Source organism: Dyella acidiphila, assembly GCF_014863405.1.
GTDB classification, from domain to species: Bacteria; Pseudomonadota; Gammaproteobacteria; order Xanthomonadales; family Rhodanobacteraceae; genus Dyella_B; species Dyella_B acidiphila.
The window spans coordinates 56,185-111,380 of the sequence record NZ_JACZZA010000009.1 but is presented as its reverse complement, the minus strand read 5'-3'; the positions used below and the strand labels follow the sequence as shown (position 1 = coordinate 111,380).

60 protein-coding genes and 1 riboswitch (2 of these 61 only partly in view) are annotated in these 55,196 nt (G+C 64.7%); of the genes, 38 read left to right on the top strand and 22 right to left on the bottom strand.

The genetic code is table 11. The features are described 5' to 3' along the window. A protein-coding gene (gene rlmKL / locus IGX34_RS15010) for a bifunctional 23S rRNA (guanine(2069)-N(7))-methyltransferase RlmK/23S rRNA (guanine(2445)-N(2))-methyltransferase RlmL (RefSeq protein ID WP_192556536.1) crosses the window boundary here: on the bottom strand, positions 1-956 show its 5' portion. The gene continues 1,243 nt to the left of window position 1, outside the view; the window shows 956 of its 2,199 coding nt (coding positions 1-956); the start codon lies at positions 954-956; the stop codon falls past the left edge of the window. After that, on the bottom strand, positions 953-1,480 hold the full coding sequence (locus tag IGX34_RS15005) for an alpha/beta hydrolase (protein ID WP_192556535.1): 528 nt from the start codon (positions 1,478-1,480) through the stop codon (positions 953-955). The genes rlmKL and IGX34_RS15005 overlap by 4 nt, the downstream gene beginning before the upstream one ends. A 148-nt stretch (positions 1,481-1,628) precedes the next feature. On the opposite strand from IGX34_RS15005, the gene IGX34_RS15000 reads away from it, so the two are divergent. The 4 genes from IGX34_RS15000 (at position 1,629) to IGX34_RS14985 (ending at position 4,330) form a co-directional block, all read left to right on the top strand. Further along, on the top strand, positions 1,629-2,201 hold the full coding sequence (locus IGX34_RS15000; RefSeq protein ID WP_192556534.1) for an N-acetylmuramoyl-L-alanine amidase: 573 nt from the start codon (positions 1,629-1,631) through the stop codon (positions 2,199-2,201). 32 nt (positions 2,202-2,233) lie between these two features. Then, positions 2,234-3,103, top strand: coding sequence for an acyl-CoA thioesterase (locus tag IGX34_RS14995; protein ID WP_192556533.1), 870 nt, complete (start codon positions 2,234-2,236; stop codon positions 3,101-3,103). A 74-nt stretch (positions 3,104-3,177) separates the two neighbouring features. Beyond that, the gene (locus IGX34_RS14990; RefSeq protein WP_192556532.1) at positions 3,178-3,576 is read left to right on the top strand and encodes a hypothetical protein; all 399 of its coding nucleotides are present in this window, start codon (positions 3,178-3,180) and stop codon (positions 3,574-3,576) included. Between the two features lie 43 nt (positions 3,577-3,619). Next, complete coding sequence (locus tag IGX34_RS14985) at positions 3,620-4,330, top strand: arginyltransferase (RefSeq protein ID WP_192556531.1); 711 nt, start codon at positions 3,620-3,622, stop codon at positions 4,328-4,330. A gap of 25 nt (positions 4,331-4,355) precedes the next feature. Here IGX34_RS14985 and IGX34_RS14980 read toward each other — a convergent pair whose 3' ends face one another. Continuing rightward, positions 4,356-5,873, bottom strand: coding sequence for an FMN-binding glutamate synthase family protein (locus IGX34_RS14980; protein WP_192556530.1), 1,518 nt, complete (start codon positions 5,871-5,873; stop codon positions 4,356-4,358). A 75-nt stretch (positions 5,874-5,948) separates the two neighbouring features. Next, positions 5,949-7,130, bottom strand: a complete 1,182-nt coding sequence (gene purT, locus IGX34_RS14975) for a formate-dependent phosphoribosylglycinamide formyltransferase (RefSeq protein ID WP_192556529.1) — start codon at positions 7,128-7,130, stop codon at positions 5,949-5,951. 116 nt (positions 7,131-7,246) lie between these two features. Here purT and IGX34_RS14970 point away from each other — a divergent pair, with 116 nt between their 5' ends. From IGX34_RS14970 to IGX34_RS14960, 3 genes are all read left to right on the top strand, one after another. Next, entirely contained in the window at positions 7,247-8,752 is a 1,506-nt protein-coding gene (locus IGX34_RS14970) for a transglutaminase-like domain-containing protein (protein WP_192556528.1), read from the top strand. A gap of 138 nt (positions 8,753-8,890) precedes the next feature. Further along, complete coding sequence (locus IGX34_RS14965; protein ID WP_192556527.1) at positions 8,891-9,757, top strand: SPFH domain-containing protein; 867 nt, start codon at positions 8,891-8,893, stop codon at positions 9,755-9,757. Positions 9,758-9,764: 7 nt separating this feature from the next. After that, positions 9,765-9,956: a type II toxin-antitoxin system antitoxin gene (locus tag IGX34_RS14960; protein WP_192556526.1), complete on the top strand. Its 192-nt coding sequence runs from the start codon at positions 9,765-9,767 to the stop codon at positions 9,954-9,956. Here IGX34_RS14960 and IGX34_RS14955 read toward each other — a convergent pair. Continuing rightward, positions 9,944-10,333 carry a DUF423 domain-containing protein gene (locus IGX34_RS14955; RefSeq protein ID WP_192556525.1) on the bottom strand — a complete coding sequence of 130 codons (390 nt, stop codon included), beginning with the start codon at positions 10,331-10,333 and terminating at the stop codon, positions 9,944-9,946. The two genes, IGX34_RS14960 and IGX34_RS14955, sit on opposite strands and share 13 nt — an antisense overlap. A 79-nt stretch (positions 10,334-10,412) precedes the next feature. Here IGX34_RS14955 and IGX34_RS14950 point away from each other — a divergent pair, with 79 nt between their 5' ends. From IGX34_RS14950 to IGX34_RS14940, 3 genes are read left to right on the top strand one after another with little or no spacing between them, the layout of a single operon-like run. Beyond that, entirely contained in the window at positions 10,413-11,030 is a 618-nt protein-coding gene (locus tag IGX34_RS14950) for an SCO family protein (RefSeq protein WP_192556524.1), read from the top strand. Continuing rightward, on the top strand, positions 11,027-11,482 hold the full coding sequence (locus IGX34_RS14945; RefSeq protein WP_192556523.1) for a copper chaperone PCu(A)C: 456 nt from the start codon (positions 11,027-11,029) through the stop codon (positions 11,480-11,482). The genes IGX34_RS14950 and IGX34_RS14945 overlap by 4 nt, the downstream gene beginning before the upstream one ends. Before the next feature lie 7 nt (positions 11,483-11,489). After that, entirely contained in the window at positions 11,490-12,260 is a 771-nt protein-coding gene (locus tag IGX34_RS14940; protein WP_192556522.1) for a metallophosphoesterase, read from the top strand. On the opposite strand, the gene IGX34_RS14935 is transcribed toward IGX34_RS14940, so the two are convergent. From IGX34_RS14935 to IGX34_RS14905, 7 genes are all read right to left on the bottom strand, one after another. Next, positions 12,261-13,157: a cytochrome c oxidase assembly protein gene (locus IGX34_RS14935; RefSeq protein ID WP_192556521.1), complete on the bottom strand. Its 897-nt coding sequence runs from the start codon at positions 13,155-13,157 to the stop codon at positions 12,261-12,263. A 91-nt stretch (positions 13,158-13,248) separates the two neighbouring features. Then, complete coding sequence (locus IGX34_RS14930; protein ID WP_192556520.1) at positions 13,249-15,168, bottom strand: GldG family protein; 1,920 nt, start codon at positions 15,166-15,168, stop codon at positions 13,249-13,251. A gap of 3 nt (positions 15,169-15,171) precedes the next feature. Continuing rightward, positions 15,172-15,906 carry an ABC transporter permease subunit gene (locus tag IGX34_RS14925; protein ID WP_192556519.1) on the bottom strand — a complete coding sequence of 245 codons (735 nt, stop codon included), beginning with the start codon at positions 15,904-15,906 and terminating at the stop codon, positions 15,172-15,174. After that, positions 15,903-16,841: an ABC transporter ATP-binding protein gene (locus IGX34_RS14920; protein ID WP_192556518.1), complete on the bottom strand. Its 939-nt coding sequence runs from the start codon at positions 16,839-16,841 to the stop codon at positions 15,903-15,905. The genes IGX34_RS14925 and IGX34_RS14920 overlap by 4 nt, the downstream gene beginning before the upstream one ends. Positions 16,842-16,978: 137 nt before the next feature. Continuing rightward, the gene (locus tag IGX34_RS14915; RefSeq protein WP_192556517.1) at positions 16,979-18,382 is read right to left on the bottom strand and encodes an SRPBCC family protein; all 1,404 of its coding nucleotides are present in this window, start codon (positions 18,380-18,382) and stop codon (positions 16,979-16,981) included. A 223-nt stretch (positions 18,383-18,605) separates the two neighbouring features. Further along, positions 18,606-19,247 carry a response regulator gene (locus IGX34_RS14910; protein ID WP_192556516.1) on the bottom strand — a complete coding sequence of 214 codons (642 nt, stop codon included), beginning with the start codon at positions 19,245-19,247 and terminating at the stop codon, positions 18,606-18,608. Positions 19,248-19,341: 94 nt separating this feature from the next. Continuing rightward, the gene (locus IGX34_RS14905; RefSeq protein ID WP_192556515.1) at positions 19,342-20,577 is read right to left on the bottom strand and encodes a sensor histidine kinase; all 1,236 of its coding nucleotides are present in this window, start codon (positions 20,575-20,577) and stop codon (positions 19,342-19,344) included. Positions 20,578-20,828: 251 nt separating this feature from the next. Here IGX34_RS14905 and IGX34_RS14900 point away from each other — a divergent pair, with 251 nt between their 5' ends. From IGX34_RS14900 to IGX34_RS14855, 10 genes are all read left to right on the top strand, one after another. Then, positions 20,829-21,449 (top strand): GNAT family N-acetyltransferase, encoded by a 621-nt coding sequence (locus tag IGX34_RS14900; RefSeq protein WP_192556514.1) that lies wholly within the window; start codon positions 20,829-20,831, stop codon positions 21,447-21,449. Next, on the top strand, positions 21,446-22,228 hold the full coding sequence (gene minC, locus IGX34_RS14895) for a septum site-determining protein MinC (RefSeq protein WP_192556513.1): 783 nt from the start codon (positions 21,446-21,448) through the stop codon (positions 22,226-22,228). Before IGX34_RS14900 ends, minC begins: the two co-directional genes overlap by 4 nt. A gap of 59 nt (positions 22,229-22,287) precedes the next feature. Then, positions 22,288-23,103, top strand: coding sequence for a septum site-determining protein MinD (gene minD, locus IGX34_RS14890; protein WP_192556512.1), 816 nt, complete (start codon positions 22,288-22,290; stop codon positions 23,101-23,103). Positions 23,104-23,108: 5 nt separating this feature from the next. After that, positions 23,109-23,384 (top strand): cell division topological specificity factor MinE, encoded by a 276-nt coding sequence (minE, locus tag IGX34_RS14885; RefSeq protein ID WP_192556511.1) that lies wholly within the window; start codon positions 23,109-23,111, stop codon positions 23,382-23,384. A gap of 115 nt (positions 23,385-23,499) precedes the next feature. Next, positions 23,500-23,979, top strand: a complete 480-nt coding sequence (locus tag IGX34_RS14880) for a hypothetical protein (protein WP_192556510.1) — start codon at positions 23,500-23,502, stop codon at positions 23,977-23,979. 30 nt (positions 23,980-24,009) lie between these two features. Then, entirely contained in the window at positions 24,010-25,107 is a 1,098-nt protein-coding gene (locus IGX34_RS14875; protein WP_192556509.1) for a glycosyltransferase family 9 protein, read from the top strand. A gap of 73 nt (positions 25,108-25,180) precedes the next feature. Then, positions 25,181-25,283, top strand: a riboswitch (Fluoride riboswitch). Between the two features lie 89 nt (positions 25,284-25,372). Then, on the top strand, positions 25,373-25,753 hold the full coding sequence (crcB, locus tag IGX34_RS14870) for a fluoride efflux transporter CrcB (protein WP_225737499.1): 381 nt from the start codon (positions 25,373-25,375) through the stop codon (positions 25,751-25,753). Positions 25,754-25,763: 10 nt separating this feature from the next. Further along, on the top strand, positions 25,764-26,126 hold the full coding sequence (locus IGX34_RS14865) for a DUF190 domain-containing protein (protein WP_192556507.1): 363 nt from the start codon (positions 25,764-25,766) through the stop codon (positions 26,124-26,126). An 8-nt stretch (positions 26,127-26,134) separates the two neighbouring features. Then, a complete protein-coding gene (gene cfa, locus IGX34_RS14860) occupies positions 26,135-27,253 on the top strand; it encodes a cyclopropane fatty acyl phospholipid synthase (RefSeq protein ID WP_192556506.1) in 1,119 nt (372 codons plus the stop codon). A 23-nt stretch (positions 27,254-27,276) separates the two neighbouring features. Next, the gene (locus tag IGX34_RS14855) at positions 27,277-28,137 is read left to right on the top strand and encodes a TraB/GumN family protein (RefSeq protein WP_192556505.1); all 861 of its coding nucleotides are present in this window, start codon (positions 27,277-27,279) and stop codon (positions 28,135-28,137) included. A gap of 40 nt (positions 28,138-28,177) precedes the next feature. Here the strand turns inward: IGX34_RS14855 and IGX34_RS14850 are convergent, their stop codons facing one another. After that, positions 28,178-28,642, bottom strand: coding sequence for a hypothetical protein (locus IGX34_RS14850; RefSeq protein ID WP_192556504.1), 465 nt, complete (start codon positions 28,640-28,642; stop codon positions 28,178-28,180). A 102-nt stretch (positions 28,643-28,744) separates the two neighbouring features. Between IGX34_RS14850 and parC the strand changes: the two genes are divergently transcribed. From parC to IGX34_RS14815, 7 genes are all read left to right on the top strand, one after another. Next, positions 28,745-30,985: a DNA topoisomerase IV subunit A gene (parC, locus tag IGX34_RS14845; protein ID WP_192556503.1), complete on the top strand. Its 2,241-nt coding sequence runs from the start codon at positions 28,745-28,747 to the stop codon at positions 30,983-30,985. Between the two features lie 234 nt (positions 30,986-31,219). Further along, positions 31,220-31,699: a hypothetical protein gene (locus IGX34_RS14840; protein WP_192556502.1), complete on the top strand. Its 480-nt coding sequence runs from the start codon at positions 31,220-31,222 to the stop codon at positions 31,697-31,699. 189 nt (positions 31,700-31,888) lie between these two features. Beyond that, positions 31,889-32,728 (top strand): alpha/beta fold hydrolase, encoded by an 840-nt coding sequence (locus IGX34_RS14835; RefSeq protein WP_192556501.1) that lies wholly within the window; start codon positions 31,889-31,891, stop codon positions 32,726-32,728. A 10-nt stretch (positions 32,729-32,738) separates the two neighbouring features. Next, positions 32,739-33,098 carry an EamA family transporter gene (locus IGX34_RS14830; RefSeq protein WP_192556500.1) on the top strand — a complete coding sequence of 120 codons (360 nt, stop codon included), beginning with the start codon at positions 32,739-32,741 and terminating at the stop codon, positions 33,096-33,098. Continuing rightward, positions 33,095-33,529, top strand: a complete 435-nt coding sequence (locus tag IGX34_RS14825; protein WP_192556499.1) for a DMT family transporter — start codon at positions 33,095-33,097, stop codon at positions 33,527-33,529. Before IGX34_RS14830 ends, IGX34_RS14825 begins: the two co-directional genes overlap by 4 nt. A 217-nt stretch (positions 33,530-33,746) precedes the next feature. After that, positions 33,747-33,995, top strand: a complete 249-nt coding sequence (locus IGX34_RS14820) for an acyl carrier protein (protein WP_192556498.1) — start codon at positions 33,747-33,749, stop codon at positions 33,993-33,995. Between the two features lie 9 nt (positions 33,996-34,004). Next, positions 34,005-35,222 carry a beta-ketoacyl-[acyl-carrier-protein] synthase family protein gene (locus IGX34_RS14815; RefSeq protein ID WP_192556497.1) on the top strand — a complete coding sequence of 406 codons (1,218 nt, stop codon included), beginning with the start codon at positions 34,005-34,007 and terminating at the stop codon, positions 35,220-35,222. A 51-nt stretch (positions 35,223-35,273) separates the two neighbouring features. On the opposite strand, the gene IGX34_RS14810 is transcribed toward IGX34_RS14815, so the two are convergent. Together IGX34_RS14810 and IGX34_RS14805 are read right to left on the bottom strand one after the other, a co-directional pair. After that, positions 35,274-35,708: an NUDIX hydrolase gene (locus IGX34_RS14810; RefSeq protein WP_338015481.1), complete on the bottom strand. Its 435-nt coding sequence runs from the start codon at positions 35,706-35,708 to the stop codon at positions 35,274-35,276. 8 nt (positions 35,709-35,716) lie between these two features. Then, positions 35,717-36,205, bottom strand: coding sequence for an NUDIX hydrolase (locus IGX34_RS14805; protein ID WP_192556496.1), 489 nt, complete (start codon positions 36,203-36,205; stop codon positions 35,717-35,719). 71 nt (positions 36,206-36,276) lie between these two features. On the opposite strand from IGX34_RS14805, the gene IGX34_RS14800 reads away from it, so the two are divergent. Both IGX34_RS14800 and IGX34_RS14795 read left to right on the top strand, forming a co-directional pair. Next, on the top strand, positions 36,277-37,083 hold the full coding sequence (locus tag IGX34_RS14800) for a phosphodiester glycosidase family protein (protein ID WP_192556495.1): 807 nt from the start codon (positions 36,277-36,279) through the stop codon (positions 37,081-37,083). After that, positions 37,080-39,488 carry a penicillin acylase family protein gene (locus IGX34_RS14795; RefSeq protein WP_192556494.1) on the top strand — a complete coding sequence of 803 codons (2,409 nt, stop codon included), beginning with the start codon at positions 37,080-37,082 and terminating at the stop codon, positions 39,486-39,488. Before IGX34_RS14800 ends, IGX34_RS14795 begins: the two co-directional genes overlap by 4 nt. Here IGX34_RS14795 and dapE read toward each other — a convergent pair. The 7 genes from dapE to map form a co-directional block, all read right to left on the bottom strand. Further along, positions 39,480-40,637 carry a succinyl-diaminopimelate desuccinylase gene (gene dapE / locus IGX34_RS14790; protein WP_192556493.1) on the bottom strand — a complete coding sequence of 386 codons (1,158 nt, stop codon included), beginning with the start codon at positions 40,635-40,637 and terminating at the stop codon, positions 39,480-39,482. The genes IGX34_RS14795 and dapE overlap by 9 nt on opposite strands. A gap of 4 nt (positions 40,638-40,641) precedes the next feature. After that, positions 40,642-41,001: a Spx/MgsR family RNA polymerase-binding regulatory protein gene (locus IGX34_RS14785; protein WP_192556492.1), complete on the bottom strand. Its 360-nt coding sequence runs from the start codon at positions 40,999-41,001 to the stop codon at positions 40,642-40,644. Further along, positions 40,998-41,771 (bottom strand): alkaline phytoceramidase, encoded by a 774-nt coding sequence (locus tag IGX34_RS14780; RefSeq protein WP_192556491.1) that lies wholly within the window; start codon positions 41,769-41,771, stop codon positions 40,998-41,000. Before IGX34_RS14780 ends, IGX34_RS14785 begins: the two co-directional genes overlap by 4 nt. A 5-nt stretch (positions 41,772-41,776) precedes the next feature. Further along, a complete protein-coding gene (gene dapD, locus IGX34_RS14775; RefSeq protein WP_192556490.1) occupies positions 41,777-42,604 on the bottom strand; it encodes a 2,3,4,5-tetrahydropyridine-2,6-dicarboxylate N-succinyltransferase in 828 nt (275 codons plus the stop codon). Between the two features lie 80 nt (positions 42,605-42,684). Beyond that, positions 42,685-43,182, bottom strand: a complete 498-nt coding sequence (locus IGX34_RS14770; protein ID WP_192556489.1) for a PepSY domain-containing protein — start codon at positions 43,180-43,182, stop codon at positions 42,685-42,687. 117 nt (positions 43,183-43,299) lie between these two features. Further along, positions 43,300-45,948, bottom strand: coding sequence for a [protein-PII] uridylyltransferase (glnD, locus tag IGX34_RS14765; protein ID WP_192556488.1), 2,649 nt, complete (start codon positions 45,946-45,948; stop codon positions 43,300-43,302). 136 nt (positions 45,949-46,084) lie between these two features. Further along, positions 46,085-46,849, bottom strand: a complete 765-nt coding sequence (gene map / locus IGX34_RS14760) for a type I methionyl aminopeptidase (RefSeq protein WP_192556487.1) — start codon at positions 46,847-46,849, stop codon at positions 46,085-46,087. 308 nt (positions 46,850-47,157) lie between these two features. Between map and rpsB the strand changes: the two genes are divergently transcribed. The 9 genes from rpsB to IGX34_RS14715 form a co-directional block, all read left to right on the top strand. Further along, positions 47,158-48,051 (top strand): 30S ribosomal protein S2, encoded by an 894-nt coding sequence (gene rpsB, locus IGX34_RS14755; protein WP_192556486.1) that lies wholly within the window; start codon positions 47,158-47,160, stop codon positions 48,049-48,051. Positions 48,052-48,114: 63 nt separating this feature from the next. Further along, positions 48,115-48,996 carry a translation elongation factor Ts gene (gene tsf / locus IGX34_RS14750; RefSeq protein WP_192556485.1) on the top strand — a complete coding sequence of 294 codons (882 nt, stop codon included), beginning with the start codon at positions 48,115-48,117 and terminating at the stop codon, positions 48,994-48,996. 191 nt (positions 48,997-49,187) lie between these two features. Then, positions 49,188-50,093 (top strand): acetamidase/formamidase family protein, encoded by a 906-nt coding sequence (locus IGX34_RS14745; RefSeq protein ID WP_338015480.1) that lies wholly within the window; start codon positions 49,188-49,190, stop codon positions 50,091-50,093. Next, a complete protein-coding gene (locus IGX34_RS14740) occupies positions 50,090-51,433 on the top strand; it encodes an APC family permease (protein ID WP_225737486.1) in 1,344 nt (447 codons plus the stop codon). The genes IGX34_RS14745 and IGX34_RS14740 overlap by 4 nt, the downstream gene beginning before the upstream one ends. A gap of 96 nt (positions 51,434-51,529) precedes the next feature. Beyond that, a complete protein-coding gene (gene pyrH / locus IGX34_RS14735; RefSeq protein WP_192556484.1) occupies positions 51,530-52,252 on the top strand; it encodes a UMP kinase in 723 nt (240 codons plus the stop codon). Positions 52,253-52,373: 121 nt separating this feature from the next. Further along, the gene (gene frr, locus IGX34_RS14730) at positions 52,374-52,931 is read left to right on the top strand and encodes a ribosome recycling factor (protein ID WP_192556483.1); all 558 of its coding nucleotides are present in this window, start codon (positions 52,374-52,376) and stop codon (positions 52,929-52,931) included. Between the two features lie 308 nt (positions 52,932-53,239). After that, positions 53,240-53,977, top strand: coding sequence for a polyprenyl diphosphate synthase (gene uppS, locus IGX34_RS14725; RefSeq protein WP_192556482.1), 738 nt, complete (start codon positions 53,240-53,242; stop codon positions 53,975-53,977). 16 nt (positions 53,978-53,993) lie between these two features. Next, positions 53,994-54,815, top strand: coding sequence for a phosphatidate cytidylyltransferase (locus tag IGX34_RS14720; protein ID WP_192556481.1), 822 nt, complete (start codon positions 53,994-53,996; stop codon positions 54,813-54,815). Between the two features lie 12 nt (positions 54,816-54,827). Further along, positions 54,828-55,196, top strand: the 5' end (the start) of a protein-coding gene (locus IGX34_RS14715; protein WP_192556480.1) for a 1-deoxy-D-xylulose-5-phosphate reductoisomerase. 786 nt of this gene lie beyond the right edge of the window; the window shows 369 of its 1,155 coding nt (coding positions 1-369); its start codon is at positions 54,828-54,830; the stop codon falls past the right edge of the window.

The window sequence follows — 55,196 nt, the reverse complement described above, 5'->3', positions numbered from 1 at the left end:
AGGCGTTCACCATAGGGTGGATTGGTAATCACCAGGCCGTTGGCGAAGCCCGGTGGCGGCGTCACGTGCAAGGCATCGTGCCGATCGAGGGTAAAGAAGCCGGCCACGCCGGCTTCCTGCGCGTTGCGCTTGGCGGTCTGCACCATGCGTGGATCGGCATCGGAGCCGAAGAAGCAGCTGCGCAGCGCCGGCAGACCGGCATCGGCGCGCTGGCGCGCCTCGTCCAGCAGCTGGCGCCAGAGCGCAATATCGTGCTGCTGCCAGCCCAGAAATCCGTAATAGGTGCGACGCAAGCCAGGTGCCACGTCGGCCACCATCAGCGCGCCTTCGATCAGCAGCGTGCCGGAACCGCACATCGGATCGAGCAGGCCGCCGCCTTCGGCATACACCGCCGGCCAGCCTGCGCGCAGCAGCATGGCGGCGGCGAGATTTTCCTTCAGTGGTGCGTCGCCTTGTTGTTCGCGCCAGCCACGACGGTGCAGCGGCGCGCCCGCCAAGTCGATCGAGACGGTAGCGCGATCGCGCCGCAGGCGCAGATTGATGCGTACATCCGGCTCCTCCGTATCCACGCCGGGGCGTTCCTGCCCGCGCTGGCGGAACTGGTCGACCACCGCGTCTTTTACGCGCTGGGCCAGGAACTGGCTGTGCGCCATTTTGCTCTGTGCGGTATTGGCATCCACCGCAAGGGTGGCGTGCTGCGCCAGATGCTGCGACCAGTCGATCGCCTGCACACCTGCGTACAAGGCATCGTCGGAAGCGGCTTCGAACTCGGCGATCGGCAACAGAATGCGGCTGGCCAGGCGCGACCACAGGCAGGCGCGATAGGCGGTTTCGAGCGTGCCCGAAAAACGCACACCGGCGAGCGCCTCGTGCACATCGCTGCCGCCCAGCGCGATCAGTTCATCGCGCAGCAAATATTCGAGGCCCTTGGGGCAGGTTGCAAAAAAGTTGTTCAAGCGCGCTTGGCCAGTTGTTCCAGGAAAAAGCCGAACTGCCGGCCGAGTTCGTCGACATGCCCGCTCAGGCGGTGATCGTCGTCCAGCACCAGCAGCGGCAGGTAACGGCGGCGGGCGAATTCATAGATCTCATCCAGCGGGCAGACCTCGTCCTGCCACCCGTGGATCAGCAAGGTGGGCACGTCCTCGCGCAGATCGAAGGCGAAATCGCTATCCGGGATCAGCGATGGCGTGGCCAGCAGGAACAGGCCGGCCACCGGCTGCTCGAGCGACGCCAGGCCCGAGACGAATGCACCCATGCTCGAGCCGACCAATACCGGCGGCGTGGAACTTGCGGCAATCCGCTCATGCAGCCGGGCGATCCGCGGCGCCACCGAGCCGGCATGGCCCAGGGCATCGTCCTGGCGATAGTCCGGGCGCTCGGTGCTCCAACCCATCGCCTCGGCGACCTGAGCCAACATGCTGACCTTGGTCGCATCCGGACCGGTATCCGAACCGTGGGAGAGTATGACGTGTCCGGGCATGAGGGCCTCCTTGAGCGCACAACAGGACGCGCATGATAGCCCTGTTGCCGTGTGAGAAGTCTCCAGAATGAGGGGGATGCGAGCGCAAGATCTGTCTGTCGCTCCCCGCGCTATCCATCCCTCTTCCCGCTTATGCAAGACTGCCCGCATGCCTGCGCTGACCATCCACGACCAACCGCTGCCTTACGTCGCCAAGCTGCCGGAGCGCCCGGCCAGTGCGGTCACCCTGGTGGTCATCCATTGCACCGAATTGCCGGATCTGGCCACCGCCCGCGAATACGGCGAGAAGGTGCTGTATGAAAGCGGCGCCGGTAATAGCGGCCACTACTACATCGACCGGGACGGCGCGGTATACCGGTATGTGCCCGGCACCCGGGTCGCCAACCACGTGCGCGGCTACAACCCGCCGTCGATCGGTATCGAGCTGGTCAATCGGGGGCGCTACCCCGACTGGTTCGACTCGCGCCGGCAGACCATGACCGAACCCTACACAGCCGCGCAGATCGCCGCCTTGCGCGCACTGCTGGCGCAGTTGCGCGTGGAATTCCCCAACCTGCACGAGATTGCCGGCCACGAGGACCTGGATACCGCCCGCGTGCCGGCCAGCGACGATCCGGGCAAGCAAGTGCCGCGCAAGCTCGATCCCGGACCGCAGTTTCCCTGGGCCGAAGTGCTCCGGGACAGCGGCCTGCAACGGACAGGCGCCGCCGCCCCGCTATAATCGACGGTCTTATGCCCGGAGAATTGGCCGCAATGCGGGATACGCACGTCAAAGAATTGGTCGAGCTGCTGCAGCTTGAACGGCTGGAAGACAATCTCTTCCGCGGCCAGAGCCGCGATATCGGCACGCGCTTCGTATTCGGCGGACAGGTACTCGGGCAGGCACTGGCCGCGGCCCAGCAGACGGTGGATCCCTCGCGCGAAGCCCATTCGCTGCACGCCTATTTCCTGCGCGCTGGCGATATCGACGCACCGATTGTCTACAGCGTCGAGCGCGCCCGCGACGGTGGCTCGTTTTCTTCCCGCCGGGTAGTGGCGATCCAGCACGGCCAGCCGATCCTGAATGGGGCGATTTCGTTCCAGGTTCCGGAAAAAGGCGTGGAGCACCAATCCTCCATGCCAGAAGTGCCGGCACCGGAAGACGTGGAGCCGATGCATCACGTACCTGCGGAAGAACTGGCGCGCCTGCCGGTGAAACTGCAGCGCTGGCTAGGCAATGACGGGCCGTTCGAGTTCCGCCAGGTCTGGCCGCGCGACGAAATGCATCCGGCCAAGCGGCCGCCGATCCAGCACATCTGGTTCCGCCTTACCGCCCCGGTCAGCGACTCGGCGGTATTGCACCGCGCCCTGCTGGCGTATGCCTCGGATTTCCACCTGATCGGCACCGCCACCCTGCCGCACGGCATTTCCTATCTCACCCACAATATCCAGATGGCCAGCCTGGACCACGCGCTGTGGTTCCATCGCCCCTTCCGGGTGGACGAGTGGCTGCTGTACTCCTTCGACAGCCCCACCGCCCAGGGCGCCCGCGGCCTGGCGCGTGGACAGATCTTCAGCCGCGAGGGCCAGTTGGTGGCCTCTACCGCGCAGGAAGGCCTGATCCGGCTGCGCAGCGAAGGCTGAGCCCCACGGCATGCGACCGCCGGTGCTTCCGGTTTGCGCGAAGTGCCTGCGGTGCAGCCTGCTAAACTGGCCGCATGCGCCAGATCTACAGCTCGCCCCGCCAGGAAAACATCGACCGTGTTGCGGCCTACATGGCCGAAAACGGTGTCGAGACCACGATCACCAATCGTTCCAACTGGAACCGTCCGACCTATCAGCGCTTCAGCTACTCGCAGCGCCGCGATAATCGCGACAGCTGGCCGCAGGTGTGGGTGAACCGCGCCGACGATTACACCAAGGCGCGCGAATTGCTGCGCCAGCTCGGCATCGAGCCGGTCGTCCGCTACAGCGAGGAACTGGCTGCCGAGCGCAATCCCGTGCAGGCCATGTACACGCGGCGCGAGCACACGGTGGCGCGAGTCCGGCGAATCGCCCTGCTGGCGATCCTGGGCGTGTTCATGGTGCTGGCACTGCACTACCTGCACGTGCTCTGAAATCGCTTGCCACGGCAGCCGGCGGCGGTCATAGAATCGCCCCATGCGCTCCGATCACGTCCGCCTGTTCCAGACCTTGCCGCACGCCTGCGGGTATTTCGCCGGGCGCACGGCACAGAATCTGGTGATCGACCCAGCCGCTCCGCAACTGGATCGGCTGTATGGCGCCGCCCTCGATCATGGCTTTCGCCGCGCCGGCGGCCATCTGTATTTCCCGCATTGCCCCAACTGTCATGCCTGCACGCCGTGCCGCATCGACGTGGCGAATTTCAAACCGGACCGCGCACAGCGCCGGTGCCTGAAGCGCAATGCCGACCTGAAAGTCAGCGAGCGCATGGCCGGCTACAACAGCGAACGCCATGCGCTGTACTCGCGCTATCTGCGCACGCGCCACCCCGGCGGCGGCATGGACGAAGCCGAGGCCAGCGATTTCCGCCGTTTCCTGACCGCGCCGTGGAGTCCCACGGTGTTCCTGGAATTGCACTTGGGCGAACGCCTGCTTGCGGTGGCCGTGACCGATATCTGCGCCAGCGGCATTTCAGCCGTCTACACGTTTTACGACCCGGACGAGCAGGAACGCAGCCTGGGTACTTTTGCGATCCTGCAGCAGGTGGCGCTGGCCCGCCGCCGGGGCATACCGTGGGTGTATCTGGGCTTCTGGATCGAAAACCATTCCAAGATGGACTACAAGCGCCGCTTCCGCCCGCTGCAGATACGCACCGCGGACGGCTGGGTCGACATGCCGCAGACATAGCGGCAGCCGACCGCGCAGGCCGGCATCAGGCCTCCTGCGCCAGCGTTCCCTTCGGATACGGGAACAGCTTGATCAGCGGCACCGAGATGCCGTCGTCGCCCACCACGCGGCAATGCGTGCGATCCAGTTCACGCGGATCGTCCACGCCACAGCTGTGCGCAATGATGCCCACTTCATGCATCACGTTCTGCGCGTAGTGCGCAACGCGCTCGCTCTTGTCGGTCACCACCAGGCCACGCTGCAGGCGCGCATTCTGGGTAGTGATGCCGGTGGGACAGGTGTTGCGATTGCACTGCAGCGATTGGATGCAGCCCAGCGCCAGCATGAAGCCGCGCGCCGAATTGACGAAATCCGCGCCCATCGACAAGGCCCAGGCCACGTCATAGGCGGTAATGCATTTGCCTGAGCAGATCACCTTGATGCGATCGCGCACGCCCTGCTCGATCAAGGTGTTGACCAGCGCCGGCAAGGCTTCGTGCAAGGGCAGGCCCACACCTTCCATCAAGGTCTGCGGTGCGGCGCCGGTGCCGCCTTCGGAACCGTCCACGATGATGAAATCCGGCGCGCTCTCGATGCCGCGCTGCCTGATCTCGGCGCAGAGTTCCTCGATCCATTCCATGCCGCCGAACACTGCCTTGAAGCCGGTCGGCTTGCCGGTGAGGCGGCGGATGTGCACAACCGAATCCAGCAACTGCTGCACATTGCCGATGTCGAGATGGCGGTTCGGGCTTTGCGAATCCTGGCCCACCGGAATGCCGCGGATGGCCGCGATTTCCGGCGTGACCTTGGCCGCCGGCAGCAGGCCGCCCATGCCGGGCTTGGCCCCCTGCCCGAGCTTGATGCTGATCATCTTCACCTGCTTGTGCGCACTGATCGCCAGCAGTTTCTCGTCGTCCAGCTTGCCGTCCGGCGTACGCACGCCGTACTTGGCGGTGCCGATCTCGAACACGATGTCGCAGCCGCCTTCCAGGTGATACGGCGCCAGGCCGCCCTCGCCGGTATCCATCCAGATGCCGGCCTTGGCCGCGCCGAACGAAAGCGCGCGCACTGCCGGCGCCGACAAGGCACCGAAGCTCATCGCCGAAATATTGAAGAACGATGCGTGGTCATACGGCTCGCGCGCGAACGGCCCGATGCGCACCGGCTTCGGTTCCACGTGGTGATCGCCCAACGCAGGGAATGCCGCATTGACGAAGAACGGCACGCCTTCGCCGCGCAGGTCGCGGGTGGAGCCGAAAGAGTTGGTGTTCTCCGAATTCTTCGCCGCGCGATAGACCCACATGCGCTGCGCGCGATTGAACGGCAATTCTTCGCGGTCGCTGGAATACAGGTACTGGCGGAAGAATTCGCCCAGATGCAGGAACCAGTAGCGGAAGTGACCGATGACCGGGTAATTGCGCAAAACAGAATTGTGCGTCTGATTGCGATCCAGCACCCACACCACCAGCACCACCAGGATGACGATCGCCAGCAGCAGCACAAACAACAGTGCGAAGGTTTCCACCAGCACCACCAGCCAATGCGAAAAACCTGCCGATTCCATCCTTATTCTCCACTGTAGGTTTGCACTTGCCCGAAAGCCTCGACCCCCGGACTGCGATAGCAACACCGCTCGATTTTACAGTTCCGTGCGAATCAGTCTGGCCGCGCGAATCGCCTTGGCCTTGGCCGCTTCGACATCTATATCGCGCGCCAGGGTTACGGCCATGCGACGGCGCCCTTTCACTTCCGGCTTGCCGAAAATGCGCAATTGCGTATCCGGCTCGGCCAGCGCCTGCTCAATGCCGAAGTAGCGCGGCACACTGCCCTCGCCTTCCACCAGCACGGCGCAGGATGCAGAAGGACCCAGTTGGCGGATCAGCGGAATCGGCAGCCCGAGGATCGCCCGCGCATGCAGGGCGAATTCGGAAAGCTCCTGCGAAATGAGCGTTACCAGTCCGGTGTCGTGCGGACGCGGGCTGACCTCGGAAAAGATCACCGTATCGCCCTGCACGAAAAACTCCACCCCGAATACGCCCCAGCCACCCAGGCCGGCAGTGATCGCCTCAGCCTGCCGCTGCGCTTCGGTCAGCGCCGCGGCGCTCATCGGCTGCGGCTGCCACGACTCGCGATAATCGCCGTCTTCCTGCCGATGCCCGATCGGCTCGCAAAAGCTGGTGCCATCCTTGTGCCGCACGGTCAGCAAGGTGATTTCATAGTCGAACGGCACAAAGCCCTCGACGATCACCCGGCCTTTGCCGGCCCGTCCGCCGGACTGGGCATAGTCCCAGGCCGCCTGCAGCTCGGAGGCCTCGCGCACCACGCTTTGGCCCTTGCCCGACGAACTCATCACCGGCTTGATCACGAACGGGTAGCCGATGGCGGCAACCGCCTCGCGGTATTGCGCCTCGTCATCGCAAAAGCGATAGGGCGAGGTCGGCAGGCCCAGTTCTTCGGCGGCCAGCCGGCGGATACCCTCGCGATTCATGGTGAGCCAGGCGGCCCGCGCGGTCGGCACCACCTTGAGCCCTTCTTTCTCCAGCTCCACCAGGGTGGGGGTATGGATGGCCTCGATTTCCGGCACGACCAGGTCGGGCTGTTCCTGTTCGATCAGGTGGCGCAATGCGGCCCCGTCGAGCATGTCGATCACGTGGCTGCGGTGCGCCACCTGCATGGCCGGGGCCTGCGCATAGCGGTCCACGGCCACGACCTCCACCGCGTACCGCTGCAGCTCGATGGCTACCTCCTTGCCCAGTTCGCCCGAACCCAATAACAGGATCTTCATGGCATGCTTGGAACAGGGGGTGCCAAATGGCTTCATTACGTTCTCCAGTAAAGCGAACATTCTACCGCTTGGGCGTTGTCGCACCGCAGATTGACGGCCGTCTAAAGCAGGTATCCACTTACTTCCGTCTCCGTCCCCCATCGGTGAGACTTATGCGCAGCTGGATCGCCCCGCTTTTGCTGGTGCCGACGTTGTGCCTTGCCTCCGGCCAGGCGTCGCCGGATACAACCGTGCCTTCATCCACCACTACCTGGATGACGGTCATGCTCAACGGCCGCAAGATCGGCCAGGAGGAAATCCAGCGCCAGCGCGCAGGGGACGTGGTGATCACCACGCAGACCCTGCTGATGGACGTCAAACGCAACGGCAGGACGGTGCCTTACACCAACACCAGCCGCAGCGTGGAAACGGTCGACGGCAAGCCGCTCAGTTTCGGCATGACCACCACCATGTCGGCCAACGAGACGGATATCGCCGGCACCATGCAGCCGGATGGACAGCTGCAGCTGGTCACTTCGGTGGGCGGCGACACGCGCCAGATCGTCACCGGCTGGCCGGCTGGCGCCCTGCTGGTGGAAGGACAGCGCATGGCCATGCTGGCCGCCAGCCAGCATCCGGGGCAACGCTACAACTTGCTCGCCTACAACCAGGCCAGCCAGCAAGCGATGAAATTGGACGTGGACGTGATCGGTACCGAGCAGGTGAACCTGCTCGGCCATGTGGAGACCTTGAACCATCAGCGCGAAACACTGCGCGGCCCGCGCGGCACGCAAGTAGTCGACCTCTGGCTGGACGCCCAGGGCAATCTGCGCAAAGGTTCGCTGTCGATGCTGGGACGGCCGCTGGATCTGGTCGCCTGCAATCAGGCCTGTGCAGCTGCGCCGAGCGAAAGCCTGGACATGATGGACTCGGCCCTGATCGACTCGCCGCGTCTGCTGACGCCCGACATGCTCAGCGATTTTCTCAGCTATCGCGTACATGTCAGCAATAAAAGCGTTATCCATCCCTTTATCAATACCGACGAGCAGACCGTCGCCGACCTGGGCGATGGCAATTGGCAGGTCAACGTATTTCGCAGCACCCTCGACGACCGCGACCCGCCGACCCCCGCCGATACCGCCCCCAACGCCTGGCTGCAGTCGGACCTGCCGGCCATACGCGAACTGGCCACTACCGCGGCCGGCAATGCGAACAGCCCGCAGCACGTGATGGGCAACTTGAACTCCTTCGTCAACCGCTACCTTTCGCAGCAAGGCGTGGATATCGGCTACGCCTCGGCACTGGAAGTGGCGCGCGACCGCAAAGGCGATTGTGTGGAATCGGCCGTCTTGCTCGCCGCCATGGCGCGTGCCAAAGGCATCCCGGCACGCGTGGTGATCGGGATGATCTACACCAATCGCTACGGCAGCAAATCCAGGGTATTCGTACCGCATGCCTGGGTCATCGCCTGGCTCAAGGATCGTTGGCACAGCTTCGATCCTGCCGCCACTCGCTTCGACACCGGCCATATCGCGCTGGACAGCAGTGACGGCAATCCCTGGCATCTGTTCAATGCCACCAACGAGCTGGGCACCATCCAGATCGATTCGGTACACACGTTCGAAGAGCTGTACAACCGCTCCTATAGCGGCGGCATGGTCGACGGCAGCCGCCGGTAAGCCGTCCCCGTACTGCTCAAGACCTGTAGAACAGGCCGCCGCGGAGCACTCTGTGCCGCGGCTGCCTACCCTTTGGACCGGGCACTTGAATTAGATATCACTTTGATATCTAATTTCGCCAACCTGGAGGGTAACGCCATGAACGAACGTGCTGGGTTTTCGGTAGCCGGGATTCCTTTCATTTTTGTCTGCCTGTTGCTGGCCCTGCTGGGCCTGGCCTGCGAGGGGGGTGCAGCGCTCAGCGGGTATTCCGCGCTGGGCGTACTGGGCGTGATCATCCACCTGCTTACGCTCTGGTCGCTCAAGGGCTTTTTCCAGGTCGCGCCCAATGAGGCGCAAGTGCAGCAGCTGTTCGGCAAATATGCCGGCACGGTGCGTCAGGAGGGCCTGCGCTGGACCAATCCGTTCTACAGCCGCCGCCCCGTTTCGCTGCGCGTGCGCAACTTCGAAAGCGGCAAGCTGAAGGTCAACGACAGCGACGGCAATCCGATCGAGATCGCCGCCGTAGTGGTATGGCAGGTGATGGATACCGCCGAAGCCGTGTTCTGCGTCGACAACTACGAGAATTTCGTGCACATCCAGAGCGAGTCTGCGCTGCGCCAGATGGCGCAAAGCTATCCCTACGACGGGCATGAAGACGGCAAGCCTTCCCTGCGCAGCCATGGCGAGGAGATCAACAATCATCTGCGCGATGAAATCCAGGCACGCCTGGGCAAGGCCGGCGTTCAAGTGACCGAAGCGCGCATCAGCCACCTGGCTTATGCGCAGGAAATCGCCCAGGCCATGTTGCAGCGTCAACAGGCCAGTGCCATCGTTGCCGCGCGCGAACGCATCGTGCAGGGTGCAGTCGGCATGGTGGCGATGGCGCTGGAAAAGCTGCGCGCCGAAGGCGTGGTGGAACTGGATGAGGAGCGCAAGGCGGCGATGGTAAGCAACTTGCTGGTCGTATTGTGCGGTGAACGCGGCACGCAACCGGTGCTCAACACGGGCACGTTGTACAACTAAACGCAGCATGGCCGCAGAAAAAAAAGCCTACCCACTGCGCATCAGCGCCGTCGTACTGGAAGCGATGCAACGCTGGTCCGACGACGAGCTGCGCAGTGTCAATGCGCAAATCGAATACGTGCTGCGCGAGGCGCTGCATAAAAACGGGCGCCTGAAATCAGGCAAGGCGAAGCCGCTGACGGACGATCAGGACGATTGACGTTCGTCTGCGCGCTTCAGCGAATAGCCCAGCGCCAGCCAGCCAAGCATGAAAGACACGCCGCCGAACGGCGTGACGATACCCAGCCAGCGCGGTGCGCCCAACGCCAGCCCGTACAAGCTGCCACTGAACAACACGATGCCGATGGCCAGCGCCCACACCGCCACACGCGCTGCCTTGCCACGACTCCATGCCACCGCAACTGCAAGCGCCAGCGCATGCCAGAAGTGGTATTCCACCGCGGTATGCCACAGCTCGCGGTGCGCCCCGTCGAGCACATCGCGCAAGCCATGCGCGCCGAAAGCACCCAGCAGTACGGCGCTGGCGCCGGCCACGCCGGCCAGCAGACCACTGCGAACGGAGACATCTTGTCGCATAGAGAACGTTTCCCAAGGCAAAAGAACGACAGCCGGCACACGTGGCGTATGCTGCGCAGACCCACCACAGGATTTTTGCATGAAGCGTCCGCGTTTGGCCCGCCTGGCCGTCCTGTCGATCATGCTTGCGGCAGGCCTGTCGCTGGCGGCATGCCAGCACGAGTCCCCACAGCCCTGGCAGCTGACGGACATCGCCGGACATATGCCGGATCTCGCACTGAGCCTTACCGACGATCAGGGCAAGGCCGTTACCGCCGCCGATTACCGGGGCAAGATCGCCCTGCTCTATTTCGGTTATACGCACTGTCCTGACGTATGCCCGCTGACCCTCGCGCAGTTGCACGTCGTGATGCAGAAACTCGGCACAGCAGCCGACCACGTGCGCATTCTGTTCGTCAGCGTCGATCCCACCCGCGACACGCCGGCCATCCTGCATGCCTATGTGGCGGCCTTCGATCCGCGTGCAGTCGGACTTACCGGCGCGGCCGCCGAGATTGAAGCGCTGACGAAACGCTACCGCGCCGCGTTCTCCCGCGAGCCCGGCAAGGCGGACGGCAGCTACGAGGTGAGCCATAGCTCCGGCATCTATATTTTCGATGCGAACGGCAAGGCCAGATTGCTGGCCACGCCCACCGATCCGCAGGACAAGATGGTGCACGATCTGCAATTACTGTTGAACACGGGAAGCGGGACATGAGCATGCGTTGCCTGCTGATCCTGTTGATCGTCGGCATGCTGCCGATCGCGAATCTGCATGCAACCCAGTCCAGTCAGGTGACCGCCAGCCACGCCTGGATCCGGCTGCTGCCGGCCAATCTTCCCGCCAGCGGTTACGTGAATCTGCACAATGCCGGCGCCTCGGCAGCCACGCTCGTATCTGCACACAGCGCCGTCTACGCATCGGTGATGCTGCATCAAAGCAGCATGGACGCACATGGCATGAACAACATGACGGCGGTCGCGCAGATGAGCATTCCCGCCCATGGCTCCGCTTCGCTCGCACCTGCCGGCTATCACCTCATGCTCGGGCAGCCCAGCCATCCGCTCAAGCCCGGCGACACGGTCGACATCACGCTCGACTTTGCGGATGGAAGCCAGCTGCCGGTGTCGTTCCTGCTGCGCCCAGCCAACGCCGCCGATCCCGAATAATCTGCTGATGCGCGTCTTCGCCGTCTCCGATCTGCATCTGGACTACGCGCCTAACCGCGCCTGGGTCGAACAGTTGTCGCGGCAGGACTACCGCAGCGACATCCTGATTCTCGGCGGCGATATCTCCGATCGCATTGCGCTGCTCGGCGAGGGGCTCGAAGCGCTGGCACGCCGTTTCTCCCACGTGCTGTTCGTGCCGGGCAATCACGACCTGTGGGTGCACCGGGAAGGCATGCGGGATTCATTCGAGAAGTTCGACGCGGTGTGCCGCATTGCCACGGAACGCGGTGTAAGCATGACGCCGTATCGGCATGGCGGCACGGCCATCGTGCCCATGCTGAGCTGGTACGACTATTCCTTCGGTGCGCCTGATGACTATCTCAAAGGCGCCTGGGCGGATTACCGCGCCTGCCGCTGGCCGGATGGCTACGACGAGGACGCCGTCACGCGCTGGTTTATCGCACGCAATCCGTCCTCTGCTGCAGCCAACCTGGAAGGCGCGAGCGAGGTCATCACGTTCTCGCACTTTCTGCCGCGCATCGACCTGATGCCCGAAGGGATTCCCGAGAAGCATCGCCGGCTTTATCCGATTCTGGGCACCTACAAGCTGGATGCGCAGATCAGGCAGCTGGGCAGCGGCCTGCATATCTACGGGCATAGCCATGTCAATCGGCGAATTGCGATCGACGGCATCACCTACATCAACAATGCTTTTGGCTATCCCTCGGAAGCGCATTTCGCGGCACGCGAGCTGCTGCTCGTGCACAGTTCCGACTAATCAGGCCGCATTGGCGCCGTGAGGAGGCGACGCTTCCCCGGCCGCTCCCTGGACGGAAACCGCCCTGGCGCGCGATTGCCGCCGAATGCGCCCGCTGCGCGACAGCCGCAGCCACTGGCGCATCGCCAGCAAGCCGCCGATGGTCTCGATGGTCGCCGCCGGCACCCAGATGATGATGCCGCCGATCAGCTGGCCGGTGAATACATTGAAATTGAAGGCGCGGCCGCAGATCTCGAAGATCGGATACAGATCGGCCTTGGAAAACGTGATGATCGCGCCCGCCAGAATCTGCGGCGTCATGGTGATGCCTGGCGAAAGCACGCGCAGGCCGGGAATCATCCTGCCCGGTGGACGCGGGCGATGGTCCAGCACCAGCCACCAGTAGACGAAGCCACTGAGGATCATCGACCAGTTCATGAAGCGGTACACGCGCCAGTCGAGCATCGCCATCGTCTGCATCGACGGAATCAGCCAGATCAGGATGAAGGCGACGAACAAGACCGTGGCCACCGCCGGATTGAGCAGCACCGCGCTGATCACGCGCCACGGCCAGCTGCGCAGCGCCGGGCGCAGCGCATGCACGCGCCAGCGCAGCGGCAGGCCCGCACGCAATACGGAGCCCGGATACGAGGCCATGATGGTCAGCGGCGCCAGATGATGCAGCAGCAATTGCTGGATGCGATGCATGAAAAACTCATGCTCGGCATAGAAATCGAAATAGGTGTGCAGGCACAGGTAGACGATCGCCATGCCGGTCCAGAACGCCACCCGCCGTGCCGCACTGACCTTTTGCCGGCGGCATCCGCGCCAGTACAGCAGGCACGTCACCAGGAAACTCGCTAGCAACACCCACGAGAATTCCCAGGGAACGATCCATTTCAGCAATCCGGCGAACATCGGCCCGAGCTACCCCCTACCGCAGACGGCTTTGAGCTTAGTCCAGGCCACGCGGTACTTCATGGCGCGCACTTGCGGCATATCGCCACCATCACGAGCGCTGCCGCCGGTTCCGGCGCGTGCGCCGCCAGCCGTAGAGCAGCCCCAGGATGGTGATCAGCACCGGCAGCACCACGATATTGAGCACCTTCAGCCGCATGCCCAGCGCATCGATCTCCGCATTGAGCTGGTGCTGCAGATCGCGCAGCTCCTTGCTGATCGCCAACTGGCGCTGCAGGAACTGTTCGATCTCGCGCTTCTGCTCCGCGCTGGTCGAGGTATCGCGCTCGCCCTTGGCCGGCTGCAGTTCGCTGAGCCGCTGCTTGGTATCGGCCAGTTCGTTCTTCAGCTCCTGCTCCTTTTGCAGGAACTTGCGGTCGGCCGCATGCCGCAAGGCTTCCACCCGCGTGAACGGACGCTGCGAACTGGAACGTCCGCGGATGGACAGCAGCGCCGACGACCCGCTGAGATTGTCGACCAGGTTGTTGATGAAGTCGCCGTTGTTGGCGAATGCATTGAGCAGCGGCTGACCGAGGAAGTTCTGCGTTTCCACCCACAGGCGGTCGGTAAGCAGATCGGTATCGGCCACCAGAATCACTTCCGCATTTGCTGGCGATTGCGCTACGTGGCCGGCCCGCCTGGCCAATTCCGGAAAGGCGCTGACAAACGGGCCGCGCAAGCGGGCCGCAATCACGTAGTTCTGATTCTGCGGCTGATAGCCCTGCATCAGACTGGAAGGATTGCTGATCGCATCGATCGCGCGCTGAGTGGGCACGATCTCGGCATCTGCACTGCTTTGTAGCAACGGAATCAGGCGCGTCGTCGCATTCGGCAGCAGATCGAAATGACCGGCGGTAGACACGTTGACGCGCTGCAGGCTCGCGGTCAGCACGTCATCGCGATTGAGCTCCTGCGTGCCCAGGCCGAGCATGGCCGGATGCGCCAGATTCACGCCCGCCAGCTCGATCGGCAAGGCGCGGGCGCGATCCAGCACGACCTGGTCGGGGCTGTAGGCCACGCCCCAGTCGGCAAACAGGCGCGGCAGGTTGGAGCTGTGATTATTGGTGCCGGCCAGCGAATCCTGCGCCAGCGGCGCCGGATCGGATTCGGCGAACGGATCGACGAATACCGCCAGATGGCCGCCGCTGAGCACATATTGGTCCAGCGCGTACTGCGCATCGGTCGACAGATTCTTCGGATGGATCAGCAGCAGCACCTGGATGCTCTTGTCGATCTGCCTGAGCTTGCCCGCATCCAGCACTTGCACGTCGAACAGCTGCTGCAGCTGTTGCATTACCGCCCATGCCGGCGCGCCGTGCAGCGTATCGCCCATCACCGGCAGATCGGTCATCACGCCGATGCGCGGCTTATGCGGTTCGCTGAGCTGATACAGCAGCTTGGCGATGTCGTATTCGAGGAAGGGCTCACGCTGCGGATCGAAAAAGGGCATCGACAGGCTGCGGTCGTCGAGCTTCGGGCCGCTGTCCTCGGCAGCATCCGCACCGGCATCCGGACCCGCATCGCTGGAAGCCGGCCGGGTGGCGCCGACCAGGCCGAAGAAAATCCGCTCACCGTTGCTGCCACCGTTCATCGCGGTGAGGCCGTTGCCCTCGGCGCTGGCTTCTTCATCCGAATAAGGCACCGGATCGACAATCTGCAAATGGATGCGCCCGTGCGAGCGGGCCACCATTTCCTGCAGCATTTCAGCCACGCGCTGCTCGTAGCTGCGCAGGGTCGGCAGATCCTTGGTGGCGTGCTGCGAGAAATACAACGTCAGCCACAGCGGCCGATGCACGTTGTCGATGATCTGCCGCGTACCTGGCGACAGCGTATAGAGCCCGTCGGCGGTGAGATCGAAACGCTCCGGCTCCAGCCAGCGGCTGGTGACCAGGGTGAGGCTGCAATACGCAACGATCAGCGCCGCCAGGGCGCTCAGCAGGATGGTGCGTCGACGCAAGACAAAGCGCGCCATCGTTCAATGACTCCGCTTCAGGTCGAGCACCAGCACGCCGGCGGTGAGCCAGGCTGCAATGGTGAGCACGAAGTAGAGAATGTCGCGCACATCCAGCACGCCGCGCGCGATGGCTTCGTAGTGGCGCAGCATGGACAGATGCGCCACGCCGTTGACCAGCTTGCGCGGAAGCGCGCCCTGGAAGAAATCCAGCACTTCGGACTGCCCGACCAGGATCAGCAGCACGCAAACCACCGCGGTAAGAATGAAGGCCACCACCTGGCTGCTGGTCAGCGTGGAAAGACAGGCACCGATGGCCAGGAACGCACCTGCCATCAGCCAGCTGCCGATATAGCCGGCAACGATGATGCCGTTGTCCGGCGAGCCGAGGTAGTTGACGGTCAGCCAGATCGGGAAAGTCAGCAGCAAGGCGAGCCCGACAAACAGCCATGCGGCGAAAAATTTGCCGAGCATCGCCTGCCACAAATTCATCGGCAGGGTGAGCAGCAGTTCCAGCGTGCCGGACTTGGCCTCTTCGGCCCACATGCGCATGGATACCGCCGGCACCAGGATCAGATACAGCCACGGATGCATCACGAAAAACGGCTGCAGGTCGGCGACGCCGCGGTCGTAAAAATCGCCGCCGTAGAAAGTGAGAATGCCGGCCAGCACCAGGAAGATCACCAGGAATACATACGCCACCGGCGTCACAAAGTAGCTGCGCAATTCGCGGCGCATCACGGCGATGGTCGGACTCAAGGCGGCGCCTCCGTTTCGGCGCCGAGCGTGATCTGGCGGAACACTTCGTCCAGGCGTCCGCGCTCAAGCTGGATCTCGGACACCTCCAGGCCCTGCTGGCGCAACAGGGATTCCACCGGTTCGAGAATGTGCTCGCCCGGCTTGGGAAATACCGTTACGCGCCCGTCCAGCGGATCCACTTCGATGCCCGCCACCTGCGGTAAACGCCCGAGCATTTCCTGCGACAGGCTGCTGCCCGCCGCGCTGAACGACACCGCGCCGTGATAACGCGAGCGTGCTTCGAGCTCGGCCGGTGTGGCGTCGGCGCGCAGCCGGCCGCCCGCGATGATCACCACGCGATTGCACAAGGCATGCACTTCTTCCAGCAGATGAGTGGAAATCAGGATGGTGCGCTCGCGCGCCATCGCATCGATCAGCTGGCGCACAGTGTGCTTCTGATTGGGATCGAGGCCGTCGGTGGGCTCATCGAGCATCAGCACCGGCGGATCGTGCACGATCGCCTGCGCCAGGCCCACGCGCCGGCGCAGGCCCTTGGACAAGGTGTCGACGCTGACATTCAAGGCATCCTCAAGCTGCAGCCGGCCCACCACTTCGTCGAAGCGGCGGCGGCCCACGTCGGAGCGCAGGCCGCGCATGCGCATGATGAAGATCAGGAATTCGCGCACGGTCATTTCGCCGTAGCTCGGCGCACCCTCCGGCAGATAGCCGAGCGCGCGCTTGGCCTTCAGCGGTTCCTTGCGTACGTCGTATCCGCATACGCGGGCAGTGCCTGCGGTCGGCGCAAGAAAACCGGCAATCATGCGGATCGCACTGGTCTTGCCGGCCCCGTTGGGCCCGAGCAGGCCAAGCACCTGACCCGGTTCGGCATAGATGCTCAGCGCATCCACCGCGGTCAAATGGCCGTAGCGCTTGGTGAGCTTGTCGGTTTCGATCATGTCGGCTTGCGAATGAGACTGCCCTGCAATGTACCCCAAGCACGACGCAAAGTTCGCCGACCGCGGCGATGCCCTGCGCAGAAACAAAAAAAGCCCTCCACGAGGGAGGGCTTTTGATGACAATGCTTGGCTTGCGCTTACTTGCCGGCCGGTGCTGCGGCGGTGCTTGCCGGAGCGGGCGCGGTGCCGGCCGGAGCCGGGGCCGTGCCGCTGGAAGCCGGCTGGCCGTTGGCATTGAGGATGCCCGGCTGCTTGATGCCCGCCTGCTGTTCCGGCGTCTGCTGCGGCAGCGCGGCGCCGTCGGCGGAGTCGGAGATCGGCAGGTACACGGCGTACTGCGCATAGGTGGTGATCGCGCCGCTGGCATCCTTCACGTCCGGCTGGGTGAGGATGTCGTACAGGCGGTTGGTCACTTCGTCGTACTTGTAGCCGTGGGTCTGGGCGTAGGCCTTCAGCATGTCGCGTGTCTGCGGCACGCCGGCAGCGGTGCCGTTCCACGGTGCTTCCAGCGCGGGGCCACCATAGGCAAGCATGCCGCGCACGTTGTTGTCGATGATCAAGTTGCCGTAGCGATCTTTGCTGCCCGGCTGGTTGGCATCCGCATTGGCCGGTGCAGCGGTGGTGCTGCTGGAGGCGGGTGCGGCGGTCTGGTCGGCCAGCGACGGCGGCGTCGGTGCGGCCAACTGGTAGCTCTGGCCACCCACGTTCAGGCTGGCGGAGTCGATCGGCTCGGCCACGTCGAAGGTGTAGGTCTCGTCACCGTAGTTGGTGGTGAAGATCACGCGCGGACCGGTGGTGTGCACGCCCAGCTTCTTGGCGGCATCTTCGATCTGCTTGACGGCAGCGTCGGTGGCTTCGTTCAAGCCGTCCAGGCCGTCCTTGCGCTTCATCGAGGTGGAAACGAACAGCACCGGCGTCTGCTTGGTCTGCACGATGTACGGGTCGAGCGCGCTGTAGTCGATATTCGGCACTGCCGCCAGCACGTTCTGCAGGTTGTTCAGGCTGTACTGGATGAAGGCATCCGGCTGGCCGTGAATGTACATATTGGAATAACGGGCCACCAGGCTGAAGCCGTAGGTCACGTCATACGACCAGGTGATCTTGGTCAGCTTGCCGGTGTTGCCCTGGCGCAGCAGGTCGAGGGTGAAGTGCTTGTCGCTGCCCTTCCAGGCGTTGTCCACATTCCACACGATCTGCGCGCTGTTGACGCTGGGGTCGATCTTGTCAAATTCCGGCTGGGAGCTGGCGATGGTCAGCTTGCCGTCGCCCACTTTCTCGTCCTCGCTGGACCAGCCGATCTCGGAGCCCGGGCCGTAGGCACTGCCGGAGAGGGTGAACTTGGTCCGCGAATCGTAGGCGCGCAACACGCTGTAATCGGGGAAAGTACGGAAATTGTTTACTACGTCGTAGACCTGGCGCAGGTCTTTGCTGACTACCAACGACCGTTCAACGTGGCCGCTGCCGGGCATGATCACACCCACCACGACGCCGACAACGACGACGATCAGCAGGGCGACGATGAATTCCAGAACACGCATCATTCCAGGTTTCTCCGAGACGAATCTCTTGCAGTGAAAAGCGCAGGCCGGGGCGGGACCGCCACGGATGGCTTTCCCTCGTGGGAAACCGCATCAGGACGGGGGTTCGGCTGGCGCCTAAGCTGCCGATGGTACTTGCTCACGCGCAGGAACGCTACGGGCCAAATAGGCCCGCAGCCGCGCTGCTACGCAGCATTCCCTGTCATGAATATGCGACCTGCGGATGCTAGACGATGCCCAGTTCCAGGGCCTTGAGCACCGCACGGGTACGGTCGCGCACGCCGAGCTTGGAAAGGATGTTGGAAACGTGATTCTTCACGGTGCCTTCGGCCACCTTAAGCGAATTGGCAATTTCCTTATTGCTGTAGCCGCCGGAGAGCAGGCGCAGGATTTCCGTCTCGCGCTCGGTCAGCGGGTCGGGCTGCTCCAGGCTGGTGAACTGGTTATGGATCCGCCCCACCCCCGCCAGCAGGCGCTGGGTGACCATCGGCGCCACCAGCGAGCCGCCATTCGCCACGGTACGCACGGCCTCCACCAGTTGCTCCAGGGATACGTCCTTGAGCAGGTAGCCGCGGGCGCCGGCCTTCAGGCCCTGCAGCACCAGCTGATCGTCGTCGAAGGTGGTGAGGATGATGGTGGGCGGCAGTTCGTTACGGGCCGAAAGTGTCTGCAGCACTTCCAGGCCGCTCATGTTGGGCATGCGCAGGTCCAGCAGCACCACATCCGGCTTGATCCGCGGAATGTCCTGCACCGCCTGCACCCCATCGGCGCATTCGGCGACGACGCGGATGTCCTCGGCCAGATCAAGCAGGGAACGCACTCCTTGGCGAACCAGATTCTGGTCGTCGACGAGACAAACGGAAATCATCGTGGATCCTCGCAGCTTTGACGGCCCCTCACGGGCCACGTGCATACAACGAACAAAGACGATTGAGCGGGCAGCGACACATTGTTACAGGGCATCACGTAAGGCTCAACGCAGGGGGTTCGAAACGTGACGGCGTATGCGCCAATACCGACGGCTCGCCCAATGGAAGACGGACGTGCAGGGCAAAACCCTGCCCCGTCCCGCTTTCCATGGACACGTCGCCACCATACTCGTTAAGGCGTTCGCGCATGCCGGACAGACCGTTACCCGGCAGGATCGAGGCCGTGCCGCGGCCATCGTCGCGCGCACACAGGCTCAGCAAGCTCTCATCTTCATACGCGAAGGTCAGCCACAAATTGCGCGCGCCGGCGTGCTTGGCGGTATTGGTGATGATCTCCTGCACGCAGCGCAGCAATACCTGCGCCCGGCGCGGATCCTCCACGCTGAAGCGCGGCGGCGTGCTCAGGTGCACCTGCAGGCTGGGCACGCCGTCGATCAGGCTTTGCAGCGCCTGGGTAAGATCGATCGCATCGTCCTGGCGCAGCTCGCTGACCGCCTCGCGTACGTCCGCCAGCAACAGGCGTGCGGTGTTCTGCGCCTTGCGCACGTGCTCGGAAGCCGCCTCGTTGCTCAGGTGGCTGGCCACTTCCAGGTTGAGGCTCAATGCCGTGAGGTGATGGCCGATCAGGTCGTGCAGCTCGCGTGCAATGCGCATGCGCTCGGCGATCCGCGTGGATTCGGCCAGCAGCGCGCGCGTGGCGCGCAATTCGGAGTTGAGCCGGCGCTGCGCCTCGCGTTCCTCCGCCTGCTGGCTGGCGACCATCGAGGCGACGAAGCCGAGCATGGAGTACGCCGTATAGATGCTGGCCTGCAGCGACCCGAGCAGAATGCTGTATTTGAATTCGGCAAAACTGGAAAACAGCGCCGCCAGACACATGGTCTGAAAGACCACCCAGGCCACGCCCACCCAGAACGGCACCAGCCAGGGCAGCACCACCGACACCACTACCATCAGGATCGCCGACAGGCCGCTGTGGCTGTACCAGCCCACCACCAGCGCCGCCACCGTCATGACCAGCAGGCCCACCAGGCGCGCGCCGACATGCGTACGCGAGCCGAGGTCGTTGGTGACCAGCAGGTAGAGCACGCCGAACGCCAGGTAGAACAGCGTGCACAGCAGCAGCGCGAAGTTAGGCCGGTGCAGCAAATCCAGCCGTTCGGTCGCCCAGCTGGTGAACAGCGGGGTGCCATCGCACAGATAGGCAATCAGCCCGGTGAGCCGCAATACGCGGATGTGGTTGAAATTGGTCATCGCCATGTCGCGCATCATAGGCCCCCGCCGGAGAGGGTGTATGCGCGGGAAGTCATGCGCGGCGGGACATGGGCCCGGCGCCGCCGCGGCACGCCGCAGCGCCTTGCGGCGGCAGATCCGACGGAGCGCTCGCCCGCACCCATCCCCCGGTTTACAAAGGTTTTACATGCCGCAGCACGGGATGTGTCGCCGTAAGGCCCATGCCATAATGCGCGCTGAGCTGGGCCGTCAGTCGGTCTTACTAGCAACCACTCACTGCGGAGCAACGAATGGCCCTTGCCATCCGCGACGTGCGCGAGCACGACCTGGATGCCGTACTGGCGCTCAACAACACCGCCGGACGCTCCATTCTCGTTCTGGACGATGCGCAGTTGCGCTACTTCTACGAGCACGCCGATTACTTCCGGGTGGCCGAGATCGACGGTCAGCTCGCCGGCTTCCTGATCGCCCTGCGCGACGGGCGCGACTACGTCAGCCCCAACTATCAGTGGTTCGGCGAACACTACCCGTCGTTCGTCTATATCGACCGCATCGTGATCGCCAACGCGTTCCGCCGCCACGGCCTGGGCCGCATCTTCTATTGCGACGTGAACAGCTTCGCCGAAGTGCGCGTGCCGCTGCTGACCTGCGAGGTGTTCCTGGAGCCGCCGGATGACGTGGTGGTGCTGTTCCATGGCACCTACGGCTTCCAGGAAGTCGGCCAGCAACGCATGGGCGAGCGCGGTCCGCAGGTGAGCCTGCTGGCCAAGGACCTGCCCAGCTTTGCCTACGTGCGCGATACCTATCTCGAACATGCCGGCCTGCCCGATCTGCCCTGGCTGGCCGGCCGCCCCCTTTCACTCAATAACGACTCCAAGCCGCGCCGCCTCGCCGGAGAGCGGCGCTCATGAATGCAAAGATGGAAGCCAACGACGCTTGTGACCTGCGCTTCGGCCAGGTCGGTATTGCCTGTGTACGTGTAAAACGCCCCGACGCCGCTGCCTTGTGCGAAGAACTGGAACGCCGCGTGCGCGCCGCACCGCAGCTGTTCTCGCGCGCCGCGGTGGTGCTCGACCTCAGCCACCTGCTGAACCTGCCCGATGACGGCACTGTCGACGCGCTGCTCGAAGCCGTGCGCAGCGCCGGCATGCTGCCGGTAGGCCTGGCCTATGGCACCAGTGCCACCGAGGCGCTGGCGCAGCGCATGGGCCTGCCTCTGATCGCCAAGTTCCGCGCCGCGTATGAACCGGCCGACGGCGGCAGCATCGCGCCGCCGGCACCGGGTCCGACGCCCGCACCCGTCCCTGCCGCACCGGTGGTACGCGAACCGGTACTGGCGGCGCCGGCTCCCGGCAGCAGCCCGGGGGCGCAACATCATGAAGGGGCCGTGCGCTCGGGCCAGCAGGTCTATGCGCGCGACCGCGACCTGGTCGTCACCGGCGCCATCGCCAACGGCGCCGAAGTGATCGCCGACGGCAGCATCCATGTCTACGGCAGCCTCAAGGGCCGCGCCATGGCCGGCGCCCAGGGCGACGCGAAAGCACGCATCTTCGTGTCGGATTTCCGGGCCGAACTGGTGGCCATCGCCGGCCATTACCGGGTGTTCGAGCAGATACCCAAAGACCTGGAGGGCCAGTCTGTGCAATGCTGGCTCGACGGCGAAAAATTGCTGATCGCGCCGCTGAAATAGCTGGCGCCATACCTAATAAAACGACCGACCATTAAAAGAACACCAGCGGAGACGAACCCTTGAGTGCAGAGATTATCGTTGTGACGTCCGGTAAGGGCGGCGTCGGCAAAACCACGACCAGCGCGTCGCTGGCCACCGGCCTGGCCATGCAGGGCAAGAAGGTGGCGGTGATCGACTTCGACGTGGGCCTGCGCAACCTCGATCTGATCATGGGCTGCGAGCGCCGCGTGGTGTACGACTTCGTCAACGTCGTGCACGGCGAAGCCGCCATCAAGCAGGCCCTGATCAAGGACAAGCGCCACGACAACCTCTATGTGCTCGCCGCCAGCCAGACGCGCGACAAGGACGCGCTGACCCAGGAAGGCGTGGAGAAGGTGCTCGACGAGCTGTCCAACGACGGTTTCGACTACGTCATCTGCGACTCGCCCGCCGGCATCGAAAAGGGCGCGCACCTGGCGATGTATTTCGCCGACCATGCGGTGGTGGTGGTGAATCCGGAAGTGTCCTCGGTGCGCGATTCCGACCGCATCCTGGGCCTGCTCGCCAGCAAGACGCGCCGCGCCGAGCGCGGCGACGGCGCCATCACCCAGCACCTGCTGCTTACCCGCTACAACCCGGCCCGCGTCGAGCAGGGCGAAATGCTCAGCGTGAAGGATGTGGAGGAAATCCTCGGCATCAGCGTGGTCGGCGTGATTCCGGAATCGGAAAACGTGCTCGCCGCCTCCAACGCCGGCGTGCCGGTGATCCTGGACGACAACTCCAACGCCGGGCAGGCCTATCGCGACACCGTGGCCCGCATCCTCGGCGAAACCCGCCCGATGCGCTTCCTTGACGCACCCAAGAAGGGCTTCTTCCAGCGCGTATTCGGAGGTTGACCGCGATGGGTATCCTCGATTTCCTGAAGCGTAAGCCCGAACCCACGGCGGTGGTCGCGAAGGAGCGCTTGCGCATCATCGTCGCGCAGGAACGTTCCACCCGCGGGGCGCCGGACTACCTGCCGCTGCTGCGCAACGAATTGCTCGAGGTCATCAAGAAGTACGTCAACGTCGACCTCGAAGCGATCAACATCAATGTCGAGCGCGACAGCGGCCACGAAGTGCTGGAGCTGTCGGTAGCGCTGCCGGACGGCAAGCCCGCGGGCAACGCGGCGACCTGATGCTCTGCGCCTTCTCCCCGCCAGGGAGAGGGCTTCTTTCCAAGCAACGCAAAGGTCAACCTTCTGCGAGGTTGACCCCTCACCCCAACCCTCTCCTGGAGGGGAAGGGAGCAAGATGCAGCCATCCGTCCTACGCCTCGCTGACATCGACGGCACACCCGTCGAAGCCCTGCTCGCCCGTTACGGCCTGCACTTGGTTCGCGTGGCCGATGGCCAGGCCATTCCCGGCAGCTATTGGGGCGAGGACGAGGCCGGCATCATCGGCCACGAGGTTTATGCGCGCAGCGATACACCGGTGCATTCCCTGCTGCACGAGGCCGGCCACCTGATCGTGCTGCCGCCGGAGCGGCGCGCGACAACCCATACCGACGCCACCGACTCGATCGCCGAAGAGGACGCCGTGTGCTACCTGCAGATCGTGCTGGGCGGCACCCTGCCGGGTGTGGGACGTGTGCGCGTGATGACCGATATGGATACCTGGGGCTATACCTTCCGGCTCGGTTCGGCCCAGGCCTGGTTCGAGCAGGACGCGGAGAATGCCCGCGAGTGGTTGATCGCGCGCCAGCTGCTGACAGCGGCTGGTGAACCGGTATAGTCGCCGCTGCCCAATCGCCGCGAACCGACCGTGCTGAAGAACACGCGCTATTACGACCCGATCAACGACCTGCGCCGCAAGATCGCGCGCCGGCTCATGCGCATGGTGTTCGGCAACCACGGCCAGCCGAGCTCGGCGGCGCTGCCGGACAAGGGCATCTATCGCATCCTGGTCTGCCATGTCAGCCACAGCCTGGGCAATACGCTGCTGCTGACGCCGTTGCTGACCGAACTGGAACGGGTCTATCCGGCGGCGGAAATCGACATTCTTACGCGCAGCCCGATCGCCGACGATGTGTACGGCCATTTCTTCAGCGTGCAGCGCATCTTCCGGCTGCCGGCGCACGGCGTCGGACATCCGTTGCAGTTTTTCGGCACGCTGCGGCGCATGCGCAAGATCCGCTACGACCTGGCGATCGATGCCGATCCGCTGTCGCAGACCGGCCGCCTGCTGATGCTGCTGTCCAACGCCACCTACACGCTGGGCTTCAGCAGCCCGAAGAAGCACGGCGAGATCACTCACGCGGTGCCGTTGCCGGAGAACCTGCCGAGCAAGGGACGCCGTCCGGTCTATCTGCTGCGCAGCGCGATGGGCCGCGATACGTCGGCCGATTATCCGGTTCCCGATATCCGCCTCGCCGACAGCGAACGCGCCCAAGGCCGCGCCACGCTGATGCGCTCGCTGGCTGCCGGCGGCATGCACTCGGCCGGCCGCGGCATCATCGGCATCTTCGCCAATGCCACCGGCCCGAAGCTGCTCGGGGAAGCGTGGTGGACGCGTTTTATCCAGGTGCTGGAAGCGCAGTATCCGGACCATCGCATCGTGGAGATCCTGCCTGCCTCGGGCGTATCGATGCTCAGCTCGCGCTATCCGGCCTACTACTCCAGCGATCTGCGCAAGATCGCCAGCGTACTGTCCAGCCTGGATGTCTACATCAGTGCCGACTGCGGCATCATGCATCTGGCGTGCGCGTCGGATGTGCCGACCATGGGCCTGTTTACCGCCACCAGCGCCGAGGAATGGGGCCCTTACGGCCCGGGCCGGCATGTGATTGCCGGGTATGGCAAAGAACCCGAAGACATAGCGCGCATGGTCGCGGCGATGCCCGAGCTGGCCAAGCCGGTGTAAGTTGGGTCGCCACCCCCGGATCAAGTCCGGGATGACCCAACCTACCAACGCCGCTGCGCATCGGCTAGCATCCCGCTTTCAGGGAGATGGCATGCCTCCCGTTCCGCAAGCACTGCGCTTATGCGAAATGTTCTTGTCGAACAAACCACCGCAAGGTTGATGATGCCTGCACCACCGGTTTCCGGCGGCGCGGGCGTGCCTGTGTTGTCGTGGAACCGACCCATTGCGTCGAACCACTATCCTCGGGAGACAACACAACGTGAGCATGAGCGGATTCCTCGCCGTCGGCATCGGCGGCGCCCTGGGTTGCTGGTTGCGCTGGATACTTGGCGTGCTGCTCAACCCGATTTTCCCCACTCTGCCCCTGGGCACGCTGGCGGCCAATCTCAGCGGCGGCCTGATGATGGGCTGCCTGATGGGCATCTTCGAACACTTCCAGACCCTGCCGCCGGAACTGCGGCTGTTCGCCGCCACCGGTTTTCTCGGCGGCCTGACCACGTTCTCGACCTTCTCGGCCGAAGCCGACACGCTGCTGCTGCGCGGCCAGTACCTGTGGTTCGGCACGCACATCGCCGTGCACCTGCTGGGTAGCCTGGCGATGACCATCCTGGGCATCTTTCTCACCCGCGGCCTGCTGCGCCACTAAGGAGATCGCCATGAGTCTCGACAGCTCCTTCGACAAGAACGCCACCCAGGGCATATTCCTGCGCTTCTACACGCACGTGCATGCCCGGCATAACGGCCTGCTGGTTTCCGAGTGGCTGCTGGAACTGGCCAAGCGCAACCGGCTTGGCGGCGGCTCGGTGTTTCGCGCCACAGCCGGATTCGGCCGGCACGGCGTGCTGCATCACGAGGCCTTTTTCGAGCTGGCCGACGATCTGCCGCAGAAGATCGAATTCCTGCTCAGCGAGGCGAACGCCTACACCTTGCTGCGGCTGGTTCGTGAGGCCAGTGTTGATCTGGTCTATGCGTGGTCGCCCGTACATTTCGGTATCTTGGGGCAAGCAGAAACCACCTAAGGAACACGATGAGCCAGGATTCCTTGAGGCAGCGCGCCGTCGAACTGCTGCAGGCTGCCGGCGTGCATATCGATGGTCCCGCCCCCACCGATATGCGCGTCCACGATGAGCAGCTCTACGCCCGCGTGTTTGCGCATGGCTCGCTCGGTCTGGGCGAGGCCTATATGGATGGCTGGTGGGATGCCGAGGATCTGCCCGGCTTGTTTACCCGCATCCTGTCCAGCCATCTGGACGAACACCTCAAGACCCTGGATACGCTGATCGCCCACCTCAAGGCGCGCTTCATCAACCTGCAGCGCGGCGAGCATGCGTTCGAGATCGGCAAGGCCCACTACGACCGCGGCAACGACCTGTTCAAGGCGATGCTGGGCAAATGGATGATGTATTCCTGCGCCTACTGGGCGCAGGCCGGCAGCCTGGACGAGGCCCAGGAGGCCAAGCTCGACCTGATCTGCCGCAAGCTGCAGCTCAAGCCCGGCATGCGCGTGCTCGATATCGGCTGCGGCTGGGGCGAGGCGCTGAAATTCGCGGCCGAGCGCTACGGCGTCAGCGGCGTAGGCATCACCGTTTCCAGCGAACAGGCCGAACTGGCGCGCGAGCTATGCCAGGGATTGCCGATCGAGATCCGCCTGCAGGACTACCGCGAACTGGCCGAACCGTTCGATGCGATCATGTCGATCGGCATGTTCGAGCACGTGGGCGGCAAGAACTACCGCGAGTATTTCGAAATGGCGCGCCGCTGCCTGCACAACCATGGCCTGTTCCTGCTGCATTGCATTGGCAGCAATCACGCGCCCAGCCGACCCGATCCATGGATCGAGAAATACATCTTCCCCAATTCCATGATTCCCGCCGCCAGCCAGGTGGCGACCGCGCTGGAAGGCCTGTTCGTGGTGGAAGACTGGCACAATTTCGGCGCGGATTACGACCGCACGCTCAGTGCCTGGCGCGTGAATTTCGACTCGGCGTGGCCGGCGCTTTCGGCCCGCTACGACGAACGTTTCCGCCGCATGTGGCATTTCTATCTGGCCGTATCGACGGCCGTATTCCGCAGCCGGCGCGACCAGCTCTGGCAGCTCACCCTCAGCCCGTACGGCGTGCCCGGCGGCTACCGCGTCCCGCGCTGACACCTATTCCGGACCCCATGCTCATGCGTCGATGGCTAGTTCTGTTCCTGCCCCTGCTCCTGCTCAGCGGAAATGTGCTGGCCCATCCTGCGCTGTGGCAGGCCAAGGCCGGCAACAGCACGGTGTACCTGTTCGGTACCGTGCATCTGCTGCCGAACGACACCAACTGGCGCTTCCCTGCCCTCGACCAGGCGCTGACGCAAAGCCAGTCGCTGTACATCGAACTCACCGACGATGATCAGGCCAGCATGGCCGCGCTGGTGCTTCGCTACGGCATCGATTCCGCACATCCGCTTTCCAGCCAGCTCAGCGAGAGCGACAACACCGCACTGGCCAAGGCGGCGCAACTGGCCGGCCTGCCCGGCGGCGCGAGCACGCTGCAGCCGATGAAGCCCTGGCTGGCGGCACTGACTCTGTCGGTCGCGCCTTTGCTCAAGGCAGGCCTCGATCCGGCCGAAGGGGTGGACAAGCAGCTCAAGGCGCAAATGACCCGTGCCGGCAAGCCGGTGCTGGGCCTGGAAACGGCCGAACAGCAGATCCAGTTTCTGGCCGACTTGCCCAACCCCGTCCAGGTCGCCTTTCTGCGCGACACTTTGCGCGATATCGACAAGGACAAAGATGAGCTGCTCACGCTGATCGATGCGTGGAAACAGGGCGACGTGGCGGCCATCGCCAAGCTGGAAAACGAAGAACTGAAAAACCAGGAGCCCGCGCTCTACCAGGAATTGCTGGTGCAGCGAAACACGGCCTGGGCCAACAAGATCCGCAGCCTGCTGAAACAGCCGGGCACCGTCTTCATCGCCGTCGGCGCCGCGCACCTGGCCGGCCCTGACAGCGTGCAGGCGCAACTGGCCCGGCTGGGTATCGCCGTGCAGCAGGATTAGCTGGCACGTTCCGGGCGGCAGTAGCCGCTCCGGTCCTTACTTAGTCGAAGTTGGCCGTATAAGCCTTCGGCTTCAGCGGCTGGCGCGGCATGTGGATGGTGTAGGAATCCATCTTGCCGAGATCCTTCCAGGTGGCGCCCAGCGCCTTGCCGTCGAAAGTCACGCTGACCTGATACACATGCTGGGGCTGCACATTGTCGATCTTCAGCCACGGGCGATTGACCAGGTGCGAATTGGACAAAGTGAGCTTGATCACCTGCGCGCCCGGCAGCACGCGCACCCACGGCGTCTTGCCGCCGTTCAACTGCTCCCAGGTGTTCCTGTCGTTGACGCTGGTAATGCCGCAGATATAGCCAGCCTGCTCCTCGCATACCACCAGGGCGGTATCGGACTTGGGATGATCCTTGTCCTTGTAGCCGAGCAAGGGATGCCGGCCCGCATACAGCATGCAACTGGAGACCAGGGCGCAGGCCACGGCAACGGCGGCAATACGTAGAAAGTGCATGGTGGGGCCCAGGACAGGAATCGGCGCATTCTAGCCTAAGGCCGCCGGCATCTGGCACCATCTGCCGGCCGCGGCGCCCCCTGCGCCCAGATAGTCACTTTCATGAATTTGCAAGCCAATTACGAACAGATCCCGCTCAAGGAATACGCCGAGCGGGCCTACCTCGATTACTCGATGTACGTGGTGCTGGACCGCGCCCTGCCCTTTGTCGGCGACGGCCTCAAGCCGGTGCAGCGACGTATCGTCTATGCGATGAGCGAGCTGGGCCTGGCTTCCAGCTCCAAGCCGAAGAAATCCGCGCGCACCGTCGGCGACGTGATCGGTAAATTCCATCCGCACGGCGACAGCGCCTGCTATGAAGCCATGGTGCTGATGGCGCAGCCGTTCTCGTACCGCTATCCGCTGATCGACGGCCAGGGCAACTTCGGTTCGCCCGACGATCCGAAGAGCTTCGCGGCGATGCGCTACACCGAGTCCAAGCTCAACCCGATCGCCGAAGTGCTGCTGGCCGAACTGGGCCAGGGCACGGTGGATTTCGTGGCGAACTTCGACGGCACGCTGGAAGAACCCAGCTGGCTGCCGGCGCGCTTGCCGCACGTGCTGCTCAACGGCTCGATGGGCATCGCCGTGGGCATGGCCACCGATATTCCGCCGCACAATCTGCGCGAAGTCACCAGCGCCTGCATCCGCCTGCTGGACGATCCGGACGCCACCGTGGCGGATCTGTGCGAACACGTGCGCGGACCGGATTACCCCACCGAAGCGGAAATCATCACCCCGCGCAACGAACTGATGGCGATGTACCAGAGCGGCACCGGCTCGATCCGCGCGCGTGCCGTGTACCAGCACGAAGACGGCAATACGGTGATCACCGCGCTGCCGCACCAGGTCAGCCCGTCCAAGATCCTGGAGCAGATCGCCGCGCAGATGCGCGCCAAGAAGCTGCCGATGCTGGAGGACCTGCGCGACGAATCCGATCACGAAAATCCGATCCGCCTGGTACTGGTGCCGCGCTCGAACCGCGTCGACGCGGACGAGATGATGCAGCATCTGTTCGCCACCACCGATCTGGAAAAGAGCTTCCGCGTCAACCTCAACATGATCGGCCTGGACGGCCGCCCGCAGGTGAAGGATCTCAAGCGCATCCTCACCGAGTGGCTGAGCTTCCGCGTCGACACCGTGACGCGCCGCCTCAACCACCGCCTGGCCAAGGTCGAGCGCCGCCTGCATTTGCTGGAAGGTTTGCGCATCGCCTACCTCAACCTGGACGAGGTGATCCGCATCATCCGCACCGAGGAAGAGCCCAAGCCGGTGCTGATGGCGCGCTTCCGGCTCAGCGAGGAACAAACCGACTACATCCTCGAAACCAGGCTGCGCCAGTTGGCGCGCCTGGAGGAAATGAAGATCAACGGCGAGCGCGATCAACTGGAAGAGGAGCGTGCCAAGATCAACGTGCTGCTGAAATCGCCGGCCAAGCTCAAGGGCCTGATCAAGGAAGAACTGCGCGCCGACGCCGCCAAGTTCGGCGACGAGCGCCGCTCCCCGCTGGTGCAGCGCGAAGCTGCGCAGGCGCTGGACGAAAGCGCGCTGGTGGCCAGCGAACCGGTCACCGTGGTGCTGAGCCAGAAGGGCTGGATCCGCGCCGCCAAGGGCCACGATGTCGATGCCGAAGGCCTGTCCTACCGCGAAGGCGACAGCCTGCTGGCCACGGTGAAAACACGCACCACGCAGCAAGTAGCGGTAATCGACTCCACCGGCCGCAGCTATTCCACGCCGGCGCATACGCTGCCGTCGGCACGCGGCAACGGCGAGCCCCTGACCGGCCGCTTCACTCCGCCCGGCGGCGCACGCTTCGATGCCCTTGCCGCCGGCGACAACGACACGCGCCTGGTGCTGGCCACCGACTTCGGCTACGGCTTCGTCACCCGCTTCGAGGCGTTGACCGGGCGCAACAAGGCCGGCAAGCAGATCATCACGCTCGGCGACGGTGCGCGCGTGCTGGCGCCACAGGTGAGCGCCGAGCCTTCCCGCGACCGCATCGTGGTGGTCACCACTGAGGGCCACCTGCTGATGTTCTCGGTGGCGGAACTGCCGGAGCTGGACAAGGGCAAGGGCAACAAGCTGATCGAAATTCCCAAGAGCAAGCTCGGCAGCGGCGACGAGCGCGTCGCCGGCGTCGCCGTGGTGACCGAGGGCAAGGGCGAGGTCACGCTGTTCGCCGGCCAGCGCAAGCTGACCCTGCGCTGGGCGGACCTGGTCGAATACGGCGGCAATCGCGCCACCCGCGGCGGCGTGCTGCCGCGTGGGTTGCGGCGGGTGGAGCGGATCGAGACCACCGGTTAACCAGGCAGGCGGCCGCATGACAACCTGCAGCTCGATACCGCCATGCCGTCATTCCGGCGAAAGCAGGATGGCGGCATGGTGCATTCAGGGCCGATGACGGTTGCAGATCGCCAAAGCTGGACCTTCACAAACCAAGTCTTGAATGGAACTTCAGGCACCCGCATTCAATCGAACAGGCATGTGCACGGCGGCCCACCGCCGTGCGTTATGTCGGCGATGAACCCCGGAGCTTCTATGAACAGACGAGCCATGACCGCCCTGGCCGCATGCCTGCTGACGACCGCAGCATGGGCGCAATCGGCCAGTCAGCCGCAGCTGAACCTGAAGCTGCCGCCGAACAGTGCCACCAGCGCTCCCGCCAGCACCACGCAACCGGCCAGCGCCTCTAGCGCTACCGCCCAGCCCAACCCCAGCGCCGTCACCATCAACGGTGCACGCCCCGCGTCTGCGCCCGGCGTGTATTACGGCGACCACAGCGGTGCGCGCGGCAATGACACCGCCTCGGCGCCGGCCTGCGACGATTCCACCTACAACAAGGCCCAGGTCCATGGCGACGTGGGCATGGGCGTGGTCAGCGCCAGCCATTTCGGCACCGGCAGCTATCAGTCCGGCAACGTCAACATCACCCAGAACACCGGCAGCTGCGACCACCCCACCGGCAGCATGGGTATTTCCATCGGCGTAAGCCGCTTCGGCGGCTTCAACGGCCACTGAGCCAGGGCCGCCGTAGGTTGGGTTAGCGCAGCCTAACCCGGCAATGCCGGGCCGCTTCGATCAAGATCCGTTGGGTTACGCTGCGCTAACCCAACCTGCGGCAAAGGATTTTTGCCGCCGAAAGCACGTGGAAAGCCTCTCCGGACACACTCTGCGCATATCGCCCTTCGTCTGTCGTAGAGCCCCCCAGTGATCCAAAACGTTGAGTTCCGCTTCGAAGGCGGCCGTTCCGGTGTCCTGCTGATCCATGGATTGACCGGCACCCCCACCGAGATGCGCCTGGTCGGCAAAGGCCTGAACCGCGCCGGTTTCAGTGTCTACGGCATGCAGTTGGCAGGGCATTGCGGCGATGTGCCGGACCTGCTCGCCACCACCTGGCAAGACTGGTACGCCAGCGTGGAAGCCGCCGCCGAGCGCTTCCGCAAGGAAGTCGATCACCTGTTCGTGGCCGGCCTGTCGATGGGTGCGGTGCTGGCGCTGAAGCTCGCCGCCGACCATCCGGACTGGGTGCGGGGCGTGGGGGTCTACGGCGCTACCTTCAAGTACGACGGCTGGGCCACCCCCTGGTATGGCCGCTTCTCCTTCGTGCTGCCACTGCTGAACCGGCTGGGCATCGGCAAGCACCGGATGGTGCATGAGAGCGAACCGTATGGCTTGCGCGACGAACGCCTGCGTGCGCAGATCAGCGGCCTGATGCTCGGTGGTGACAGCGCCGCCGCGGGTCTGCCCGGCAATCCGTGGCCGTCCCTGGCCGAAATGTATTTGATGGCTGGTGTCGTGCGCAGCGAACTGCCCAAGGTGAGCGCGCCGTGCTTTATCGCGCACGCCACCGAAGACGACGTCGCCAGCGTGGAAAACGCGCACCTGGTGGCACGCAGCGTGTCCGGCCCGGTGGAAATGCTGTTGCTGGAAAACAGTTACCACATGATCACCATCGATCAGGAACGCCGCACGCTGATCAACGGCTCGGCGGAATTTTTCTCCAAGATCGCCGCGAGCTGTACGCCCAGCGCGCGCGCCGTCGCCTGACGCCACGCGCATGTCGCTGCTGGTTGCCACGCTGTGGCTGGTCAATGTGACGCTTGATACCGCCGGCCAGCTCGCCTTCAAGGCCGCGGCCAGCGATCCGCACGCCGGCGATGGCGCCGCGCGCTGGCGCCACATGGCGAGCCGGCCATGGATCTGGCTGGGCATCCTCGCCTATGTCACGCACCTGCTGTCGTGGATCGCCTTCCTGTCGCTGGTGGATTTGTCCCAGGGCGTGTTGCTGGCATCCATCAACATCGTGGTGATCATGCTGGCCGGGCGCTTGCTGTTTCGCGAGCGGCTCACGCCGCTGCGCGTGGGCGGGATCCTGCTGGTCAGTGCCGGCGTCGCCATCGTGGGCCTGAGCGGATGAAAACCTGGCGCTTCTATCTGGCCGGCTTCGCCTTGCTGCTGGCCTTCGACACCGTGGTGCAGCTGAGCTTCAAGCTGACCGGCCAGCACGCCTTCCCGCCGGAGGCCAATCTCGCCTGGGTGGCGCGGGTATTCGGCCATCCCTGGATTTATGTCGCGCTGATCGGCTATGTCGGCAACTTCTTCACCTGGATGAGCCTGCTCAAGCATGCGCCGATCGGGCCGGCATTCGCCGCCTCGCATCTGGATGTGGTGACGGTGATGTTGGCCTCGGCGCTGCTGTTCCACGAAGCATTGACGCCGATGCGCCTGCTCGGCGCGGGCGTGATCATGCTCGGCATCGTATGCCTGGCCATCGCCGAAAAAGGCTCGCCGCAGCAGGGCACGGCGCCGTCGGAGTTGGCCACGCTCGATGCCATGGCCGGTGAATGAGGTATTCACGAACTGTCAGGTTCACCTATCTCACGCGAATCTTTGGGCTTGAGTTCACGCTCGCCCGCTACCCTCGGACTGCTTAAGTCCGGTGCAAGGCCAGGGCCGGCGCGGCTTCAAGAAATTGCGCTTCACGGTCAACGCACCCAACCGTCCTTATGGACAACAGCAAAAACCTTCGTCACGCTTGTGCGTGGACAAGCCGGGGAATCGACGCATGAGTACGCAGCAGGAAGTGTTCGAGATCATCAGCAAGCAGGCGAAGATCGAGATCGACGCCGTCAAGCCCGAATCCACGCTCAAGGATCTCGGCGTCGCCTCGCTGGACGCCATCGAAGTGATCTTCGACATCGAAGAACATTTCAATATCAACCTGCCCAACGAAGACACCGACTTCGATACCGGCACCGTAGGCCAGCTGGTTGAAGCCGTGGACCGCCAGCTCGCCCTGAAAACCGCTCAATAATCGAAGTTCATGCCTCGTATCGTGATCACCGGCATGGGCGCCATCTGCGCGCTCGGCCACAACGCTGCCGACACCTGGCAGGCGATGAGCGAAGGACGCAGCGGTGTTGCGCCGATCCGGCGCGTGCTGCCGCAGCGCCTGCGCAACCCGGCCTTGGTCGTGGCGGAAATTTCCGACTTCGAGCCGCGCGCTTTCATCGACGAAGCGCGCCTGCCCTTTCTCGACTCGTTCAGCCAGTACGCCCTGGTGGCCGCCAATGAAGCCATCGCGCAATCCGGCCTGAGCTTCCGCAACGAGCGCGCTGCACGTACCGCCGTGGTGGTCGGCGTGGGCGTTGCCGGCGAGGAAACGCGCGAAGGGTTTTATCAAAAACTCTACGGCGAACAATCCACGCGCTTTCACCCGCTGGGCATCGTGCGCATCATGGGCAATGCGCCACCAAGCCAGATCAGCATGACGCATGGCATCACCGGCCCTACTTTCACCGTCGCCAGCGCCTGTGCTTCGTCCAACCATGCCATCGCGCAAGCTGCACTGATGATGCGCGCAGGGCTGATCGATGCCGCCGTGGTCGGCGGCACGGAAGCCTGCATCACGCCAGGACTGCTGCATGCCTGGGAAGCGATGCGCGTGCTCTCGCCCGATACCTGCCGCCCGTTCAGCGCCAACCGGCGTGGGCTGGTGCTGGGCGAAGGCGCGGCAATGTTTGTGCTGGAAACCCTGGAAAGCGCGCAGGCACGTGGCGCCACCATCCTGGCCGAGCTGGCCGGCGTAGGCATGAGCGCCGATGCCGGCGATATCGCGGCACCCTCCGATGCCGGCGCGGCCGCCGCCATGCGCGCAGCCCTGACCGATGCCGGCATGCAGCCTAGCGACATCGACTACATCAACGCGCACGGCACCGGCACGGTGGCCAACGACAGCACCGAAACCCGCGCGATCCATCAAGTGTTCGGCGAGCATGCACGACGCCTGGCGATTTCCTCGACCAAGCCAATGCACGGCCATGTACTGGGCGGCGGCGGCGCGCTGGAACTGATCGCCACCATCGGTGCGCTGCGCACCGGCATCGTGCCGCCGACCCTGAATTATCTTGGCCCGGATCCGGCCTGTGACCTGGACTATGTGCCGAACGAAGCGCGCGTCATGCCGGTGCAGGCGGCGCTGAGCAATTCGTTTGCGTTTGGCGGCCTCAATGCCGTGGTGGCGGTGCGCAAGGCGCCCTAAGGCCGCGCTGGCTGTATTACGCCGCGCTAATCCCGTACATCCCGGGCTCCGTCATTCCCCCAAGCGGGAGTGACGGTCTTCGGAAGCACCGACCATCAGCGGCAGCAGTTGCTCACGGCTAAGCGGGGCCATCGGCAGATCGCCCGGCTGCGCCGGATCCACCCACTGCAAGGCCTCGATTTCGGCAGCGGCCGTGAATGGGCCGCTGGCGCGCACTTCATACACCACCGCTTCCACGACGCACCCCGGCTCGTTGGCGGCCGGTGCACTGAAGCAGCCAAGCAGGCGCGCACCCTCGCGCTGCATGCTGCAGCCAAGCTCCTCTGCCAGCTCCCGCGCCAGCGTATGCAGATCGTCGCGATCGCCTGCGTCGCGCTTGCCGCCCGGCTGCTGGAACACCTGCGCGCCGCGCTTGCGCACCAGCAGCACGCGCCCCTGTTCGTCGCGGATCATCGCGGCGACGATGCGGATCTTTCGCGCCGCCACGGATTCGCTCACAGCCGACTGTACGTCCACGACTGCATGCGTCCGTCCAGGTACGGCATCACGCCATGAAACGGCCGCGGATCGGCATCGAACACCAGCGGCAGGAAATGGCGGTCGCCTTCCCACATCGGCAGCGTCATGATGCGCTCGCGCTCGATCCACTCCAGCGTACCTTCCGGGTTCTGCGTCAACGGCTCGCCGGTAAAACGGTCGATGACGAAGATAAAGCCCAGCCAGTCTTCACCCTGCTTGCCGAAGCCGGGCCAGTTGAGCGTGCCGCGCAGCTGCATCGATTCGCATTCGATACCCGCTTCCTCGCGGATCTCGCGCCGCATGCAGGCCGCGATGTCTTCGTCCGGTTCCATCTTGCCGCCGAGGCCGTTGTACTTGCCCAGATGCTGGTCGTCCGGCCGCGCATTGCGGTGAATCATCAACACCTTGCGCCGGTCTGGCGAAAGCACGTAGCCAAGCGTGGCGACAATCGGCGTGTACGGCATGGGGTCTATCCGGACGGAAACGCGAAGTCTAGCTCTTGCATCCGTTGCGGTCTGCCAGCGACCATCTGGGAATGCTCCCGTCCACGCCCCACCCACGGTTGCGCCGCCCATTGCCCCGACTGCTCGCTGCGCTCGGGCTGTTGCTGCTGACCGGCTGCGACAGCCAGCTGCAACCGATGGAGAGCCGCGACGTGAATTTCCAGGGCCAGGATTTCACCGTGGTCAGCCTGGACCTGCACCGCGAATCGCTGAGCCTGCACTGGAAGAATCCCGATACCGGCCAGGCCTTCGGCGATATCCAGTCGCTGCGCGAATGGGGCGCGGCGAACAACAAGCGGCTGATGTTCGCGGCCAACGCCGGCATCTACGATCAGTCGTTCTCGCCGCTGGGCCTGTATGTGGAACACGGCAAGACCCTGGTGCCGCTGAATCTGTTCCGCGGCAATCCGGATGCCGGCAATTTCTCGATCCAGCCCAATGGCGTCTTTGCGATCTATCCGGATGGCCATGCGGCCGTGCGCAGCAGCACGCAGTTCAAGGCTGACGGCAAGGCGGTGGACTGGGCCACGCAATCGGGGCCGATGCTGGTGGTGGACGGGCAGATCAACAATCGCTTCGTCGACGATTCCAACAGCACCAAATGGCGCAGCGGCGTATGTGCGCGCAATCCCTATCAGGCGGTGTTTGCGGTGAGCGAGGCGCCGGTGAATTTCCATACCTTCGCCTCGCTGTTCCGCGACAAGCTCGGCTGCCGCGATGCGCTGTACCTGGACGGCACCATCTCGCAGTTCTACATCGACGGCACCGGCTACGCCGGCGCTCCTACCTTCATGGTCAAGCCCTATGCGGGCATCTTCGCGGTGTTTGCCAACCAATGAAAACGCGCTTCCGCTGGTTTCGCGCAGGCCTGCTGTTGTTGCTCCTGATCGTGCTCTGCGCCGTCGGCGCGGGCTGGTGGCTGCTGGCCGGCAGCCGCGCCCAGCTCGATGGCCGGCAGGTGCTGGCCGGCCCGGGCCATCCGGTCACCATCAGCCGCGATGCGCTGGGCACCGCCACCATCAGCGGGCAATCGCGCGACGACATCAGCTTCGCGCTCGGCTATGTGCACGCGCAGGAGCGCTTCTTCCCGATGGACCTGATGCGGCGCATGGCTGCCGGCGAACTATCCGAACTGGTCGGTGCGGCCGCCCTGCCCACCGATATCGACCATCGCCGCCAGCGCCTGCGCGCGGTGGCAGCAGCGGCCTATGCCGCATTGCCGCCCGAGCAAAGGCACATGCTTGATGTCTACCGCGACGGCGTCAACGCCGGCCTGGCGCATCTGCGCGAAAAGCCCTGGGAATACTTGCTGCTGGGTACCCAGCCGCAGGCGTGGCGCTCGGAAGACAGCTTGCTGGTGATCGGCGCGATGTATCTGGACCTCAACGGCGATGGCAAGAACGAGCGCAAACTGCAGATCGCGCAATTGCACACCGTGTTGCCGGCCGGCATGGCCGATTTTCTGCTGTCGCCCGATCCAAACTGGGAAGCGCCACTGAAAGGCAGCGTGTCGCCGTCACCGGTGGTACCCGGCGCCGATGTCTACGATCTGCGCCAGCAGGCCCATGCGGCCGGCGATAGCAAGCTCGTCTATGCCGCTGCCGCGCCGGTGGATATCGCCTACCCCGGCAGCAACAGCTTTGCGGTGGCCGGCAATCTCACCCGCTCCGGCGCAGCCATCATCGCCAACGACATGCACCTGGGCCTGCGCGTGCCGGATATCTGGTTCCGCGCACGCCTGCGCTATCCCGATGCGAGCGCGCCGAACGGACAGCGCGATGCAGTCGGCGTAACGCTGCCGGGCACACCGGCGCTGGTGGTGGGATCGAACGGCCAGATCGCCTGGGGTTTCACCAACAGCTACGGCGACTGGAGCGACTGGGTGCGCGTGCTGCGCGATCCGCACGATCCCGGCCGCTACAAGGTGCCCGAAGGCTGGGCCACGATCGACAAGCACGACGAAGTCATCGCGATCAAAGGTGCGCCGCCGCACCACCTGGAAGTGGATGAAACTCGCTGGGGGCCGATTCTCGCCAAGGACACCGACGGCACGCCGCTGGCACTGGCCTGGATCGGCAATCAGCCGCACGGCTACAACCTGGCGATGATGCAGTTGGAACACGCCGCCAATGTTTCAGCCGCGCTGGATATCGCACCGCAACTGGGCATGCCGCCGCAGAATTTGCTGGTCGCCGACAGCGCCGGGCATATCGGCTGGAGCATCGCCAGCAACAGCATTCCGCTGCGCAGCAGTTTCGATCCGCAGCTGCCGGCCGACTGGTCGCAGCCGAACAGCGGCTGGACCGGCTGGGCTGCGCCTGCGCAATATCCGCGTATTGAAAATCCGGCGGATGGTCGTCTGTGGACCGCCAACAACCGCACCGTCGGCGGCGACGACTTCGCCTTGCTCGGCAACGGCGGCCAGGATGTCGGCGCGCGTGCTCAGCAGATCCGCGACGATCTGCACGCGCATTCGGATTTCGCGCCCGGCAATGCGCTGGATATCCAGCTCGACAATCACGCCCTGTTCCTCACCCGCTGGCAGCAACTGCTGCAGCAGACGCTCGCCAATGTGGACGATCCGGCGCTCAACAGCTTGCGTCAGCTCACCGCCGCATGGCGCAACGAAGCCGCACCGGACAGTGTCGATTACCGTCTGGTGCACGCCTTCCGCGAAGAAGTGCACAAGCTGGTGCTGGCACCGTTTGCCGCGCAGATCCAGCGTCGTTTCCCGGATTTCGAATGGCCCGGCCCCGGCAACCAGGAAGCTGCCGTGTGGGCGATGGTGCAGCAGCAGCCGGCCAACCTGCTCGATCCGCGCTATCACGACTGGCGTGCGCTGCTGTTGCAGGCCGCGCACAATGTCGCCGATACGCTAGGCCAGCAACCGGGCGGCCTGGCGGCCCGCAACTGGGGCGAAGTGAATCACGCCAAGATCGATCATCCGCTGGCGCGCGCACTGCCGGCGCTGGTGGGGCGTTTGCTCAACATGCCGGATGACGAACTGCCGGGCGATCACAATATGCCGCGCGTGGCAGGCCCCGGCTTTGGCGCTTCCGAACGCTTCGATGTGGCGCCGGGGCACGAGGACCAGGGCATCCTGGAAATGCCCGGCGGCCAGAGCGACAACCCGCTGTCGCCGTTCTACGGCGCCGGCCACGAGGATTGGGTGCACGGGCGGCCTACGCCGCTGCGTCCCGGCAGCGACCAGCACACGCTGGTGCTGGAGCCGGCATCAGGCTGATGCCGGCAACATCCGTTCGCAAATCGCCAGATACAGCTCCGGCAGGCGTTCGAGCTCGGCTACGTCCACGCATTCGTCCGCTTTGTGGATGGTGGCGTTGACCGGGCCCAGTTCCACCACTTCGGCGCCCAGCGGCGCGATAAAGCGCCCGTCCGAAGTACCGCCGCCGGTGCTCTGCTCCGAATCGAGCTGGCACAGATCGCGGCATACCGACACCACCACGTCCCGCAGGCGGCCGCCTGCGGGCGTAAGGAAGGGCTCGCCGGAAAGATTCCACTCCAGCTCGTAATTCAGGCCGTGTGCGGCCAGGATCGCCTCGGTGCGTGCGCGCAGTTCCGCCGCCGTGCTTGCCGTGCTGTAGCGGAAATTGATCAGCGCGTGCAGCGCGCCGGGAATCACATTGCTGGCGCCAGTGCCGGCATTGAGATTGGAAACCTGGAACGAGGTGGGCGGGAAATCGGCATTGCCGCTGTCCCAGCGTTCTGCCGCCAGCGCGGCCAAGGCCGGCGCAAAGGCATGGATGGGATTGAGCGCCTTGTCCGGATACGCCACGTGCCCCTGCACGCCGCGCACGGTCAGCGTGCCCGACAGCGAACCACGGCGCCCCACTCGGATCAGGTCGCCAAGTCGCTGCTTTGCCGACGGCTCGCCCACCACGCACCAGTCGATGTGCTCGCCAGTGCTGCGAAAATGCTCGGCAACGCGGCGCACGCCGTCCAGATTGGTCGGCCCTTCTTCGTCACTGGTCAGGAGCAGGCCGACGCGGCCGGGATGATCCGGATGTGCGCTGACGAAACGCTCCAGTGCCACCACCATCGCCGCCACCGAACCTTTCATATCGGCTGCGCCGCGGCCGTATAGACGGCCATCGCGAACCACCGGTTCGAACGGCGGGCTTTGCCACTGATCTTCCGGGCCGCTGGGCACCACATCGGTGTGGCCCAGAAACACCAGCAGCGGCCCCTTGGCGCTCGCCCCGCTCGCAGCATGTGTCGCCCACAGGTTGTCGACCTCGCCATAGCGCAGATGCTCGACGCGAAAGCCCAGCCCCGCCAGACGTTCGCCGATCAGTGGCAGGCAGCCGGCGTCTTCCGGGGTGACCGAACGGCGGCGGATCAGGTTGGTCGCAAGCTCGAAGACGTCCGACATAGGTTCAACGCCCGAACAGTTTCTTGAAGCCGTTATCGGTGAAACCCACGCTCACCGCACCATCGGGCTGCACCACCACCGGGCGGCGGACCAGCGCCGGATACTCCTTCAACAACAAGGTCCACTCCGGATCGCTGGCCGGGTTCTTGCGCTGCGGCAGCAGATTGCGCCAGGTGGTACCGGATTTATTGACCAGCTTGTCCCAGCCGCCCAGTTGCTGCGCCCAGCTCTTCAGCGTGGCGGGCGCCACCGGATGGGCGCGATAGTCGACGAACTCGTGCGCGACGTCGAAGCGGGTGAGCCAGTTGCGCGCCTTTTTGCAGGTATCGCAATTGGGCAGGCCGTAAAGCGTGGGAGCAGTCATCGATCCGGATCCGTCTTGAGGTGTTGTTGCCGCAGCATCTGCAGCATGAAGCAAAAGCCTGCCGCCGCGACCAGATGCTTGATGGTATGCCCGCTGAGGATGCCGTGGGTGAGCTGGAAGATCGCCAGGTCACATTTCTCGCTGACAAAGGCGATGGCATAGCAGCCCAGTGCGAACCACAGCAGGCCGCGCTTCGTCCACGGCGTGGGCAACAGCACCAGCGCCAGCAGGATCAGCAGGATGGAGCCGCCCTGCGCCACGAAATACGGCATCAGGTTGCCGCTGAAGCGCCAGTACAGCACGCTGCCGACGCCGAGCAAGGTCAGCACCGGCAACGGCAGCCAGGAGCGCCAACGCAGGCGCTCGGCATAGGTCGCCGCCAACAGCGGCATGAATACCAGGGTCATCGGCAGCCGATCCCACATCAGCCGCACATCGGATGGCGCCCAGTGGTAATACGCCGAACCGAAGGCGGTGACGACCAGGCCGGCGAACATTAGCGCATAGGCATGGCGCGCAGCGGCGTTCAGCGCCTGCACCGCGGGCTGGCGCATGGCCAGCAGGCCGGCCAGCCCCACCACCAGGAACATCACGTTGGAAGCGACATTGCCGTAGTTGGGAATGCCCAGCCACGCGCGTTGATCGGCGAAGGCGTGATACTGCTGCGGCTGCGCAAACGGCGGCAGTACGAATGCGAGTATCAGCATCGCCAGCGCAAGCGCGGCCAGTGCATACACTCGGCCGCGCACAGGCTGCGAGCTTGCCGACATGCCGCTTATTCGCCGCTGCGCAGCAGTTCGTTGATGCCGGTCTTGCTGCGCGTTTTCTCGTCCACCTGCTTGACGATGATCGCGGCGTACAGACTGTGCGTACCGTCCTTGGCCGGCAGATTGCCGGCTACCACCACGCTGCCGGCGGGCACGCGACCGTAGCTGACTTCGCCGGTGGCGCGGTTGTAGATGCGCGTGGACTGGCCCAGGAACACGCCCATGCCGATCACGCTGCCGCGCTCCACCACCACGCCCTCCACCACTTCCGAACGCGCGCCGATAAAGCAGTTGTCCTCGATGATGGTGGGATTGGCCTGCAGCGGCTCCAGCACGCCACCGATGCCGACGCCGCCGGACAGATGCACACCGGCGCCGATCTGCGCGCAGGAGCCGACCGTGGCCCAGGTATCCACCATGCTGCCGGCACCGACATAGGCGCCGATGTTGACGTAGCTGGGCATCAGCACGGCATCCTTGGCGATATGCGCACCGCGGCGCACCAGTGCACCGGGCACCACGCGCGCACCGAGATTCTCCAGCTCGATATCGTTGCCGTGCGCAAAGCGCAACGGCACCTTGTCGAAGGCCTGCGCCGCGCCGCCATCCACCACGCGATTGCCGTTGATGCGGAAGTACAGCAGCACCGCTTTCTTCAGCCATTGATTGACGGTCCAGCCACCCTTTCCGTCCGGCGCGGCAACGCGCTGTTCGCCCGTTTCGAGCAGATCCATCACCTGGGTCAGCGCGGGGCGCAGATGGGTTTCGATTTCGCTCTGGGTGAGGTCGTTGCGGCGCTCGAAGGCGTCGTTGATCAGGCTCTCGATGGACTGCATGGAAGACTCGCGTTTCGGTTCGAATGGTGAAGATTACAACCAGCGGCCTTGCGGCGATGTATGGCGCGGGTCAAGAGCGCCTAGATAAGAGCGAGTACGACCGGCACCACGATGCCGGCCAGCAGCAGGCCGGTGATCAGGGCCGGCCGGCGTGTATAGCGATACGCCATGTACAGGCCGATCAGCGTGGAGACGAACAGGCCCAGCGCCACCAGCGCCGAGAAGATTTTCAGCGGCAGCGGATGTTTCGAATCCGCGCGCGGCATGTCCGCCTTGCTCGGCGCCGCAGGTACTGCCGCGACAACCGGTGCCGGACTGGGGGCGGCCGCGGCGTGATTGTCGGCATCCATCGGCCGCGGCTTGTGCACCGGCACCACCGTGGTCTGCTTCTTGTGCAGCTGCGCCAGCGTCACCAGCCAGGCCGGCGGCTTGTAGTCGCTGCCGCGGGTGGTTTCATGCAGGCTGAAAACCTGCAGGCCGCCGGTAAGCGCAAAGAACAGCAGCGCCGGGGCGATGAATACGCCGAGATAGAGATGAACCTGGCGGGCGATTTTCAGAATCTTGTGCGAGGTGGACATGGACACGCAGCCTTCTTGGCAAAGTCAGCCAAACGGAGAGGGAAATGGGGATGGCAGGCCGCCTGCATGCAGCCCCGCGGGAAATCATTCCTTGCAGCATGACGCACAGCCCGGGGGCTATGCGGACAAGCTCTGTGGTCCGATCCGCTCTGTCAAAGCCTGCCACAGACGCTGTTGCTGTGTCTCGCCCAGCGGCGCATTGCGGCGGTCGGTCAGCTGGAAAAAGTCTTCCACCCGTTCGCCGAAGGTGGCGATGCGCGCATCGTGCACGCGCACCTCGCAGGCCATCATCACTTGCGTGACAGCAGCCAGCAGGCCTGGGCGGTCGCTGCAGACCAGGGCCATCTGGGTACGCCCGTCCGCCTGCTTGAAGTCGATCCGCGGCGCCATCTGGAAGTGCTTCAGATGCCGCGACATGCTGCGCCGGGGCGGCATGATCGGCGCCGACTGCGCCAGCGCACGCTGCAGGCGCTGATGCAGTTCGTCGGCGCGCTCGTGCGTCGCAGGCTTTTGCGTTTCCGCTTCCAGCAGCAGGAAGGTATCCATCGCCTTGCCGTCGGGCGAGCTGAGCACGCGCGCCTCCATCACCGAAAAATGCAGCCGGTCGAGCATCGCGGTGACGTTGGCGAACAAGCCGTCGCGATCGGGCGCATACACAAACAGCTCCGTGCTGCCGCGCACCGACAAGGGGTTGACCGCAATCAGCGGCAGCTTGCCTTCGCCATGCAGGATCGCAGCGGTCTGCCAGGCGATCTGTTCGGGACGATGGCGCAGGAAACTCAGCATCGGGAAGCTGTCCCACAGCCGGGTCACCGCCTGCGCGTCCTTACCGTCGGCCACGAGCAGCGCCAGCGCCTGTTCGCGGCAGTTCTGCGCGCGCGCAGCCGCGCCCGAGGAGGGTTTGGCGTCACGCCGCAAGGCGTAGCGCGTGGCGGTGTACAGGTCTGCCAGCAGCCGGTCCTTCCATGCATTCCACAGGCGCGGGCTGGTGCCGATGATGTCGGCGATGGTCAGCAGATACAGCTGGCCCAGGCGTTCGCGCCCGCCCACCGCATTGGCGAAGCGATGCACCACATCCGGATCGGTAATGTCCTGGCGCTGCGCGGTGGTGCTCATCAGCAAATGCCAGCGCACCAGCCACGCAACGCGCTCGATGTCGTCCTCGGGCAGGCCGATTTTCTTGCCGAAGGCGCGCGCGTCTTCTTCGCCCAGCACGGAATGATCGCCACCGCGGCCTTTGGCGATATCGTGGAACAAGGCCGCCAGCAGCAGCACCTCCGGTTTGGGCAGCGTCGCCCACACCTCGCAGCCCAGCGGAAACTCGGCCTGCGTGGCGAGATCGGCAAAACGCGCCACATTGCGCAACACGCGCAAGGTGTGTTCGTCGACCGTGTACACATGGAACAGGTCGTACTGCATGCGCCCGAATACCTTGCCGAACGCCGGCAGGATCGCCGCCAGCAAGCCATGGCGATTCATGCGCCACAACGCGTCCACCGCCGGCGCGCCACGCCGCAGCAGGCGCAGGAACGACACCAGCACATCCGGATCGTCGGCCAGCCGACCATCCAGCGCCGCCGTGGCCTGGTGGATGCGGCGCATGGTGTCGGCAGTAAAGCCGATCACGCCTTGCTGATCGAGCCGCGCGATGAAGATGTCGACCAGCGCCGCCGGGCGGTGCACGAACAGATCCGGATCGCGTACCGCCATGCGGGCGCCGTAGCGGATGAAATCGGCGCCCACCGCCTGCTCGGCGCTGGGCGGCTCCAGCATTTCTTCGAAGCGCTCGGCGATCTGGATGCCGAGGCGCTCGACCTGGCTGGCCGCGCGGTAATAGCCCTGCATGAATTGCTCGACGCCAAGATTTTTTTCGTGCTCGTCTTCGAAGCCCAGCCGCGCGGCAATCGCGCGCTGGTAATCGAACAGCAATCGCTCTTCCGGCCGTCCCGCTTCCAGGTGCAGCGCAAATCGATAGCGCCGCAAGGTGGCTTCGGCCTGTAGCAGCGTGTCGCATTCGGCCGGATCGAGCAGGCCCTCGGTGACCATGTCGGGGAAGTCATTGGCATGCGCCAGACGCTTGCCCAGCCAGCGCAGCGAATCGAGCGTGCGCAGACCGCCGGGGCCGTCTTTCAGGTTGGGCTCGAGGTTGTAGGCGGTGTCGTCGTAGCGCGCGTGCCGTGCATCGCGTTCGGCCAGGCGCGCCTGCAGGTATTCGCGCGGCGGCCACATCTCCGGCGCGTCGACGATCGCGCGCAGGCGAAGGTCCAGCGAGGGATCGCCGGCCAGGCGCCGCGCATCCAGCAGGCTGGTAAATACGCTTGCTTCGGCGGCCGCCAGGGACTTGCACTGCACCGGCTCGCGCACGGCGTGGCCGACTTTAAGGCCCACGTCCCACAGCGTGGCAAAGCATTGCTCCAACGCACGCAGGCGTGATGCGTCGGGCTGCTCGACCAGCGCCAGCAAGTCGATATCCGAATAGGGAAACAACAAGCCGCGCCCGAAACCGCCGATGGCGAACAGCGCCGCGTCATTCACCTCGCCCAGGCAGGCCATCCACACATGCACCACGATGCGCGTGACCGAATCGCCGCGCCGGCGCGCCAGTTCGCTGGCATCGGCACCATCGCGAAACGCCACCGCAATGGCGCGATCCAGGTCGCCGAGCAATTGCCGCAACGCGCGGCGTGCTTCGGCCGAGACGCCCGAGCGGGGCACGGCAACCGGCAGGCGTGGCAAGGGTGGAAGCGGATGGGCGGATGACGTCATGGGGAAGCGGCGCGGGCAACAGGGCTGAGCACTGAAGCGTACCCACTCTGCGATGGCAGTGGGCAAGGCCGGCGTTGAACTGATCGCCCTTCGCGCATGCGGGGCTGGCGCTTGCGCCGCCGGCCCCGGAAAACGCTTACGCGTCCGGCCAGGGCGTGAGGATCTCGTAGCCGTCGTCGGTCACCGCGATGGTGTGTTCCCACTGCGCGGAGAGCGAATGATCCTTGGTCACCACGGTCCAGCCGTCGGGCAGCTGCTTGGTATGCGGCTTGCCGGCGTTGACCATCGGCTCGACGGTGAAGGTCATGCCCTTCTGCAGCACCACGCCAGTGCCGGGCTTGCCGTAGTGCAGCACCTGTGGCTCGTCGTGATAGACCTTGCCGATGCCGTGGCCGCAGTACTCGCGCACGATCGAGAAGCCGGCCGCTTCGGCATGCTTCTGGATCGCGTGGCCCACATCGCCCAGGGTGGCGCCGGGGCGCACCGCCTGGATGCCGCGCATCATCGCCTCGTGGGTGGTGTCCACCAGCCGCTTGGCCAGCACGCCGGGGGCGCCGACGAAGTACATGCGGCTGGTATCGCCGTGCCAGCCATCTTTGATGACGGTGACGTCGAGATTGATGATGTCGCCGTCCTTCAGCACCTTGCCCGGGCTGGGAATGCCATGGCAGATCACATGGTTGACCGAGGTGCACAAGGTCTTGGGGAAGCCGTGGTAGCCCACATTGGCCGGGGTCGCCTTCTGCACATTCACAATGTGCTCGTAGGCGAGCCGGTCCAGGTCCTCGGTGGTGACGCCGGGCTTGACGTGCTCCTTGAGCATGGCCAGCACTTCGGCCGCCAGCTGGCCGGCGACGCGCATGCCTTCGAGGTCTTGGACTGATTTGAGGGTAATGGCCATAAGTCAGTGTCATATGGCGGCAAAGTTCCGAAAAACCAGCAACTTGCCGCGAAGCGGTGATCCCGGCTACAATTTCCGGGTTTTGCAGACCGCTTCCGGCCACCTGGTGGCCCGCACGGCGCAAATCGAGCTGGGATTGTAACCGCGCCGCGGTACAAGCCCAACCTAATGCCACACACGTATCGGCACCGCCTTCGGGGTGCCGCGGCTGCCCTCTTCAAGCCATGGGCAACGCGGTCGAAGCCGGGGATACGTGGAGGTCCCAACCCCCGGGCCAATCGAAAAAGGCCCATTGCAGGAGTACTACCATGGCTCAAGTCACCATGCGTCAGATGTTGGAAGCTGGCGTGCATTTCGGTCACCAGACCCGCTACTGGAACCCGAAGATGGCTCCGTACATCTTTGGCGCCCGCGGCAAGATCCACATCATCAACCTCGAAAAGACCTTGCCGCTGTTCACCGACGCGATGAACTTCCTGTCGGGTCTGGCGCAGAAGCGCGGCACCGTGCTGTTCGTGGGCACCAAGCGCTCCGCCCGCGAAGCCCTGGCCGAAGAAGCCAGCCGCGCCGGCATGCCCTTCGTCACCGCCCGCTGGCTCGGCGGCATGCTGACCAACTTCCGCACCGTCAAGCAGTCGGTCGCCCGCCTGAAGGAGCTGGAAGCAGCTGAAACCGACGGCAGCTTCGAGAAGCTGGTCAAGCACGAAGTGCTGTCGCTGCGCCGCGAGCGCGCCAAGCTGGAAAACTCGCTGGGCGGCATCAAGAACATGAACCGCCTGCCCGACGCGCTGTTCGTGGTCGATATCGGCCATGAAAACATCGCCGTGCAGGAAGCCAAGAAGCTCGGCATCCCGGTGATCGCCGTGGTCGATACCAACTACAACCCGGAACTGGTCGACTACGCCATCCCGGGCAACGACGACGCCATCCGCGCGATCCAGCTGTACGCCCGCGCCGCTGCCGACTCGATCCTTGAAGGCAAGGCTGCCGCTCCGGCCGCCGCCCAGGGCGATGCCAACGAATTCGTCGAACTGGACGAAGAAGGCAACCCGGTCGCCAAGGACGACGAGCGCCGCGCCGCAGCACCGCGCCGCAACCCGCCGGCCAAGAAGGGCGGCCCGCGCGGCGGCGACCGCGACGATCGCCGTGGCGGTCGCGGCGGCCGTGGCGGCCGTTCGCAGGAAGCCGGCGACGCCGACTAAGCCTCTCCGCTGCCGCGGCGGGATCCCGCCGCGGCATCACCAAGATTCCCGAGGAACTTTGCAATGGCTGATATCTCCGCCCAACTGGTCAAGGAACTGCGCGAGCGCTCCGGCGCCGGCATGATGGAGTGCAAGAAGGCACTGGTTGAAAACAATGGCGACATCGAAGTCGCCATGGAATGGCTGCGCAAGTCGGGTCTGGCCAAGGCCGACAAGAAGGCCGGCCGCGTGGCCGCCGAAGGCCGCATCGTCACCGCCCAGGGCAACGGCGCCGCCGTGCTGGTGGAAGTGAACTGCGAAACCGACTTCGTCACCAAGAACCCCGATTTCGTGAAGTTCAGCGACAACGTCGCCGACGTGGCGCTGAAGTCCGGCGCCAGCGACATCGACGCGCTGAAGGCTGCTGCCTATCCGGGCGGCGGCACGGTCGAAGAAGCCGCCAAGGCCCTGGTCGCCACCATCGGCGAGAACATCCAGGTGCGCCGCATGGCGCGCGTGGCCAATGACGGCGTGACCGCCGCCTACATCCACGGCGGCCGCATCGGCGTGCTGGTGGCCCTGAAGGGCGGCTCGGAAGACCTGGCCAAGGGCATCGCCATGCACGTGGCGGCGATGAACCCGGCCTATGTGCGCGCCGAAGAGGTGCCGGCCGACTTCCTGGCCAAGGAAAAGGACATCGCGCTGAGCCAGATGTCCGAGAAGGACAAGGCCAAGCCGGCCGAGATCCTGGAAAAGATCGTCGGCGGCAAGGTCAGCAAGATCATTTCCGAAGTGACCCTGCTCGGCCAGGCCTATGTGCTGGACACCAACACCACGGTTGGCGACGCCCTGAAGAAGGAAGGCGCCGACGTGATCTCGGTGGCCCGCCTGGCCGTGGGCGAAGGCATCGAGAAGGTGCAGGACGACTTCGCCGCCGAAGTGATGAAGCAAGCCGGCCTCGCCTGATAACCGGGCAACGCCTACGAAAAAAGCCGCGGATCTCCGCGGCTTTTTTTATGCCCGCGTTCTACACCTAGGTAGCTGCATTTAGGATCTGACTTATATCTTGCCCAAAGCCCTTCCTGCACCGTAGGCGGACACCTAGGTATCGTTGGTTCTGATCTGTCGGCGAAAGTCGATCGCCGCAAGGAGGTCCTGTGCATCGCGTCACCCGCAACCATCTGATTTACGCCATGGGCCCCGAGCAGGCGCCGGCATTGCGCATCGCCGGCCCCGGCACCCTGGTATTCGAGACCTGCGACTGTTTCGAGGATCAGATCCAGTCGGCCGATGCTGCGTTCGGCGAGCTGGACTGGCAGCGCGTCAATCCCGCCACCGGTCCGGTGTATATCGACGAGGCACAGCCCGGCGACGTGCTCGCCGTGCATATCGAGCGCATCGCACTGAACCGCCAGGCCGTGATGGTGACCGCGCCCAAGCTCGGCGTATGCGGCGACCAGATCAGCGCACCGACCATCCGCGTCATTCCCATCGCCGATGGCCACGCCACGCTCCCGCAAGGCGTGCGCGTGCCGCTCAATCCGATGATCGGCGTGATCGGCACGGCGCCGGCCGGCGCGCCGGTGTCGTGCGGCACGCCCGACGCCCACGGCGGCAATATGGACTGCAAGATCATCGCCGAGGGCACCACGCTCTATCTGCCGGTGAACGTGCCCGGCGCATTGCTGGCAATGGGTGATCTGCATGCGGCGATGGGCGACGGCGAAGTGTCGGTATGCGGCATGGAGATCGCCGGAGAAGTCACCGTGCGCGTGGCGGTGCTCAAAAACCACGAGCTGCCCACGCCGATGGCACAGACCGCCGATGCGATCTACACCATCGCATCGGCGCCTTTGCTCGACGATGCCGCCAATCTGGCGGCGCGCAACATGGCGTCCTTCGTCAGCAAGCGCGCCGGCATGTCCATCGACGATGCGGTGAACCTGCTCTCCGTTGCCGGCGATCTGCAGATCTGCCAGGTGGTCGATCCGCAGAAAACCTGCCGTTACGCACTGCCCAAGTCGATTGCCCGCCAACTCAACATCAGCCTGCAGGACGCATGATGCCGGTCGAACAGAACTTCGGTTACAAGCAGGAACTCAAGCGCGCACTCAGCATCCGCGACCTGGTCGTGTACGGCATGATCTTCATGGTGCCGATCGCACCGTTCGGCGTGTTCGGCTATGTGTACGAAGATGCGCGCGGCATGGTGCCGCTGGCGTATCTGATCGGCATGGTCGCGATGTTCTTCACCGCGATGAGCTACTGGTCGATGTCGCGCGCCTTTCCGGTAGCAGGCTCGGTGTATGCCTATGCGCAGCGCGGCATTCACGAAGTGGTCGGCTTCTTTTCCGGCTGGTTGATCCTGCTCGACTACATCCTGGTGCCGGCGCTGCTGTATATCGTCAGCGCGGCGGCCCTGCAGCCGATGGTGCCCGGTGTGCCGGCCTGGGCCTGGCTGACCGGCTTTATCGCCGTCAACACGCTGATCAATCTGTTCGGGGTGGAATTCACCGCCAAGGCCAACCGCTACATCCTGGTTGCCGAAGGCATCATCCTGGCGGTGTTCATCGTGCTCGGCCTGGTTGCGCTGTATTCCGGCGACCATCCGACCGGCCTCACCCTGGCGCCGCTGTACAACCCCGAGAAATTCAGCCTGTCGGTGGTGGTCGGCGCGGTGTCGATCGCGGTGCTGTCCTTCCTCGGCTTCGACGGCATCTCCACGTTGTCGGAGGAAAGCCGCGACGGCGTGGACAGCGTCGGCAAGGCGTCCCTGGTTGCGTTGCTGGTGGTGGGCGCCCTGTTCATCCTGCAGACCTGGATTGCCGTGGACCTGGCCCGCGGCATGTCGTTCAGCAATAACGACGTGGCTTTCTACGAAACCGCCGCCCGGGCCGGCGGCAACACGCTCAAGTACGCCACCATGTGGGCCACGGCACTGTCGTGGGGCATCGCCAACGCGCTGGTGGCGCAGGCGGCCATCTCGCGCATCCTGTATGCCATGGGCCGCGACCGCAAATTGCCGCATGTGCTGGCCAAGGTGCACCCCAAATACCAGACGCCATATGTCAGCACGCTGCTGGTGGCGGCGGTGTCGCTGGCGGTCGGACTGGCCTTCGCCAGCCATATCGACAGCCTCAGCCGCATCGTCAACTTCGGTGCGCTCAGCGGCTTCCTGGTGCTGCATCTGTCGGTGATCAACCACTACATGATCCGCCAGCGCTCCAGGCGCTGGGTGCTGCACCTGGTGTTTCCGCTGATCGGGCTGCTGATCATCGGCTATGTGCTGTGGCAGATGGACTGGCAGGCCAAGGCGATCGGCCTGGCCTGGCTGGGCCTGGGCATCGCCTACTACCTGGTAAGCACGCGCGTACTCAAGCGCGAAGTCCAGTTGGAGTTGTGAGGCTTCACATCCTCCCCGTGTGGGGAGGATGCGCTGACGTGGCAGGCGGGCTCCGCTACAATGCGTCCGTTTTGCATCTCACAATCCGGAGCCTCCATGAGCGAACAGCTAAAGTATCAACGCATCCTGCTCAAGCTCTCCGGCGAAGCATTGATGGGTGATGCCGACTACGGCATCGACCCGAAAGTCATCGGCCGCCTGGCCGACGAAATCATTGAAATCCAGCGCTACGGCGTGCAGATCGGCGTGGTGATCGGCGGCGGCAACATCTTCCGCGGCGCCGGCCTGGCGGCGGCCGGCATGGACCGCGTCACCGGCGACCACATGGGCATGCTGGCCACCGTGATGAACGCGCTGGCCATGCAGGATTCCATCGAGAAGCGCGGCGGCTTCGCCCGCGTCATGAGCGCCATCCAGATCCACGACGTGGCCGAGGACTTCATCCGCCGCCGCGCCATCCGGCATATCGAAAAGGGCCGCATCGTGCTGTTTGCCGCCGGTACCGGCAATCCGTTCTTCACCACCGATTCCGCCGCCGCGCTGCGTGCGATCGAAACGAGTGCAGACCTGCTGCTCAAGGCCACCAAGGTCGACGGCGTGTACAACGCCGACCCGGCCAAGGTGCACGACGCGGTGCGCTTCGAGCAGCTGAGCTACGACCAGGTGATCGAACGCAAGCTGGCGGTGATGGACACCGCCGCCATCGCGCTGTGCCGCGATCACCGCATGCCCCTGCGCATCTACGACATGACCGTGCCCGGCAACCTGATGCGCATCATGCGCGGCGAACAGGTGGGCACCCTGGTCGACGCTGGCTGAACACCAGCGGCACGAGCGGCCGCCGGCACGGGCAAATCCAGCCTGGTGCGGTCCGGCGCTCGTCCCGCTCTTTGGCCCCCTGCTATAATGACCGGCTTGCACGCCACCGGGTGATTTACTCATGCTCAACGACATCAAGAACGATGCCCAGACCCGCATGGGCAAGAGCATCGATGCCCTCAAGCACGACTTGTCCCGCCTGCGCACCGGCCGCGCCAGCACCTCGCTGGTCGACCACATCAAGGTGCCCTACTACGGCTCGGACACGGCGCTGAACCAGGTTGCATCGGTGTCGCTGGCGGATGGTCGCTCGATCATCATCACGCCGTTCGAAAAGAACATGGTCGCCCCGATCGAGAAGGCGCTGCTGGCCTCCGACATCGGCATTACCCCGACCACCGCCGGCACGGTGATCCGCCTCAACATGCCGCCGCTCACCGAGGAGCGCCGCCGCGAGCTGGCCAAGCACGTCTCGCATGAGGGCGAAAACGCCAAGATCGCGATCCGCAACGTGCGCCGCGACGCCCTGCAGCACGTCAAGGACCTGCTGAAAGAAAAGCAGATCACCGAAGACGAAGAGCGCAAGGCCGACGAAGAGATCCAGAAGCTCACCGACCGCTTCGTGAAGGAAGTGGATGCGGTGGCCAAGACCAAGGAAGAAGAGCTGATGGCGATGTGATCCATCGCCACCGGCCACGGCCCGCCAGTGGGCACGCCATTACATGGGAACGAAGCCGCACGGCACGCTATGCTCCGTGCTCTCGGACAGGGGAGAGGGCCACAGGTGAAGGTTCGCACCAGCTCAAGGCGACATTCCCGCGGGTATCAGGCCGGCACCCTGCCGGCATCGGCCCACTGGAACTTTCCGTGGCAAGCTGCATCCTTCAAAAGGCCAAGCGGCGACCAAAAGTGGCCGTTTCCTGACGAACGCGCGCTCCGCCCCCGCCCCAGCGAGGCAACTATCGTCGTCGACGCTACGCTTCATCCATGACCACGACTTCCCAAACCTACCTACCTCGCCACATCGGCATCGTAATGGATGGCAACGGCCGCTGGGCGAAAGCACGCCATCGCCCGCGCAGCTTCGGCCATAACGCCGGCCGCAAGGCTGTGCGCGAAGTGGTGGAAGGCTGCCTGCGGCAAGGCGTGGAAGCACTGACCTTGTTTGCCTTCTCCAGCGAGAACTGGCAGCGCCCGGCGGAAGAAGTCGGCGCCCTGCTGGACCTGTTCGTGCGCGCGCTCGACAAAGAAGTCGACGAGCTGGACGAAAACGGCGTGCGTCTGCGCTTCATCGGCGATCTGGGCGCGTTCGAGAAGCCGCTGCAGCAGCGCATGCTGGGCGCCATGAAGCGCACCGCCGGCAACAGCAAGCTGCAGATGAGCATCGCGGTGAACTACGGCGGCCGCTGGGACATCGTGCAGGCCGCACGCAAGCTCGCCGCCGCCGTGGCGCAGGGCGAGCTGTCGATGGACGCCATCGACGAAACCGCCTTCGATGCCTCCACCAGCCTGGCCGAACTGCCCCCGCTGGACCTGTTCATCCGCACCGGCGGCGATCGCCGCGTCAGCAATTTTCTGCTGTGGCAGCTGGCCTATGCGGAGCTGTATTTCACCGATACGCTGTGGCCGGACTTCAACCAGATCTCGCTGCAGCACGCCATCAATGACTTTGCCCGCCGCGAGCGCCGCTTTGGCCGTACCGGTGATCAGGTCGCCCAGGCCTGACCATTAAGGAGCCTTCATGCTGCGACAGCGCGTTCTAACCGCCCTGCTCCTTGCGCCGCTAGCCATCCTGCTGATCCTGTTCGTGCCGACGGACTTGTTCGCCTGGCTGCTGGCCGCGGCGTTCCTGGCGGCCACCTGGGAGTGGACCCGGCTGTCCGGCATGAAGGACCGCCGCACCCGCGGTGTGGTGCTGGGCGTGGCGGCGGTGCTGTTCGTGTTGTTGTGGCTGGTGCGTGCCTCGGCGTGGCTGTGGCCGGCGCTGATCGCCGCCGGGGTGGCCTGGTGGCTGGTGGTTTGCATGTGGCTGCGCCATTTCGCCTTCGCTGCCGCGCCCACCCCTGAGAACCGCAATCTGAAATTGCTGGCCGGTGTGTTCGTGATCTTCCCGGCCTGGGTGGCCGCCCTGAGCATCCATGGCAGCCAGCCGCACGGCCACGTGTGGGCGTTTCTGGCCATGCTGCTGGTCTGGACCGCCGATACGGGCGCTTATTTCTCCGGCCGCTTCTTCGGCAAGCGCAAGCTGGCGCCGCAGATCAGCCCGGGCAAGACCTGGGCCGGCGTGTACGGCGCCTTCGCCGCCAGCGCCGTGGTGATCGCGGCGGGCGGCTGGCTGCTCGGTGTGCGCGACGCGCGCCTAGCCGGCCTGGTGGTGGTGACGGTGGTGACCGTGGCCAGCTCGATCGTCGGCGACCTGCTGGAAAGCCTGATGAAGCGGCACGCCAACGTGAAAGACTCCGGCGTGCTGTTCCCCGGCCATGGCGGCCTGCTGGACCGCCTCGACAGCGTTTTTGCGGCGCTGCCCTTCTTCGCCCTCGGCAAGCTGCTGCTGGGCTTCTGAGTAATTCCGGCGATGCGCCAGGTTGCCGTATTGGGTGCAACCGGCGCGATCGGCAGCAGCGCGCTCAAGCTCATCCATGGCCATCCGGAGCGCTACCGCGCACGCGTGCTGACGGCGTATCGCGACGTCGACGCGCTGGCCGCGCAATGCGTCCGCCATCGACCCGAACTCGCCGTCATTGCGGATCCCGCCCTGGAAGGTGCGCTGGCGCGCCGCCTGGCAGCAGCCGGCGTGACTTGCGATATCGCCAGCGGCCCGGGCGCCCTGGCCGCATCGGCGGCTTCAGGCGGCTGCGATACGGTGATCGTCGGCATCGCCGGTTCCAGCGGCATTGAGGCCAGCCTGGCCGCCGCACGCAGCGGCAAGCATCTGTTGCTGGGC

Excerpts from the sequence above, each read along its gene's own strand:
- IGX34_RS15005 (WP_192556535.1), bottom strand. The coding sequence starts at position 1,480 with ATGCCCGGACACGTCATACTCTCCCACGGTTCGGATACCGGTCCGGAT.
- IGX34_RS15000 (WP_192556534.1), top strand. The coding sequence starts at position 1,629 with ATGCCTGCGCTGACCATCCACGACCAACCGCTGCCTTACGTCGCCAAG.
- IGX34_RS14995 (WP_192556533.1), top strand. The coding sequence starts at position 2,234 with ATGCGGGATACGCACGTCAAAGAATTGGTCGAGCTGCTGCAGCTTGAA.
- IGX34_RS14990 (WP_192556532.1), top strand. The coding sequence starts at position 3,178 with ATGCGCCAGATCTACAGCTCGCCCCGCCAGGAAAACATCGACCGTGTT.
- IGX34_RS14985 (WP_192556531.1), top strand. The coding sequence starts at position 3,620 with ATGCGCTCCGATCACGTCCGCCTGTTCCAGACCTTGCCGCACGCCTGC.
- IGX34_RS14980 (WP_192556530.1), bottom strand. The coding sequence starts at position 5,873 with ATGGAATCGGCAGGTTTTTCGCATTGGCTGGTGGTGCTGGTGGAAACC.
- purT (WP_192556529.1), bottom strand. The coding sequence starts at position 7,130 with ATGAAGCCATTTGGCACCCCCTGTTCCAAGCATGCCATGAAGATCCTG.
- IGX34_RS14970 (WP_192556528.1), top strand. The coding sequence starts at position 7,247 with ATGCGCAGCTGGATCGCCCCGCTTTTGCTGGTGCCGACGTTGTGCCTT.
- IGX34_RS14965 (WP_192556527.1), top strand. The coding sequence starts at position 8,891 with ATGAACGAACGTGCTGGGTTTTCGGTAGCCGGGATTCCTTTCATTTTT.
- IGX34_RS14960 (WP_192556526.1), top strand. The coding sequence starts at position 9,765 with ATGGCCGCAGAAAAAAAAGCCTACCCACTGCGCATCAGCGCCGTCGTA.
- IGX34_RS14955 (WP_192556525.1), bottom strand. The coding sequence starts at position 10,333 with ATGCGACAAGATGTCTCCGTTCGCAGTGGTCTGCTGGCCGGCGTGGCC.
- IGX34_RS14950 (WP_192556524.1), top strand. The coding sequence starts at position 10,413 with ATGAAGCGTCCGCGTTTGGCCCGCCTGGCCGTCCTGTCGATCATGCTT.
- IGX34_RS14945 (WP_192556523.1), top strand. The coding sequence starts at position 11,027 with ATGAGCATGCGTTGCCTGCTGATCCTGTTGATCGTCGGCATGCTGCCG.
- IGX34_RS14940 (WP_192556522.1), top strand. The coding sequence starts at position 11,490 with ATGCGCGTCTTCGCCGTCTCCGATCTGCATCTGGACTACGCGCCTAAC.
- IGX34_RS14935 (WP_192556521.1), bottom strand. The coding sequence starts at position 13,157 with ATGTTCGCCGGATTGCTGAAATGGATCGTTCCCTGGGAATTCTCGTGG.
- IGX34_RS14930 (WP_192556520.1), bottom strand. The coding sequence starts at position 15,168 with ATGGCGCGCTTTGTCTTGCGTCGACGCACCATCCTGCTGAGCGCCCTG.
- IGX34_RS14920 (WP_192556518.1), bottom strand. The coding sequence starts at position 16,841 with ATGATCGAAACCGACAAGCTCACCAAGCGCTACGGCCATTTGACCGCG.
- IGX34_RS14915 (WP_192556517.1), bottom strand. The coding sequence starts at position 18,382 with ATGATGCGTGTTCTGGAATTCATCGTCGCCCTGCTGATCGTCGTCGTT.
- IGX34_RS14910 (WP_192556516.1), bottom strand. The coding sequence starts at position 19,247 with ATGATTTCCGTTTGTCTCGTCGACGACCAGAATCTGGTTCGCCAAGGA.
- IGX34_RS14905 (WP_192556515.1), bottom strand. The coding sequence starts at position 20,577 with ATGATGCGCGACATGGCGATGACCAATTTCAACCACATCCGCGTATTG.
- IGX34_RS14900 (WP_192556514.1), top strand. The coding sequence starts at position 20,829 with ATGGCCCTTGCCATCCGCGACGTGCGCGAGCACGACCTGGATGCCGTA.
- minC (WP_192556513.1), top strand. The coding sequence starts at position 21,446 with ATGAATGCAAAGATGGAAGCCAACGACGCTTGTGACCTGCGCTTCGGC.
- minE (WP_192556511.1), top strand. The coding sequence starts at position 23,109 with ATGGGTATCCTCGATTTCCTGAAGCGTAAGCCCGAACCCACGGCGGTG.
- IGX34_RS14880 (WP_192556510.1), top strand. The coding sequence starts at position 23,500 with ATGCAGCCATCCGTCCTACGCCTCGCTGACATCGACGGCACACCCGTC.
- crcB (WP_225737499.1), top strand. The coding sequence starts at position 25,373 with ATGAGCGGATTCCTCGCCGTCGGCATCGGCGGCGCCCTGGGTTGCTGG.
- IGX34_RS14865 (WP_192556507.1), top strand. The coding sequence starts at position 25,764 with ATGAGTCTCGACAGCTCCTTCGACAAGAACGCCACCCAGGGCATATTC.
- cfa (WP_192556506.1), top strand. The coding sequence starts at position 26,135 with ATGAGCCAGGATTCCTTGAGGCAGCGCGCCGTCGAACTGCTGCAGGCT.
- IGX34_RS14855 (WP_192556505.1), top strand. The coding sequence starts at position 27,277 with ATGCGTCGATGGCTAGTTCTGTTCCTGCCCCTGCTCCTGCTCAGCGGA.
- IGX34_RS14850 (WP_192556504.1), bottom strand. The coding sequence starts at position 28,642 with ATGCACTTTCTACGTATTGCCGCCGTTGCCGTGGCCTGCGCCCTGGTC.
- parC (WP_192556503.1), top strand. The coding sequence starts at position 28,745 with ATGAATTTGCAAGCCAATTACGAACAGATCCCGCTCAAGGAATACGCC.
- IGX34_RS14840 (WP_192556502.1), top strand. The coding sequence starts at position 31,220 with ATGAACAGACGAGCCATGACCGCCCTGGCCGCATGCCTGCTGACGACC.
- IGX34_RS14830 (WP_192556500.1), top strand. The coding sequence starts at position 32,739 with ATGTCGCTGCTGGTTGCCACGCTGTGGCTGGTCAATGTGACGCTTGAT.
- IGX34_RS14825 (WP_192556499.1), top strand. The coding sequence starts at position 33,095 with ATGAAAACCTGGCGCTTCTATCTGGCCGGCTTCGCCTTGCTGCTGGCC.
- IGX34_RS14820 (WP_192556498.1), top strand. The coding sequence starts at position 33,747 with ATGAGTACGCAGCAGGAAGTGTTCGAGATCATCAGCAAGCAGGCGAAG.
- IGX34_RS14815 (WP_192556497.1), top strand. The coding sequence starts at position 34,005 with ATGCCTCGTATCGTGATCACCGGCATGGGCGCCATCTGCGCGCTCGGC.
- IGX34_RS14805 (WP_192556496.1), bottom strand. The coding sequence starts at position 36,205 with ATGCCGTACACGCCGATTGTCGCCACGCTTGGCTACGTGCTTTCGCCA.
- IGX34_RS14800 (WP_192556495.1), top strand. The coding sequence starts at position 36,277 with ATGCTCCCGTCCACGCCCCACCCACGGTTGCGCCGCCCATTGCCCCGA.
- IGX34_RS14795 (WP_192556494.1), top strand. The coding sequence starts at position 37,080 with ATGAAAACGCGCTTCCGCTGGTTTCGCGCAGGCCTGCTGTTGTTGCTC.
- dapE (WP_192556493.1), bottom strand. The coding sequence starts at position 40,637 with ATGTCGGACGTCTTCGAGCTTGCGACCAACCTGATCCGCCGCCGTTCG.
- IGX34_RS14785 (WP_192556492.1), bottom strand. The coding sequence starts at position 41,001 with ATGACTGCTCCCACGCTTTACGGCCTGCCCAATTGCGATACCTGCAAA.
- IGX34_RS14780 (WP_192556491.1), bottom strand. The coding sequence starts at position 41,771 with ATGTCGGCAAGCTCGCAGCCTGTGCGCGGCCGAGTGTATGCACTGGCC.
- dapD (WP_192556490.1), bottom strand. The coding sequence starts at position 42,604 with ATGCAGTCCATCGAGAGCCTGATCAACGACGCCTTCGAGCGCCGCAAC.
- IGX34_RS14770 (WP_192556489.1), bottom strand. The coding sequence starts at position 43,182 with ATGTCCACCTCGCACAAGATTCTGAAAATCGCCCGCCAGGTTCATCTC.
- glnD (WP_192556488.1), bottom strand. The coding sequence starts at position 45,948 with ATGACGTCATCCGCCCATCCGCTTCCACCCTTGCCACGCCTGCCGGTT.
- map (WP_192556487.1), bottom strand. The coding sequence starts at position 46,849 with ATGGCCATTACCCTCAAATCAGTCCAAGACCTCGAAGGCATGCGCGTC.
- rpsB (WP_192556486.1), top strand. The coding sequence starts at position 47,158 with ATGGCTCAAGTCACCATGCGTCAGATGTTGGAAGCTGGCGTGCATTTC.
- tsf (WP_192556485.1), top strand. The coding sequence starts at position 48,115 with ATGGCTGATATCTCCGCCCAACTGGTCAAGGAACTGCGCGAGCGCTCC.
- IGX34_RS14740 (WP_225737486.1), top strand. The coding sequence starts at position 50,090 with ATGATGCCGGTCGAACAGAACTTCGGTTACAAGCAGGAACTCAAGCGC.
- pyrH (WP_192556484.1), top strand. The coding sequence starts at position 51,530 with ATGAGCGAACAGCTAAAGTATCAACGCATCCTGCTCAAGCTCTCCGGC.
- frr (WP_192556483.1), top strand. The coding sequence starts at position 52,374 with ATGCTCAACGACATCAAGAACGATGCCCAGACCCGCATGGGCAAGAGC.
- uppS (WP_192556482.1), top strand. The coding sequence starts at position 53,240 with ATGACCACGACTTCCCAAACCTACCTACCTCGCCACATCGGCATCGTA.
- IGX34_RS14720 (WP_192556481.1), top strand. The coding sequence starts at position 53,994 with ATGCTGCGACAGCGCGTTCTAACCGCCCTGCTCCTTGCGCCGCTAGCC.